Origin of the sequence: Aporhodopirellula rubra (genome assembly GCF_014192335.1) — a bacterium.
GTDB lineage: Bacteria > Planctomycetota > Planctomycetia > Pirellulales > Pirellulaceae > Rhodopirellula > Rhodopirellula rubra.
Window position 1 is genome coordinate 373,213 of sequence record NZ_JACHXU010000002.1, and the last position, 55,559, is coordinate 428,771.

The 55,559-nt window shown below is 56.8% G+C and carries 62 protein-coding genes and 1 other RNA gene (2 of these 63 only partly in view); 25 read left to right on the forward strand and 38 right to left on the reverse strand.

Annotated elements, in window-relative coordinates; all coding sequences use genetic code 11:
- Both FHS27_RS03940 and FHS27_RS03945 read left to right on the forward strand, forming a co-directional pair.
- Positions 1-1,477, forward strand: partial view of a heavy metal translocating P-type ATPase gene (locus FHS27_RS03940; RefSeq protein WP_184301935.1) — the 3' portion only. The gene continues 998 nt to the left of window position 1, outside the view; only the last 1,477 of its 2,475 coding nucleotides appear in the window; the start codon falls outside the window, past its left edge; the stop codon is at positions 1,475-1,477.
- A 76-nt stretch (positions 1,478-1,553) separates the two neighbouring features.
- Positions 1,554-2,108: an RNA polymerase sigma factor gene (locus FHS27_RS03945; RefSeq protein ID WP_184301939.1), complete on the forward strand. Its 555-nt coding sequence runs from the start codon at positions 1,554-1,556 to the stop codon at positions 2,106-2,108.
- A gap of 23 nt (positions 2,109-2,131) precedes the next feature.
- On the opposite strand, the gene FHS27_RS03950 is transcribed toward FHS27_RS03945, so the two are convergent.
- Positions 2,132-3,844 (reverse strand): TolC family protein, encoded by a 1,713-nt coding sequence (locus tag FHS27_RS03950; RefSeq protein WP_184301942.1) that lies wholly within the window; start codon positions 3,842-3,844, stop codon positions 2,132-2,134.
- A 133-nt stretch (positions 3,845-3,977) separates the two neighbouring features.
- Here FHS27_RS03950 and FHS27_RS30945 point away from each other — a divergent pair, with 133 nt between their 5' ends.
- From FHS27_RS30945 to FHS27_RS03980, 6 genes are all read left to right on the forward strand, one after another.
- Positions 3,978-4,532 (forward strand): hypothetical protein, encoded by a 555-nt coding sequence (locus FHS27_RS30945; protein WP_246419061.1) that lies wholly within the window; start codon positions 3,978-3,980, stop codon positions 4,530-4,532.
- A gap of 278 nt (positions 4,533-4,810) precedes the next feature.
- On the forward strand, positions 4,811-6,934 hold the full coding sequence (locus FHS27_RS03960; protein ID WP_221224855.1) for an efflux RND transporter periplasmic adaptor subunit: 2,124 nt from the start codon (positions 4,811-4,813) through the stop codon (positions 6,932-6,934).
- Between the two features lie 11 nt (positions 6,935-6,945).
- Positions 6,946-10,461, forward strand: coding sequence for an efflux RND transporter permease subunit (locus tag FHS27_RS03965; protein ID WP_184301945.1), 3,516 nt, complete (start codon positions 6,946-6,948; stop codon positions 10,459-10,461).
- A gap of 113 nt (positions 10,462-10,574) precedes the next feature.
- A complete protein-coding gene (locus tag FHS27_RS30950; protein WP_246419063.1) occupies positions 10,575-11,705 on the forward strand; it encodes a hypothetical protein in 1,131 nt (376 codons plus the stop codon).
- 145 nt (positions 11,706-11,850) lie between these two features.
- Positions 11,851-12,126 carry a hypothetical protein gene (locus tag FHS27_RS03975; RefSeq protein WP_221224888.1) on the forward strand — a complete coding sequence of 92 codons (276 nt, stop codon included), beginning with the start codon at positions 11,851-11,853 and terminating at the stop codon, positions 12,124-12,126.
- A 123-nt stretch (positions 12,127-12,249) separates the two neighbouring features.
- Complete coding sequence (locus FHS27_RS03980) at positions 12,250-12,807, forward strand: GNAT family N-acetyltransferase (protein ID WP_246419065.1); 558 nt, start codon at positions 12,250-12,252, stop codon at positions 12,805-12,807.
- Here the strand turns inward: FHS27_RS03980 and FHS27_RS03985 are convergent, their stop codons facing one another.
- The 6 genes from FHS27_RS03985 to FHS27_RS04005 form a co-directional block, all read right to left on the reverse strand.
- The gene (locus tag FHS27_RS03985) at positions 12,808-14,256 is read right to left on the reverse strand and encodes a PP2C family protein-serine/threonine phosphatase (protein WP_184301953.1); all 1,449 of its coding nucleotides are present in this window, start codon (positions 14,254-14,256) and stop codon (positions 12,808-12,810) included.
- Positions 14,257-14,334: 78 nt separating this feature from the next.
- Positions 14,335-14,742 (reverse strand): hypothetical protein, encoded by a 408-nt coding sequence (locus FHS27_RS03990; RefSeq protein WP_184301956.1) that lies wholly within the window; start codon positions 14,740-14,742, stop codon positions 14,335-14,337.
- A 116-nt stretch (positions 14,743-14,858) separates the two neighbouring features.
- Entirely contained in the window at positions 14,859-15,239 is a 381-nt protein-coding gene (locus tag FHS27_RS30725) for a hypothetical protein (RefSeq protein WP_246419067.1), read from the reverse strand.
- 108 nt (positions 15,240-15,347) lie between these two features.
- Positions 15,348-16,316, reverse strand: coding sequence for a potassium channel family protein (locus FHS27_RS03995; RefSeq protein ID WP_184301959.1), 969 nt, complete (start codon positions 16,314-16,316; stop codon positions 15,348-15,350).
- A gap of 75 nt (positions 16,317-16,391) precedes the next feature.
- Complete coding sequence (locus FHS27_RS04000; protein ID WP_184301962.1) at positions 16,392-16,670, reverse strand: metal-sensitive transcriptional regulator; 279 nt, start codon at positions 16,668-16,670, stop codon at positions 16,392-16,394.
- A 119-nt stretch (positions 16,671-16,789) separates the two neighbouring features.
- Positions 16,790-19,237, reverse strand: a complete 2,448-nt coding sequence (locus FHS27_RS04005; RefSeq protein WP_184301965.1) for a heavy metal translocating P-type ATPase — start codon at positions 19,235-19,237, stop codon at positions 16,790-16,792.
- A 117-nt stretch (positions 19,238-19,354) separates the two neighbouring features.
- On the opposite strand from FHS27_RS04005, the gene FHS27_RS04010 reads away from it, so the two are divergent.
- Positions 19,355-19,687 (forward strand): four-helix bundle copper-binding protein, encoded by a 333-nt coding sequence (locus FHS27_RS04010; RefSeq protein ID WP_184301967.1) that lies wholly within the window; start codon positions 19,355-19,357, stop codon positions 19,685-19,687.
- Positions 19,688-19,774: 87 nt separating this feature from the next.
- On the opposite strand, the gene FHS27_RS04015 is transcribed toward FHS27_RS04010, so the two are convergent.
- Genes FHS27_RS04015 through FHS27_RS04045 form a run of 7 tightly spaced genes read right to left on the reverse strand, consistent with a single transcriptional unit; the run spans position 19,775 to position 25,438 of the window.
- Complete coding sequence (locus FHS27_RS04015; protein WP_184301969.1) at positions 19,775-20,257, reverse strand: hypothetical protein; 483 nt, start codon at positions 20,255-20,257, stop codon at positions 19,775-19,777.
- Positions 20,254-21,063, reverse strand: coding sequence for a radical SAM protein (locus FHS27_RS04020; RefSeq protein WP_184301971.1), 810 nt, complete (start codon positions 21,061-21,063; stop codon positions 20,254-20,256). The genes FHS27_RS04015 and FHS27_RS04020 overlap by 4 nt, the downstream gene beginning before the upstream one ends.
- Positions 21,035-22,060 (reverse strand): hypothetical protein, encoded by a 1,026-nt coding sequence (locus FHS27_RS04025; RefSeq protein ID WP_184301974.1) that lies wholly within the window; start codon positions 22,058-22,060, stop codon positions 21,035-21,037. The genes FHS27_RS04020 and FHS27_RS04025 overlap by 29 nt, the downstream gene beginning before the upstream one ends.
- Complete coding sequence (locus FHS27_RS04030) at positions 22,051-22,764, reverse strand: glycosyltransferase family 2 protein (protein WP_184301976.1); 714 nt, start codon at positions 22,762-22,764, stop codon at positions 22,051-22,053. The genes FHS27_RS04025 and FHS27_RS04030 overlap by 10 nt, the downstream gene beginning before the upstream one ends.
- Positions 22,757-23,512 (reverse strand): glycosyltransferase family 2 protein, encoded by a 756-nt coding sequence (locus tag FHS27_RS04035; RefSeq protein WP_221224857.1) that lies wholly within the window; start codon positions 23,510-23,512, stop codon positions 22,757-22,759. Before FHS27_RS04035 ends, FHS27_RS04030 begins: the two co-directional genes overlap by 8 nt.
- Positions 23,513-23,517: 5 nt before the next feature.
- Positions 23,518-24,852 carry a glycosyltransferase family 25 protein gene (locus FHS27_RS04040; protein WP_184301980.1) on the reverse strand — a complete coding sequence of 445 codons (1,335 nt, stop codon included), beginning with the start codon at positions 24,850-24,852 and terminating at the stop codon, positions 23,518-23,520.
- A 13-nt stretch (positions 24,853-24,865) separates the two neighbouring features.
- Entirely contained in the window at positions 24,866-25,438 is a 573-nt protein-coding gene (locus tag FHS27_RS04045; RefSeq protein ID WP_184301982.1) for a hypothetical protein, read from the reverse strand.
- 285 nt (positions 25,439-25,723) lie between these two features.
- Here FHS27_RS04045 and FHS27_RS04050 point away from each other — a divergent pair, with 285 nt between their 5' ends.
- The 5 genes from FHS27_RS04050 to FHS27_RS04065 all read left to right on the forward strand — a co-directional run bounded on the left by FHS27_RS04050 (position 25,724) and on the right by FHS27_RS04065 (position 27,885).
- Positions 25,724-26,083: a hypothetical protein gene (locus FHS27_RS04050; protein WP_184301985.1), complete on the forward strand. Its 360-nt coding sequence runs from the start codon at positions 25,724-25,726 to the stop codon at positions 26,081-26,083.
- A 24-nt stretch (positions 26,084-26,107) separates the two neighbouring features.
- Complete coding sequence (locus FHS27_RS30955; protein ID WP_246419069.1) at positions 26,108-26,284, forward strand: hypothetical protein; 177 nt, start codon at positions 26,108-26,110, stop codon at positions 26,282-26,284.
- A 9-nt stretch (positions 26,285-26,293) separates the two neighbouring features.
- Positions 26,294-26,830 (forward strand): hypothetical protein, encoded by a 537-nt coding sequence (locus FHS27_RS04055; protein WP_246419071.1) that lies wholly within the window; start codon positions 26,294-26,296, stop codon positions 26,828-26,830.
- A 324-nt stretch (positions 26,831-27,154) separates the two neighbouring features.
- Positions 27,155-27,418: a hypothetical protein gene (locus FHS27_RS04060; RefSeq protein WP_184301987.1), complete on the forward strand. Its 264-nt coding sequence runs from the start codon at positions 27,155-27,157 to the stop codon at positions 27,416-27,418.
- Positions 27,419-27,540: 122 nt separating this feature from the next.
- Positions 27,541-27,885: a hypothetical protein gene (locus FHS27_RS04065; protein WP_184301989.1), complete on the forward strand. Its 345-nt coding sequence runs from the start codon at positions 27,541-27,543 to the stop codon at positions 27,883-27,885.
- Between the two features lie 464 nt (positions 27,886-28,349).
- On the opposite strand, the gene FHS27_RS04070 is transcribed toward FHS27_RS04065, so the two are convergent.
- The 18 genes from FHS27_RS04070 to FHS27_RS04155 all read right to left on the reverse strand — a co-directional run bounded on the left by FHS27_RS04070 (position 28,350) and on the right by FHS27_RS04155 (position 44,156).
- Complete coding sequence (locus tag FHS27_RS04070) at positions 28,350-29,141, reverse strand: hypothetical protein (RefSeq protein WP_184301991.1); 792 nt, start codon at positions 29,139-29,141, stop codon at positions 28,350-28,352.
- A complete protein-coding gene (locus FHS27_RS04075) occupies positions 29,141-32,677 on the reverse strand; it encodes a phage tail tape measure protein (RefSeq protein WP_184301993.1) in 3,537 nt (1,178 codons plus the stop codon). Before FHS27_RS04075 ends, FHS27_RS04070 begins: the two co-directional genes overlap by 1 nt.
- A complete protein-coding gene (locus FHS27_RS04080) occupies positions 32,635-32,895 on the reverse strand; it encodes a hypothetical protein (protein ID WP_184301995.1) in 261 nt (86 codons plus the stop codon). The genes FHS27_RS04075 and FHS27_RS04080 overlap by 43 nt, the downstream gene beginning before the upstream one ends.
- 20 nt (positions 32,896-32,915) lie before the next feature.
- A complete protein-coding gene (locus FHS27_RS04085; RefSeq protein WP_184301998.1) occupies positions 32,916-33,416 on the reverse strand; it encodes a hypothetical protein in 501 nt (166 codons plus the stop codon).
- A gap of 22 nt (positions 33,417-33,438) precedes the next feature.
- Entirely contained in the window at positions 33,439-33,852 is a 414-nt protein-coding gene (locus FHS27_RS04090) for a hypothetical protein (protein WP_184301764.1), read from the reverse strand.
- 27 nt (positions 33,853-33,879) lie between these two features.
- On the reverse strand, positions 33,880-34,437 hold the full coding sequence (locus FHS27_RS04095; protein ID WP_184302000.1) for a hypothetical protein: 558 nt from the start codon (positions 34,435-34,437) through the stop codon (positions 33,880-33,882).
- Complete coding sequence (locus FHS27_RS04100; RefSeq protein ID WP_184301770.1) at positions 34,434-34,877, reverse strand: hypothetical protein; 444 nt, start codon at positions 34,875-34,877, stop codon at positions 34,434-34,436. The genes FHS27_RS04095 and FHS27_RS04100 overlap by 4 nt, the downstream gene beginning before the upstream one ends.
- Entirely contained in the window at positions 34,874-35,245 is a 372-nt protein-coding gene (locus FHS27_RS04105) for a hypothetical protein (RefSeq protein ID WP_449224077.1), read from the reverse strand. Before FHS27_RS04105 ends, FHS27_RS04100 begins: the two co-directional genes overlap by 4 nt.
- A gap of 5 nt (positions 35,246-35,250) precedes the next feature.
- The gene (locus FHS27_RS04110) at positions 35,251-35,541 is read right to left on the reverse strand and encodes a hypothetical protein (RefSeq protein WP_184302005.1); all 291 of its coding nucleotides are present in this window, start codon (positions 35,539-35,541) and stop codon (positions 35,251-35,253) included.
- A 4-nt stretch (positions 35,542-35,545) separates the two neighbouring features.
- On the reverse strand, positions 35,546-36,493 hold the full coding sequence (locus FHS27_RS04115; protein WP_184302009.1) for a hypothetical protein: 948 nt from the start codon (positions 36,491-36,493) through the stop codon (positions 35,546-35,548).
- A complete protein-coding gene (locus FHS27_RS04120; RefSeq protein WP_184302011.1) occupies positions 36,490-37,095 on the reverse strand; it encodes a hypothetical protein in 606 nt (201 codons plus the stop codon). Before FHS27_RS04120 ends, FHS27_RS04115 begins: the two co-directional genes overlap by 4 nt.
- A 14-nt stretch (positions 37,096-37,109) precedes the next feature.
- Entirely contained in the window at positions 37,110-37,457 is a 348-nt protein-coding gene (locus FHS27_RS04125) for a hypothetical protein (RefSeq protein ID WP_184302014.1), read from the reverse strand.
- A gap of 8 nt (positions 37,458-37,465) precedes the next feature.
- The gene (locus FHS27_RS04130) at positions 37,466-37,795 is read right to left on the reverse strand and encodes a DUF2190 family protein (protein WP_184302017.1); all 330 of its coding nucleotides are present in this window, start codon (positions 37,793-37,795) and stop codon (positions 37,466-37,468) included.
- A gap of 57 nt (positions 37,796-37,852) precedes the next feature.
- Positions 37,853-39,880 (reverse strand): phage major capsid protein, encoded by a 2,028-nt coding sequence (locus FHS27_RS04135; RefSeq protein WP_184302020.1) that lies wholly within the window; start codon positions 39,878-39,880, stop codon positions 37,853-37,855.
- Positions 39,837-41,339 carry a phage portal protein gene (locus FHS27_RS04140; protein WP_184302022.1) on the reverse strand — a complete coding sequence of 501 codons (1,503 nt, stop codon included), beginning with the start codon at positions 41,337-41,339 and terminating at the stop codon, positions 39,837-39,839. The genes FHS27_RS04135 and FHS27_RS04140 overlap by 44 nt, the downstream gene beginning before the upstream one ends.
- A gap of 64 nt (positions 41,340-41,403) precedes the next feature.
- Positions 41,404-41,601 (reverse strand): hypothetical protein, encoded by a 198-nt coding sequence (locus FHS27_RS04145; protein WP_184302025.1) that lies wholly within the window; start codon positions 41,599-41,601, stop codon positions 41,404-41,406.
- 91 nt (positions 41,602-41,692) lie between these two features.
- The gene (locus tag FHS27_RS31510; RefSeq protein ID WP_184302028.1) at positions 41,693-43,960 is read right to left on the reverse strand and encodes a terminase gpA endonuclease subunit; all 2,268 of its coding nucleotides are present in this window, start codon (positions 43,958-43,960) and stop codon (positions 41,693-41,695) included.
- Entirely contained in the window at positions 43,950-44,156 is a 207-nt protein-coding gene (locus FHS27_RS04155) for a hypothetical protein (RefSeq protein WP_184302032.1), read from the reverse strand. Before FHS27_RS04155 ends, FHS27_RS31510 begins: the two co-directional genes overlap by 11 nt.
- 247 nt (positions 44,157-44,403) lie before the next feature.
- Here FHS27_RS04155 and FHS27_RS04160 point away from each other — a divergent pair, with 247 nt between their 5' ends.
- The 11 genes from FHS27_RS04160 to FHS27_RS04210 all read left to right on the forward strand — a co-directional run bounded on the left by FHS27_RS04160 (position 44,404) and on the right by FHS27_RS04210 (position 48,791).
- Positions 44,404-45,261: an amidoligase family protein gene (locus FHS27_RS04160; RefSeq protein WP_184302035.1), complete on the forward strand. Its 858-nt coding sequence runs from the start codon at positions 44,404-44,406 to the stop codon at positions 45,259-45,261.
- Positions 45,262-45,549: 288 nt separating this feature from the next.
- Positions 45,550-45,825: a hypothetical protein gene (locus tag FHS27_RS04165; protein WP_184302038.1), complete on the forward strand. Its 276-nt coding sequence runs from the start codon at positions 45,550-45,552 to the stop codon at positions 45,823-45,825.
- Between the two features lie 132 nt (positions 45,826-45,957).
- Positions 45,958-46,167, forward strand: coding sequence for a hypothetical protein (locus tag FHS27_RS04170; protein WP_184302041.1), 210 nt, complete (start codon positions 45,958-45,960; stop codon positions 46,165-46,167).
- A 282-nt stretch (positions 46,168-46,449) separates the two neighbouring features.
- A complete protein-coding gene (locus FHS27_RS04175) occupies positions 46,450-46,701 on the forward strand; it encodes a hypothetical protein (RefSeq protein ID WP_184302044.1) in 252 nt (83 codons plus the stop codon).
- 59 nt (positions 46,702-46,760) lie between these two features.
- An RNA gene (locus tag FHS27_RS04180) (hammerhead ribozyme type II) lies at positions 46,761-46,822 on the forward strand.
- Positions 46,823-46,851: 29 nt separating this feature from the next.
- Positions 46,852-47,331, forward strand: coding sequence for a winged helix-turn-helix domain-containing protein (locus FHS27_RS04185; RefSeq protein WP_184302047.1), 480 nt, complete (start codon positions 46,852-46,854; stop codon positions 47,329-47,331).
- A gap of 9 nt (positions 47,332-47,340) precedes the next feature.
- On the forward strand, positions 47,341-47,574 hold the full coding sequence (locus tag FHS27_RS04190; RefSeq protein ID WP_184302050.1) for a hypothetical protein: 234 nt from the start codon (positions 47,341-47,343) through the stop codon (positions 47,572-47,574).
- 241 nt (positions 47,575-47,815) lie between these two features.
- A complete protein-coding gene (locus FHS27_RS04195) occupies positions 47,816-48,001 on the forward strand; it encodes a hypothetical protein (protein WP_184302052.1) in 186 nt (61 codons plus the stop codon).
- The gene (locus FHS27_RS04200) at positions 47,998-48,231 is read left to right on the forward strand and encodes a hypothetical protein (RefSeq protein ID WP_184302055.1); all 234 of its coding nucleotides are present in this window, start codon (positions 47,998-48,000) and stop codon (positions 48,229-48,231) included. The genes FHS27_RS04195 and FHS27_RS04200 overlap by 4 nt, the downstream gene beginning before the upstream one ends.
- 11 nt (positions 48,232-48,242) lie before the next feature.
- Positions 48,243-48,458 carry a DUF4314 domain-containing protein gene (locus tag FHS27_RS04205; protein ID WP_184302058.1) on the forward strand — a complete coding sequence of 72 codons (216 nt, stop codon included), beginning with the start codon at positions 48,243-48,245 and terminating at the stop codon, positions 48,456-48,458.
- A gap of 12 nt (positions 48,459-48,470) precedes the next feature.
- On the forward strand, positions 48,471-48,791 hold the full coding sequence (locus tag FHS27_RS04210; RefSeq protein ID WP_184302061.1) for a hypothetical protein: 321 nt from the start codon (positions 48,471-48,473) through the stop codon (positions 48,789-48,791).
- Here FHS27_RS04210 and FHS27_RS04215 read toward each other — a convergent pair whose 3' ends face one another.
- From FHS27_RS04215 to FHS27_RS04240, 6 genes are all read right to left on the reverse strand, one after another.
- Positions 48,792-50,102, reverse strand: coding sequence for a DNA modification methylase (locus FHS27_RS04215; protein WP_184302064.1), 1,311 nt, complete (start codon positions 50,100-50,102; stop codon positions 48,792-48,794).
- A gap of 393 nt (positions 50,103-50,495) precedes the next feature.
- A complete protein-coding gene (locus FHS27_RS04220; protein ID WP_184302067.1) occupies positions 50,496-52,748 on the reverse strand; it encodes a bifunctional DNA primase/polymerase in 2,253 nt (750 codons plus the stop codon).
- A complete protein-coding gene (locus FHS27_RS04225; RefSeq protein ID WP_184302070.1) occupies positions 52,748-54,409 on the reverse strand; it encodes a DEAD/DEAH box helicase in 1,662 nt (553 codons plus the stop codon). Before FHS27_RS04225 ends, FHS27_RS04220 begins: the two co-directional genes overlap by 1 nt.
- Positions 54,409-54,927: a RusA family crossover junction endodeoxyribonuclease gene (locus FHS27_RS04230; RefSeq protein ID WP_184302072.1), complete on the reverse strand. Its 519-nt coding sequence runs from the start codon at positions 54,925-54,927 to the stop codon at positions 54,409-54,411. The genes FHS27_RS04225 and FHS27_RS04230 overlap by 1 nt, the downstream gene beginning before the upstream one ends.
- 93 nt (positions 54,928-55,020) lie before the next feature.
- Entirely contained in the window at positions 55,021-55,494 is a 474-nt protein-coding gene (locus FHS27_RS04235) for a DUF669 domain-containing protein (protein ID WP_184302075.1), read from the reverse strand.
- Between the two features lie 55 nt (positions 55,495-55,549).
- Positions 55,550-55,559, reverse strand: partial view of an ATP-binding protein gene (locus FHS27_RS04240; protein WP_184302078.1) — the 3' end only. 749 nt of this gene lie beyond the right edge of the window; 10 of the gene's 759 nt are visible here — the last part of the coding sequence; the start codon falls outside the window, past its right edge; it ends in the stop codon at positions 55,550-55,552.

Sequence of the window (55,559 nt, forward strand, 5' to 3'; positions counted from 1 at the left end):
CGTGATCGCTGGGGAATCCAGCGTCAACCAAGCACCAATCACGGGCGAAAGCGTTCCCGTCGATAAACGCCCAGTCGACGATGTTGACGCCGCAGCGGCGGACCCTGAATCACTTTCCGCTGAATATCGTGCCTTCGCTGGCACCATCAATCAATCCGGCTCCATCGAAATCCAGGTCACGAAAACGGCTGCGGAAAACACGCTCGCCCGCGTCGTCACGATGGTCAGCGAAGCAGAAACGCGAGTCTCGCCGACACAAAAATTCACGAAGAAGTTTGAACGCTACTTTGTTCCATCGGTCATCACTGGCGTAGTGCTTCTGATGTTCGCACCGTTGGTCGTCGACGAAAGTTTCAGCGATTCATTCTACCGAGCGATGGCTGTTCTCGTCGCGGCAAGCCCCTGTGCCCTGGCGATCGCAACGCCCAGCGCCGTTCTGAGCGGGGTTGCCCGAGCAGCTCGTGGCGGAATCCTTGTCAAAGGCGGCGGGCCACTGGAGAGTCTTGGCAGTCTCGACGCGATCGCATTCGACAAAACGGGAACATTGACCGAAGGCGAACCCAAAGTCACCGACGTTCGCACGGCGGATGGCGTCGATGAATCGGAACTCTTGCGTGTCGCCATCGCCGTTGAAGACCTCAGCAAACACCCGCTCGCCAAAGCCGTCGTTCGAGACGGGAAGAAGAAGTTGGAAGAAGGCGAGAACGGGAGTGGGGGAAATGTCCCAGAAGCGACCGATCTGAAGAGCATTACTGGACGTGGAATTCAAGCGACCGTCGAAGGCGACTTGGTTCACATTGGCAAAGACGACCTATTCACAGAAGTCGATGGTCCGCCGCTTCCCGATAGCGTGCGTTCAATCGTCGAGTCGCTCGAACAGAACGGGCGCACGACGATGATTGTACGTCGAGGCGACCGTTATCTCGGCGTCATCGGACTGATGGACACACCACGCGAAGCATCCAAACGAACGATCGCAAAGCTACGTGAACTCGGCATCGAGCGGATGATCATGATCTCCGGCGACAATCAACAAGTCGCCGACGCGGTCGCCAAGGAAGTCGGACTCGACGAAGCCCGTGGCGACCTGATGCCCGACGACAAAGTCGCCGAGATCAAGAAGCTGCAAAGCGAAGGCGGAGTTGCGATGGTAGGTGACGGAGTCAACGACGCCCCCGCGATGGCATCTGCGTCCGTCGGCATCGCCATGGGAGCCGCCGGAAGCGACGTTGCTCTGGAAACCGCCGACGTCGCACTGATGGCCGACAACCTCGACCACCTCCCGCTCGCCATCGGCCTGAGCCGAGCCACCCGCCGCATCATCCGTCAAAACCTATGGATGAGTCTCGGCATGGTCGCCTTCCTCGTCCCCGCGACATTGCTTGGCCTCAACATCGGCCCCGCAGTTGCGCTGCACGAAGGCAGCACCCTCGTCGTCGTCTTCAACGCCCTGCGACTACTCGCGTACAAGCAATAGTCCCAAGTATTCCTCGCAAAGTCAGATTGATGAGCCGCACTGTTTACCCCCGGTGGGTATGTGTAGAATTGCGATAATGGAGCCTTCGCATGAAAACACAGCTCAGAATTCGATTGACGAACCGACGGTGCAAGCCGCGTCGGTCGGTGATCGACGTGCGCTGCGCGACATCTACGAGGCGACCAGCGATCGGGTGTATCGGTTGATGGTGCGGATGGTCGGAATCCAAGATGCTGACGACCTGACCCAGCAGGTTTACGTGCGAGCGTTCTCGAAGCTCAGCCAGTTCAGCGGCGACTCGAAGTTTGAGACCTGGTTGTATCGGCTAGCAACTAACGAAGCGTTGCAGCATCTGCGACGTGAGAAGCATCGACGGACGAAGGAGTTGATCGTCGAGCCTGCGATGGGGGCAACCGACCAGGTCGAGCAAGACGAACGCGTCGAAATGGTTCGCCACGCCCTCGATCAACTCGATCCAGAGCTACGGGCGATCTTCACGCTCAAAGAAGAAAGCGGTTTGTCGTACCAAGAGATCGCCCAGACCCTCGACATCCCCGAAGGTACGGTTGGGTCGAGGCTTACTCGGGCGCGGCGGGAATTGCGACGGTTGGTCGAAGATCGTGGGGAGTAGCGAGTGTCTTACCCCACGCTATTTCAATAGGGGCAGCCGACTGTCCGATCCAATTGAGCGATGGTACCGGCCAGTGTCGCGTCGATGCGGGCGAGTTGGGTCTCGAACATCAACAGCTCGCGGTAGGTTTCGATCAGCGTGAAGAAGTCCGTGCGTTTGCCTCGGTAGTCGGCGATCGACAGTTTGAGCGTGTCTTCGGTACGCGGGATGATTCGTTCTTCGTAGATGTTGCGTTGCTCGACCAGGGCGTCGGCTTGAACGATCAAGCGACGGATTTTTCCGTAAAGTTCATCTCGTTCGGCTTCCAGGCGTCGAGTCGTGCTACTGCGACGGTGAGCTGCTTCGCGGATTCCAGCGTTGATCTTCTGTCGCCAGATCGGCAATGTCGTTCCGAAGCTGACGCTGAGTTGATCGTTTCCGTTGGCCACTGGACTAAGAACGTCATGGTTGTCGCTGACCAACCCCCAATTCAATCCGACACTGAAGTCTGGATACTGCTGCAAGCAAGCCAAGCGTTCTTTGTCGCGATCGCGTTGGATTTCCCACGCGAGGCCGCGTAGCTTCGGGTTGCACTGCTCGGCTAACGCGATCAGCTCTTCAATTTGCTGTGGAGTATCAGTGATGCCGAGTTCTTCCGTTGCTTCGGGAAGAATGCCGATGGGTTGCTGAAGCAAAGTAGCGAGGTCAGCTTGGGCAACCAGCTTTTGTTTCGCAAGCGTGATGAGTTGTTCGTCGAGCCGATCGGTTTCGAGTTGGGCACGCAGCACGTCTTGTTGAGAACCGCCGCTGCGGTAGCGTGCCTCGGCGACATCCGTCAGGTCAGCGACGAGGCCTTTGGTTTCCTCGATGATGTCGATCGCTCGGGTCGCGAACCAGACTTCGTAGTAGGCGAGACGAACGGACTCGGTAATCTCGCGGGCAATCGCGTCGACTTCCGTTTGAGCGATTTGCACCTCGCGACTGGCAATCACCGCTTTGGTTTTCAGCTTGTCAGGAAACGGCACCATCTGGTTGACCGACATCTGATTGCCGACTCGGCCGGCCGCGGTTTGAATGGCGTTGTCGTGCAAAGGCCAGAAGGTGTTGTTGAATGTCGGGTCGGGCAAGGCTTTGGCTTGCGGGATTACATTGGAGGCTGCAGCAACACGTTGCCTGGCGGCGAGGATTTTTGGGTGGCGTGCGAGTGCGGTGCCAACAAAATACTCGACGGGTTGGCCGTAGGAAGGTTGAGAGTCAGAGAGAGCGGGAGTCGGGGAATTGTCTGTGTCGTCTTTGGACTCGTTCTTGTCTTTCTCTGAATCGTCGTTCTCGGTCTTCTTCTCTCTAGTGCCGTCGTCACCTTCATCTTTCACGTCCGGATCATTTTCCTTCTCCCCATCTCCCCGACTACTCTTCTCGCCATCTTCCTTGGGCGGATCGAGTTGCAGAAAGTCTCCGAAACTTCGTTTGCCGTCTTCCGTGGGTGGCTGTGCGAAGACGGCGGGCGATGCGATCACCACCCCGTCGTTGTAGCCGGCGGGCTGAATGGCCCCTGTTTCCGGTTCGCTAAGGACTTGCTGCCAATCGACGTCGCTAGTCGCGACCGAAGTTGGGTTCGACTTGGCGGACGCAGCGGTGACTTTTGCTACTTGAACACCACGCTGGGAGGCACAACCGGACACCGATGCGGCAACCAATGCTGCTAGCAGCAGGCGCTTCGCTTGGGTAGTTCCGAGTCTCGAAGAATGCCGATCCATGGCGTTCAGGTCCTGATGAGCTATAATTGACGTGTCAAAGTTTGCCTAAACGGTTAATTCCTATTGAACTCTTCGGCCAAATTTCCGATACAGTTCGTATACCGTGTATGGGTATCCTTTTCGGAAGGTCACAGTGAGTAACTCCCCCCTAATTCGCACCGCCGTTAATCTTTGTCTGATCGCTGCAATGGTGATTCAGCCGATGGCGTCGGTTGCTGCGCAGGGAACATGTGCTCAAGGTCAGTGCTGCGAGGCCCAAACGGTCTGCCACGCTTGCAAATGCTGTGAAGTGAAAACGGACGGCGAATTGTGTGGCTGCTGTAGTGGCAACGAAGAAGACGCCGGCAGTTGCTGCACGAAGAAATCCGAACGGCCAAAGCACGATGAGCTTTTCGGAGAAATCTCCGATGTCGTGCCTGAGCCACCGAAATCCGCCGACGATGAATTGGTTCAAGACCAAATTGCCTTATCATCGTGCATGTGCGGCCTTCGATCGGAACCGATGGCACCGGCACCTCATCGCGTCCCTGTTCCGCAGGTTCGTGAATTGGTCGTGATCGCGTATTTGGATCACGTCACCTCAGACGCTGGACTTTCCATTCGTCCAGATCAACTGAGTTTACGGCTGCCGATCGGCGACCACTCACCGCATTTCTCTCAGCGGTTTCTTTGCATCTGGCGCATCTAGCGTCGTCTCGATAGGAGAGTTGCGCGCTCGTAGCTCTCCGATTTCAAGTTGGCTTTCACTCGAGTGATGCTGCGCGCTCATTTCGTGTGATGCCATTCCAGATGCAATCCCTACGCGATCCGATTCGCGTCAATGAAACAATGAACCGGTCACAGCCTGGAGGCGATGACTGGCTGATGATGCGATTCCCCCCGTCGCATCATCGGCCAGTCACCTCTTGAGCTGACGTCTGTGGATGGAACCACAAACGCAAGCCGGAAAACGCCGCGAGAACTGTCATGAATCAGGACGAACCAATCAAACCGGATGAAGCTGACGCTGATGACGAGATCAGCAACGTGGATGCGGACGCACCAACGGATAGCGAGCCAGCGGAAACTGCGGTCGAAGAATCGCCTACGCCAGTGGAAGCTCAATCCAACGCTACTCAAAGTGGTGGCGGGATGAAGTGGCTCATGCGCACGGGCGTGCAAGCCGCAACTGTCGTCATCGTCGCCGGTCTCGTGTTTTTCTTGCTCGGCGTCGCACAACGAACGAAGTGGTTGACTGCTGACGGATTTTCGGGCGGCAATGACGAAGCGGTCGCGGAAGCCGGCGTCGGCGAAGAAAAACGGTACATCTGTCCGATGATGTGCACGCCGCCTTCGACGGAGCCAGGACGATGTCCGGTTTGCGCAATGGAATTGGTCGAAGCGACTGGCGGCGGTGGTGGCGACGGCATCTCGGTCACAATTGAACCCTCAGCTCGTCGACTCGTTGGCATTCAAACCGCGATGTCAAAGATGGGCGAAGTCAACCGCACGATTCGCACCATCGGTTCGATCGACTTCGACGAAAGTCAACTGTCGACGATCAGTGCGTACATCGACGGCCGTCTGGAAAAGATGTACGCAAACTATGCCGGTGTGAAAGTCAATGAAGGTGACGACCTAGCATTGATTTACAGTCCGCAGCTCTATACGGCCCAAACCGAGTTCATCACCAGCATGAACAGTGACGGGAAAATCGGACGCTTCCAAATTGCTGGCGGTGACCTCAACAAGATGGCTCGCGAGAATTTGGCTGAGCTTGGCATGACGCAAAGTCAGATCGACCAGTTGGGGAAGTCTGGCAAGCCGATGTCGCGCATCCGCATTAAGTCGCCGCAAAGTGGAACGGTCATTGAGAAGTCAGCCGTTGAGGGCGACTACGTCAAAACGGGACACAAGCTCTATCGAGTCGCTGATCTCAGTAGCGTCTGGTTGATGCTTGATCTGTTCCCCGATGACGCTTCGGCAGTTCGATTCGGCCAACAAGTCGAAGCCGAGATTCAGTCGATGCCCGGCGAGGTGTTTACCGGTCGCGTCGCTTTCATCGATCCAACGGTTAACCCGAAGACTCGAACAGTTCGCGTCCGGGTCGAGATCATGAATTTCGATGGGAAGCTACGTCCGGGCGACTACGCCACCGCTCGCGTAACCGTGCCCGCGATTCCAATGGACCAGGTTTACGACCCGGCACTGGCGAACAAGTTCATCAGCCCGATGCACCCGCAAGTCATCCGCGACGAACCGGGCAAGTGCCCGCTGTGCGACATGGATTTGGTGCCAACGTCGCAACTTGGATTTGCGTCGCAGCCGTTGCCGATGCAGCAAGTCGTTACCGTTCCGCGTGACGCTGTGTTACTGGCAGGCGAGAATAGTGTGATCTATGTCGAAACCGAACCAGGACGATTTGAGATTCGCCGAGTCACGGTCGGTCCGATGAATCGTAAGGAAGCAGTGATTGTCGAAGGTTTGTCCGCCGGCGAGACAGTCGCCACTGGCGGCAATTTCCTCATCGACTCGCAAATGCAGCTTGCCGGCAACCCATCGTTGATGGACCCAACGAAGGCACCAAGCTATTCGCCGGGACCGCTCGAGCTGCCTCAAGCGAATCCGGTCATGTTGGCGACCGACGCGGGAAAGCAGTTTGATCGCACCTACGACGCTTACTTTGAAATTCAGTGCGCGATGGCGGCGGATCAGACTCCACCCCCGGTCGCACTGAATACGCTGATCGAAGGACTCCGCGAACTGGAAATGTCGGCGGAAGTTCCCGATGAGGCTCAACGCAGATTCGCGACCGCTCGTCGCGCGGCGTCTCGCATGGATGGATCGTTGGAAACCGCTCGCGAAGCCTATCGCGGCGTCAGTCACGCAATGTTGAAAGCGGCGACGGTTGCTCGCGGTCCGAAGACGGCTGTGAAGCTAACGCATTATTACTGCCCGATGGTTCCCGGCGGCGGAGGCGATTGGATGCAGCCCGGCGGCGATTTGCAGAACCCGTACTGGGGTAGCGAGATGCTGACCTGCGGCGAAGTCGTTCGTGACATGGCGATGCCGGTTGGCGAAGTTCCCTCGATCGCTCGCACCGTGCAGTAAGGAAACGAACCATGTTAAATCTAATCATTCGCTTTTGCGTTAAAGAACCTTGGCTGGTCGTGCTGCTGACGATCGGATTGAGCGTTGCCGGATGGGTGAGTTTCAAGTCGATTCCGATCGACGCGATTCCCAACATTGGCGAAAACCAAGTTATCGTGCTGACGCCTTGGCCGGGTCGCTCGCCGAAGGACATCGAAGACCAAGTGACGTATCCGCTCAGCGTTTCGTTACTGGCAGTGCCGGGTGCCGAATCGGTGCGCGGCAAGAGCATGTTCGGTTACAGCTTTGTGCAGGTCACGTTCAAAGACGAGATTGACTTCTATTGGGCACGCAGTCGCGTTAGCGAACAACTCGGCAGCGCCGCATCACAGTTGCCCGATGGCGTCGTGCCACAGCTAGGCCCGGATGCGACGGGACTGGGGCAGATCTACTACTACACATTGCAGCCACCCGATAAAGGCATGGGGCTAGCAGAACTTCGCAGCATGCAAGACTTCGTTGTGAAGTATGAGTTGCAAGCCGTCGAGGGCGTTAGCGAGGTTGCTTCGATCGGCGGTTACGTTCGCCAGTATCAGATCGAAGTGGATCCCGACAAGCTGCGATTCCATAACGTGTCGCTGGACAAATTGGCGATGGCGATCAAGGGATCGAACGTTGACGTCGGAGCGAAAACCGTCGAAACGACCGGCATGGAGTTTATCGTCCGCAGCAAGGGCTTCCTCGGCTCGGGTGGTGACAAGGACAAGGCGGTCGAGGACATCGAGGACACCGTCATCATGCAGCGTGACGGCGTTCCCGTTCGCGTCCGTGACATTGCCGCTGTGCAGATTGGCCCTGACTTTCGCCGCGGTGCGTTGGATTACAACGGAGCCGAAGCCGTTGGCGGCGTAGTCGTAATGCGATACGGCGAGAACCCTCGCGTCGTGATCGACCGAGTGAAAGAGAAGATCGCTGCGATCACGCCATCGCTGCAGGGTGTGACCATCCATGGCGTCTACGATCGCAGCGGACTGATCGACGAGACGATGGCGACTCTGACGCATGCGTTGCGTGACGAAATCATCATCACAGCGATCATCATCCTGTTGTTCTTACTGCACATTCGCAGCAGTTTCGTCGTCGCTGTTTGTTTGCCTGCCGCCGTGCTGATGTCGTTCATCGCGATGCGAGTGGTTGGTGTCGGTGCGAACATCATGTCGCTGGCGGGAATCGCGATCGCGATTGGCACGATGGTCGACATGGCGATCATCGTTTCAGAAAATATCTACCAGCACCTGTCTGATTGGGAATCTGGTAGCGAAGAGGCGAGAATCAAACAGCCTCGCAATCAAGTTGTCTACGAAGCAACGGTCGAAGTCGCACCCGCCGTTGTGACTGCCGTCGCAACAACGATCGTCAGTTTCTTGCCGGTCTTCTTCTTGACCGGTCGCGACTACAAACTGTTTTCGCCGCTGGCTTACACCAAGACATTTGCGATTGCCGCAGCAATGATCGCTGCCGTCACGATCGTTCCGGCTTTGTGCCGCCTGATGCTGCGAAGCTCGGTGCGTCGCAAGAGCACAGCTCTCATTGCAGGGATTTCGTTGGCCGGACTACTCGGCGTGGCTTCGCATTTCCTTTGGGGATCGAGACTTGCGGAACGCTTTGGCCTAGAGACTTGGGTTGTGACCGTGATTGCAGCCACAATCGGCTTGATTGGCGGTTGGCAGTTGATGCGAGAACGAATTCGACCCATCGAAGAAATCCCATCGAGTCGTTTTGTTCGCTGGATTTATGCGGCGCGGCTGCGTCACGCTCTCAATCACAAAGCGTTCGCGTTGTCGTTTCCGCTCGTCCTACTAGTTATCGGCGCGGGAGCCTACGTCGGCATGCCAACCATCCTTCGTCCGGTCGAGAAGGTGGCAAACCTGTTCGGTGCTGAGTTGAATGATTTTCCCGGATACGTTGATGCCAAGCATGTCTTTACTGGTTTGCAAAGTGACGACTGGATCGCGTTGGACGAGGGAAGCTGGTTCTACATGCCGACGCTGTATCCGGCAGCGAGCTTCTCGCAGGCAATGCAAGTCCTGCAAACTCAAGATGTGCTGATTGGCCAGATTCCTGAAGTGAAGGATGTGCTGGGCAAGATCGGTCGCGTTGAATCGGCACTTGATCCCGCTCCCGCAGCGATGGTCGAAACGTATGTGATGCTGAAACCGGAAAGCCAGTGGCGAGAGGGCGTCACCGCACGCGATGTGTGGGATGAGATCAACCGCGTCGCAACGTTGCCTGGTGTCACCCCCGCCTCGGCGCTGCAGCCGATCGAAGGTCGTGTCGTGATGTTGCAGTCCGGTATCAAGGCACCGATGGCTATCCGTGTTTACGGCGACAAGCTGGACACGCTCGCCGACGCCGCAATGGACGTCGCCGCCGAGTTAAAGAAGTCACCACTGATCAATGCCGGCACGGTTAATCCCGACATTGTGCTCGGAAAACCGTATGTCGAGTTCACGGTCGATCGCGAGGCAGCATCGCGTTACGGAATGAGTTCGTCGATGGTGAATCAAGTCATCGAAACGGCGCTCGGCGGAATGAATCTGATCAAGACGGTCGAAGGTCGAGAACGTTATCCCGTGCGGCTTCGATACAACCGCGACCTTCGCGAACAGATCGACGGCCTGAAGCGTTTGCCAGTCGTCACGCACTCAGGTGCGGTCGTGCCGTTGGAAGAACTCGCGGAACTGGAAACGACGTGGGGGCCAGGTGCAATCAACAGCGAAAACGGGCGACTGGTCGCTCATGTTTCATTCATGACCAATGGTAGCAAGGGTGACCTGGAATCGGTCTCGGCGATTGAAGAACAACTACGCAACGCACAATCACTGCCACCATCGGACCCGAATCGGCTGTCACTGCCAGCTGGCTATTCCCTCGAAGCCGTTGGTAGTTTCCGAAACCAGATCGAAGCAAACCTTCGTTTGATGTGGATCATCCCCCTGGTCATCTGCATCAACTTGCTGCTGATCTACATGGAGTTTCGCAACTTCTCAATCTCGCTTGCCGTGTTCTCAGGCATTCCGGTTGCATTTGCGGGCGGCATGATCGCCGTCGCGACGATGGGCGTGGAACTCAACACCGCGGTGTGGGTGGGCTTCATTGCGCTGTTCGGCCTAGCCGTCGACGACGGCGTGGTGATGGCGACCTACATTCACCAACTGCTGAAAAAACGCAAAGTTCAATCAGTCGAGGACATCCGCAACACGGTTTACGAAGCCGGTCTGAAACGTATTCGCCCCTGCATGATGACGACCGTGACAACGCTGGCGGCGCTCGTCCCAGTGTTGATTGCAACCGGTCGCGGTGCCGACGTGGCCCGCGCGATGGCGATCCCTGTGTTCGGCGGAATGCTAGCCGAACCGTTCACGTCGTTCATTGTGCCGACGCTGTATTGCGGCTACCTGGAACTGAAAATGCGATTCGGTTTTCAAGACGAGCTTTGGGACGGAACCGAAGCGATGCCAGAGGAGGAGCTGATGAAGGCAGCATAAAAACTTTCGAGTGCTCGTGAAGAAACCTTCGACTCGAGCATCCAACTAAACAACCTCACCAAGATCGACGGACCATACGGATTGTGTCCTGACTTTCACAACGGAGTTCTCCCATGAAACGAACACTCATCATCACCGCTTGCTCGCTCGCGATGTCCGCATCGACGGTGTTTGGGCAAACCATCCAATCACAGCACAATCACGCCGGCCACAACCACGCGATGCCCGGCATGACGCAGGCTCGCGAAGTCACCCAGGCGGGGCCGCATGGCGGCACCTTAAAGCAAACCGGCAACCTGCAAATCGAAACAATTGTTTCCCAAGGCGGGCTTCAAATGTTCGTCTACGATCGCGCGGGCCAGCCTGTCTCGGTCGATCGTGGACGCGGTGCTGTCTCGGTACGAGTCGAGGGCAACGCGAAACGTTATCGCTATGACTTGCTGCCCGATGGAAAAGGTTCTCTGACCGCTCCCGTGAACTTGTCGCAACTCGCTGGCCGACAAATCGACGTCGACATTCAATTGGTCGGCATCACCAACAACACCGTGAGCTTTAACGAAGTCGCCACGGTTCCCGCCAGCGAGCAACAACTGGCCGCCGCCGCGATCGCACGCCAGAAGATTTGTCCTGTTAGCGGTAAACCGCTTGGCAGCATGGGTGATCCGGTCGCCCTCGATGTGAATGGCCAAAAGCTCTACGTCTGCTGTGCCGGCTGTGTGAACGCGGTCAAGTCAGACCCGGCTAAGTATGCTGCTGGTCGCCCGCAAATCACGGTGACCACAGCGACACAAGCCGACGCTGCTGCGATTGCCGCCCAAAAGGTCTGTCCCGTGATGGATGAGCCTCTCGGTGGCATGGGCACACCGATCAAGGTGATGGTTGGTGACAAGCCGATTTATCTGTGCTGCAAAGGTTGCATCAAAAAGATTCAAGCTGAACCAGCGAAGTACCTCGCCATGGTTTATGGGAACGGCGATCAAGCGTCCGTCCCCGCCGGAACCGAGCAAGTACGCGACGGCATTTTCAAAGTAGTTTCTGCCGATGTTCCATTTATCGCTGCCCAGAAGAAATGCCCCGTGATGGACGAACCGCTCGATGCGATGGGGGGACCGTACAAGGTCAACGCGGCCGGCAAAGCGATCTACATCTGCTGCCCCGGTTGCGCAAAGAAAATCACCGCCGATCCGCAAAAGTGGTTGGCTGTTTTGAAGTCACAAGGAGTCGAAGCTCCCGTAATTCGCTAATCCACTCGGGAGCGAGTTTGCAAGTTGGATCCTCGCTTCCCCTCTGACTCACGCGGGGGCGGTGTCGCGTCTGATTCACGCAAGTGATGACGTCACCACGCCGTCCCTGCCTTTTTCGTTTTTGGCTTACGACAAGGAAGTCGTCATGAAATCGCTATGGAAATCCTGCGCCACCGCTGCGCTCATCTGCACTCTCTCGCTGTCTGCCGGATGCCAATCGCTGCCCTGGGTTGGCAATCGAAAGGACGAGCCGGCCATGACCGCTCAGCAATACGCCGAACAGGCCGCTGCCAACATTCAATATGACACGGCGGTCGACCTCGATTCTGACTATCAACCGCCGGTAGCAACCTCGTTCTCCGCTGCTTCCACTTCAGCATCGCCCCGCTCTTCGTCGGGCGGCGGAAGCTGCTGCCACTAACGCTGGCGGATTCCCACTGTGCATATAACATCTTCACGCTCACTACGGTGGTTGCCGTATCGAGCGATGCGGCGATTAGCGGTTGCAAACATCTGTCAATTCTATCAATCGCCGATCGACCAGATGCCGCGAACACCCATCCCCGATGGATACACGATCGACTCGTGTTCCTCCGATCGCCTTCGCTCGCACGCACACGCACTGGAATATCAAATCCCAGAACGTGACTTAGAGATGCTAGATGCTGGGCATGCCCGGTGCTTCACAGCGTTCCAAGCCAATTCGCTCGCCGGATTCGCTTGGGTCGCCTTCGGAGACATTCCCGGCCAGATGAACCACGACGGCAAGCCCGAAACTGGTCTGCCAATCCAACTCTCCGACGATGCCGCGTTCGTATTTCAAGTGCTGGTCTTGCCCGCCTACCGAGGACGTCGCTTTTACGCAGCAATCATGAGCCAAATGGCCGATCAATTGCAAACCGATGGAATCCAAACGCTGGTGCTAACCACCGAAGGCTCCAACCAACGAGCATTGAAAGCAGTCGACCGCATGGGTTTCCAAAACGTCGCCCAAGCATCACTTTTTCGGCTTGGCCCACTATGCCGAGCAAAGTACCCGACATTGCCAAACGAAATTGGATTCACAATCGGACGGTATGTCGGCGACGATACTGCGGCCTAATCAAGTTAATTGTGCCACCAATAGCGTTGTGTCATCGAAAGCCTTTCGGCCCTTGCGAAACGCTTCGATGGATGACTCAAACGATTCAACAAGTTCACGAGCATTGCAGCTCTGGACGGAATCCAACAAATGTTCAATTCGTTCGGTGCCGTATTGCTCATCACTTGGGTCGAACGCTTCAGTCACTCCGTCGCTGACGATGACTAAGCGAGCCGAATCGCCTAGTGGAATGGTTTCTTCGTCATAGTGCGTATCGTCCTCAACGCCCAAGATCAGATCGCCCACGTTCAATCGCACAGGCGTGTCGCGTCCTATCTGCAAGAACGGAAACTCGTGGCCAGCATTGGCGTAGGTCAGTTGCCTTCTTTTAGGGTCAACGACCAGTATCGCCATGGTCGCAAAATGTCCCATCATTACATACTCACAGTAACGTTGATTGACATCTGTCAGTATTACAGCGGGGCTGGACGACTTCTTTGCCGCTTCCGAAACGAACGCCTTCAACAACGTCGCCGCCATCGCGGCTGGAACGCCATGTCCCGAAACATCGGCGACGCAAAGTAGATAGCGTCCATCGGACAATGGAATCACGTCGTAGTAGTCACCGCCAACATCGTCGGCCGGCTCAAACAATTCGGCGACGTCGATTCCAACCAGTCCATTCACTGCCGGGCGTAAGTTCTGTTGAATCTGGCGTGCCTTTTCCATGTGAACGCGGTGGTCACGCTGAGCGTGATCCAACGCCTCAGTCATTGCATTGATCTGGTCGGCAAGATAACTAAGCTCTCGACAGCTTCTAGTGCGTGCCATCACGCTCAAGTCCCCAGACGCAACACTTTGTAACGCCGAAACGAAGCCTTGGATCGGTTTGGCAATCAATTGCCGCAGCACCGCGCTGACCACGAAGGCTGCAATCGCTCCCAGCAACAAGACGGCAAGCATCTGGATCAGCAATGAGCGGCGTGTTGCGCCCGCAACGGCTGAACGTTTCTCGGAAATGTAAACAGTACCCGCTGGTCCAGTGAAACTCCCGACAACGAGCGAACCGGTGGCTGTTGCTTCGGTGCCTATTGAATCAGTTGCCGAACGCATGGCAGAGAGCATTTCGTCGGAAGCATGCCCATGCGAGATCGCTTGGTACGGCAGCCCTCGCCAATCCGCAGCAATATGGTGACCGGGCGAATCGTCTGTGTTCATTCGAGCACATACGTTGTCAACCAAATCTTGAATCGCCTCGCCGCCATGGGCTTCAGCGACCAGCAACGACTCGTACATCGTTTTCGCTTCTTCGGTCAACGCGATCTGCTTCTCGTTCAAATGCCGATCCATCCGCAGGCGGTAGTCAACGACAAGAAACGAAACGACAAACCCAAAAAGAATTGCATTGACGAGGACCAGCAGTTGCCGGCTGATCGGCAACTGATGCCATCGGTGTTTGAATGTGTCCATCATGGCACCTTAAACAAAGAAGCCGGACGAGTTTTCAGGCTCGCCCGGCTGACAGGGATCGAACGGGATCAGAAGCGATTAGCTGAGTTCAGCAGATTCGACTTCCGTGGGACTTGTCGATCCTTTGCCGCAGCACGCAGCGCCAACGCTGCAGCAGTACGCTCGCTTTGCACAACAGGTCGGTTGGCCTGTGGTACTGGCGACATCGCCGGTCGCCGCTTTCGTTTCAGCGTGCTTGCCGCAGCATCGTGCGTTCACCGAGCAGCAATACGCACGCTTGGCACAGCACGTGGGTTGAGAAGTTGTACTCGACACTTCGTCCGTGGCCGCTTTGCCTTCAGCATGTTTGCCACAGCATGCCGCGTGAACCGTGCAGCAGTACGCATGCTTGGCACAACACGTCGGTTCGGCCGAGGCGGTGGCGTCAACGTTGCTAGGGACGAACGAAACGGCAAACAAAACAGCAGAGAATACGGTCGCTAACATTTTGGAAACTCCAGGATTGATGGCGCAGCCGACATCGACATGCACCGATTGGGAAACAGATACATCTTCATTTTTGGATTGGGTCTGGCTTCGCAAAATCGAAGCAGAATCAACCGCTAAATCTGAAGACGAACGTTCCAATCAACCAAAGAGTGGGGGCGGACAATCGAAACCGGCCGGCCGAGAGAGACCGAGTCAGTCTTCCAAGTGATCCGCGAAAAGTCGCTGCGATTCAAACCGCGAGGCGTCGGATCGTCGCTAGACGTTCGCGGCGGCAGCCAAACCTTCGTAACGCAGGACGCCATTGCAGGGCAATCGTGCGACGGCTCACCGTCACAGCAACTGTGCCCAACCGGCTGCGACTGGCAGCACAGATGTGGGCAAGGCTTGGCGGGATGTGACCCTGCCCAAGCAGCCGGCGAAGATGCCAACAGCACCGCGATCACTGCAAAAGCAGCAAGTAGTCGAGCGGCAGAGTTGGTGTGGCGGCGGTTCATAGCAGGCATTTCCAAGAGCATTCAAAGGATTCGCACTAAGGAATCTCTTCTTTGATGCTCTTTGGATGCACGGCCCCGACGTTTCTTCACGACTTCGCAAAAAAGATTCTAGGATTCTTTTGCGGATTCGCTTCTGGTGCAAACAGCCAGTGCGTTCAGGTCGTGAAGCCACGCGGATTGCTGATCGACGAAGGCAGCCTGTAATTGGCTCGCTAGGTCATCAGAATCGCCAATCGACTGCGAAATCTCGATCGCCAGTCGCGGATCGGGATCGTCGTGCGTCGAGTGACAGATTACGAAATGCCGCTTGGTCTCCTCTAGCATCTGCATGCTGGCGTGCCAAAGCCGATCGACGGCCTCAACGCTAGCGGTGGGCTTGTACCCATCGACCTGTCGCGCCGCTCGCATCATCGAAGATACCTCCAAACAGAATCTCAGCATGCGGCTCATGGCGTACCGCGGTTCCCCGAACCGAAAGTAATGCAGTACCGGATAGAAATGATGCGATTCCAATAACTCCGCCATGTTCGACGACAACGTGTAAAGGTCCTGGTTGACCAATGAAGGATCGCTGTCGGACAGATATGCTCGCAAATAGCCAAGGCTGTCTCCGGTTCGTCCCGTGCGATACTCAATTTCGTTGGCAAACTGGTTGCGACGGGCCAGTGTCGAATAGACGGAGATGACGTAGGCAAGCACGAGCGTGAAGAAGCTGAACCCCAAGCCGGCAGCAGTGATGGTCAAGAACTGCATCGTTGGCGTTCGGGGAACCAAGTCGCCCACACCCAACGTGGTGATGGTGAACCCAGAATAATACACCGCGGATGCAAAATCCGTATCCGTCGGAGTCGATCCGGTCGCCGTGATTCCCGTACCGAGTTGAGGCCAAACGATCAGACTGATCCCAATCAATAGCAGCGTCGCCCAACACAACACTTGCATCACGATTAATGCTGGGCCGCAGTGAACCAGAACTCGCGGATGAGCGAATGTTCGCGTTCGGACTAAAAAGTGAAACCCACGATTGATGACTTTTGTGATCGGGCCAACCGTTGCCCGTGGATGGAGAACTGCCATGAAGGTTTCCCCGACTCCAAGGCAAGTCAACAGAAACCCGCCAGCAGTAAGGAACCAATTCATCACGCTAGTTCTTCACTCGCCGTATTTCCGAAAAACAGTCATCAACTCTTCGATCTTCTCGTCACGTTCCTTGGCATTTCCGCTCTTGATCGCATCGCTAACGCAGGTTCGGATGTGTTGTTCCAGAACAATCTGGCCGACTTTGTTCAATGCCCCGGTCGCGGCGGACAACTGCATCAGGATATCGACGCAGTACTCCTCGTCCTCGATCATACGACCAACCGCTTCAACTTGTCCGATGACACGTCGAAGTCGGTTGTTAAGCTTCTTTTTCTCGTCGTCTGAGAGCATTCGTGAGAACTTTGGATAGGCTGGCTTTTCAAGAAGCCCGATTTTAGCGTGATAGGTCGATCGTCGTTAGATGGGTCTCGATTGGCTCCGCAACAAGCGAAAGCCTACTTTGCCACAGTTTATGCGAGTTTGGCTGCACGAAGTCTCAGCGCGTTTGCGATCACGGACACACTGCTAAAACTCATCGCTGCCGCTGCAATCATGGGGCTGAGCAAGACGCCGAAGAACGGATAGAGTAACCCAGCCGCGACCGGGATACCCAGTGCGTTGTAGATGAAAGCGAAGAACAAGTTCTGGCGAATGTTACTCATCGTTTTTCGGCTCAAGTTAGCAGCCGCAGCCACGCCGCGGAGATCGCCACCGACGAGCGTGACACCCGCAGATTCAATCGCAACGCCTGTCCCCGTGCCCATGGCGATCCCAACATTCGCTTCGGCAAGTGCAGGAGCGTCATTGATCCCATCCCCACACATCGCCACCGTCTTGCCCTCCTTCTTCAACTCGCGAACAAAGTCATGCTTTTCCTCAGGCGAAACCCCAGCATGAAACTCGTCGATACCCAGCCTTGATGCGACTGCTTTCGCGGTCGGTTCAGCGTCGCCAGTTAACATCACCACCTTCAATCCGAGTTCGTGCAACGTCTTCAAGGCCGCGGGCGTGCTTTGCTTGATCGGGTCAGTGATTGCGAGAATAGCTGCCAGCTTGTTGTCGATCGCCACGAACACAACCGTCGCTCCTTCGGCCTGATGCAATCCCGCTTTTTCCCTTCCCGCATCGACTCCCTCGATGCCTTGTTCGTCCAACAAGTCAGCCTTGCCAATCAACACATCATGATCATCGACGCGAGCTCGAACTCCGCCACCGGTGATACTGTTAAATTCACTTGCCTCAACAACCTGCAACTGATCCGCCTTCGCTCGGCGAACGACCGCCTGAGCCAACGGATGTTCGCTCTGTGTTTCAACCGCGGCAGCCAATGTCAACACATCGTTATCATTCCAATCACCAAACGTCTCGACGCCAGTCACTTCCGGCCGTCCTTGCGTGAGTGTGCCAGTCTTGTCGACGACGATTGTGTCGACTTTCTCCATGACCTCAAGGACTTCTGCGTTCTTGATCAGCACGCCTTCCTTTGCACCGCGGCCCACGCCCACCATTACCGACATCGGCGTCGCCAGCCCCAATGCACAAGGACACGCAATGATCAGTACTGCAACGGCCGCTACGAACGCATGAGCCAGTTGCGGCTGCGGACCAAACACCGCCCATCCGATGAACGCGAGAATCGAACAAACGATCACCGCTGGCACAAAGTATCGAGCGACCACATCGACTAGTTTCTGAATCGGCGCACGACTTCGCTGAGCGTCCGCAACCATTTGCACGATGCGGTTGAGAACCGTGTCTCCGCCGACGCCGACGGCTTCCATCACAAGTGCACCGGTCTGATTCAACGTTCCGCCGGTGATTTCGTCGCCCTCGACCTTCTTCACAGGCATCGGCTCGCCTGTCAACATCGACTCATCGACGCTGCTCGACCCGCTAAGCACTTTCCCATCGACTGGAACCTTCTCACCAGGGCGAACTCGTAACCGATCACCCTTGTGTACTGAATCTAGCGAGACGTCTTCCTCGCCATCGTCTGTGATTCGGTGTGCCGTATCGGGAGCAAGTTTCATGAGTTCGCGAATCGCACCGCCAGTCTGCTGACGTGCTCGCAGTTCCAACACTTGTCCGAGCAACACCAAGGTGATGATCACCGCTGCCGCTTCAAAATACAGAGGTGGCACACCGTTCTCGAAGAAGGCTTCTGGGATCACACCCGGAAGCAGCACCACGACCAAGCTGAACAAGTACGCAGCCAAGGTTCCCAGCGCGATCAGCGAAAACATGTTCAGGTTCATCGTGCGAAACGACTTGGCTCCGCGAACCAACAACGGCCACCCGCACCAAAACACGACCGGCGTCGCAAGAGCCAATTGCAACCAACCAAACACCGCTTGGCTCATCCAATCGGCGACCCGCAAACCCACCATCGGCCCCATCGCGATCACGAGCAGTGGCACCGACAACGCGACGCCCATCCAAAATCGGCGTTTCATGTCGGCGTACTGCTTGTCTTCACCTTCGTCAGCCAACGAGACGACCTTCGGCTCTAAATCCATCCCGCAGATTGGGCAATCGCCAGGGCCAACCTGCTCGATCTCCGGATGCATGGGACAGGTGTAAATCGCAGTCGGGTCTGCCGGAGAATCGCTCGCCTTGGTCGATGAGTGACCACCGCAGCACGAAGACGCGGTCGGGGGTTCTCCGATCTGAATCGCCGTTTCTCCACCGCAACAAGACGAACCGCTCGATGCCTCCTTTTGCGATCGCTTTGCCAGCACGCCCGCCGGATCATCTTGAAATTTTTTCAGGCAACCATCGCTACAAAAAACATAGTGTTTGCCCTCGAAATCCACCGAACGGGGACTGTCTGCAGGCACCTTCATGCCGCAAACCGGATCAATTTGCACTGACGGATCGGCGACCGGCAATGAAGTCTCGTGTTTGTTGGCGTGGTCCATGATTTCTCCAGGCTGTCAAAAAGTCATTCTCCAATATACCCCATAGTGGTATGCAAGTTGCATACCGCTAATGCAGCGGCAACGGGGCCGCATCGACAATTTCAAAAGGAGAAACGAATGAGTACTGCAACCGCATCCATGAAAGAGTGCATCGAAAACTGCCAAGAATGCCAAACGACCTGCGCTGACATGCTTACCAGCCACTGTCTATCCGAAGGCGGCGACCACGTCGGCCAGAATCACGTCAAGCTGATGCTCGACTGCATCGCCGCTTGTGCCGCCTGCGTCGACTTCATGAGTCGCAACAGCGATCATCATGCCCACTATTGCAAAGCCTGCGCAGAAATCTGCAAAGCCTGTGCGGACAGTTGCGAGAAAGTCGGCAACATGGACAAGTGCGTCGAGTGCTGCCGCAAATGCCACGAAAGCTGCTCGTCGATGGCATCGTAACACCGAACCGTTGGACCTAGAATGCAAAAACGCCGACGCCCCAATTTGGGACGTCGGCGTTTTGTTTGTTGCCTCGGTCGGGTATCGCTATTCGCTGCCACCATCGCTCGATGGCCAGTCGTCGAGAATGCCTGGATAGCTCGGCCAATCGTCTCCCCAATCGCCGGGATGGACGACGGGATAATCGGGCATTCCAGGATAGGCTTCGCCGGGGTGACCCGGTGGCAAGTTGTCGGGAGCCGAGTAGCCAGGCGGAACGTGATAGGGATGGTCCGGCGGCAGTCGCGGCCAAACGTGAATCGGCGGCGGTGACTCGATCACAACCGGTTCTTCGGGTGGAGGCGGCCAAGGGTAATCGTCGGGCCACCACGGCGGACGTGGGCCTGGATCGGGCGTCCCAGGCGGATAGTCGTCGGGCCACACCGGTGGTGGCGGCAACGGCGGCGGTGTGAGGATGATTGGCCCATCGTCGTCTTCCTCGGGATCGTAGGGCGGTTCGCTACCAGGCGGATCAAAGGGCGGCACGAAGGGATACGGCGGCATTTCGGGATAGTCGGAAGGATACGTCATTGCAGGGCACTCCGTTGCAAAGGATTGGGATGGGAGAATGCAGTGCGTTTGCTGGGGCACAAGCCGCACTGCGGAATGGATTTGGTTTCGAGGAACGTTTGCAATTCACTGTCAGTGGCTTCGTGCGAACACGCTTGGTAGTCGCGGAAAAGTTGCCACTGCGGCAGATCATGCAAACGCAGTTTGGATTCGAGCTTGGCGAAGTAGGCCAGTGCGGGACATTTCCAAAGCCTGCCTTCATGAAGCTGTGTGCAAGTTTTCTGCATGCAGACTTTGAACGCGGCGTCCGGCCTTGAGCTGAACGGCATTGGTTTACCGTTGGCCACCATGTATTGCCGCATCCAGCCGCGATGCGACTGTCGTATTTTGATGCAGATGCCGGGAAACTGTTCTCGCCAGCGCCAAACGAGGTGTTTGACGTCGCGGAATCGTTTGACGTATTCGTCGTGCGTTCCGTGCTGGCTGACTTCGAGTCGGCATCTCGTTTCGACGAGTACTTTCGGCAGCTCGGGAAACCGATGCAGGAAAAACCCGTTGGATACCAGCATCAAGTCGCTGTCCCAATGCTGCCTAGCGAGCTTGATATGTTCCAGAATGGCGGGATTCAACAGTGGCTCGCCCCCGAGCAACGCAAACCGAGTCGGCTTCAGGCGATTCGACCACTTCTGATAGTCGGCATCGGCTTGCTCGATCGTCGGAATCTTGCCGGCCAATCGGTGGTTTGAATAGTGTGAACACTGCTGGCACGACAAATTACAACCGTGTGCCAAGTGGTATTCAAGTGCCGGTAAGTTGTAGCGATGCATCGGCGTCCTCCTTGACGCGAAGGCGGAAACGTCGAGCGTTGATTCCAAGCTGCAGCAGAAAACGGGTTAACACCAAGTGCGACGATCCAGTTTCGGTATGGCTGAGCATGCGTCGATCCAATCGGGCTGGTTCGTCCGACCACTGGCCTATGACAATCAATTCTGGATAGATAGCCAGCAAGTTCGCGGCGAGTTGCGGTGTAAAAATCGGACCGATGTCATATTCGGCTGGCGGATCGTTACGCCATTGCTGCATCAGTTGTTGCGTTTGACCGTTGCCTGGAAATGGCAACTCCGGTGGATCCCGCCGTTGCCAACGACAATCGCCAAGCAGAGCCTTCGACCTGCCGACGAAATGATAGACATAGGATTGCATCACCGGATTGGTTGCCCAGGCTGGCGAGTAGACCATGCTGACGTTGAAATCGGGCGGCAGGAATGTGATATAGCCAGGATGGTCGTTGTAGAGCTGGTTGATGATTAGCGACTCGTCAGTGGCTTGGTCGCTGGCTCCCCAGGTTGGAATCAAATGCCGGATGATGCGAGCAAACATCGGCCCATACATTTCCGCGCCATACAGATAAAGGCCTCCGTTGGGATGCAACCAAGTCGGCGCGGGACGCACGGCGCACCGCCTCGCCCAGATCTCTTGTGCTCGCTGCTGCCAACCACCATTGTCGATGCGGTTGTTCGCCGACTGACGCTCTGCGACCAATCCAAACTGGTTCGGAGCCAGCAAATCAAATGGCGAAGGGCAATCCGATCGAATCAGCATGTCGTTGTCGAGTTGCAGCACGTGCGCCGACCCGACTTTTCGATGCACGTGATCGCAGACAAACATCTTCTGCCAAAACGGATGCACAGGTTGCAGATGCTCGCCGATCCATAGCACCTCCGCGCCCCATCGTTTCGCGGCAGCCTCATAGCTTTCTCGCACGTTCTGTGATGCTCGCCGCGGTGGCAAGTCGAGAACGGCAATCACTCGCTTCATTTCCATACAACCTTCTCCAATCCGTGTTTGCGAAGTCCAGCTTCCAGATACTCGGGTCGACGACGAACGTAGCCTGGCGGGTCGACGTGCTCATGTCTGAATGAGTGATTCAAATCAACGGCGACGTTCATGCCGGCGATCTTCGCTCGCCAGAAGAAATCCCAGTGTTCTTCGACCTTGAGCGATTCGTCCCAGCGGATCGCCTGCAGGATGTCGCGATAGGCAACAAAGCAGTTGCCGACGTAGTGACACCAGCGAATCGAGCGCCGCTGCCTGTAACTGCCGAATGCGATCCGCAGAGTTCTCCCGTCGACTCGTAGCATTCGAGGACGCTCCTCGTTGTTACTGAGCGCCGCCAGTAGATCAAGATCGTGATGTTTGTTGAGCGTCGCGATCAAATCAGGCAATCGCGTTTGATTGGTGACGAGATGATCGTCATCGGCGAAGATGACGATCGGTGTGTCGCCAGCATCGAGCAACCGATTGCGACCCGCGGAGAGACCGATGTCGTACTCGGTCTCAATCAGTCGGTCGACCATTGCGGCTTCGTCGGGGCACACAGCCGAGAATCGCAGTTCTGGTTGTCCATCATCGAGGACGTGGATCAGCGGACGGTTTTCGCCATAGTGATCGTGAATGCTGCGAACGAGTGCGGCACAGCAATGCGGACGATGAATCGTCTTGATGCAGAAAGTGGCTTGATTACGCACGGACGATTTGACCTCCTGGATAACGCAAAGAATGGAAACCGTGTTTACGAAGCCCCATCGCTCGGAACTTGGATCTGCCACGCAGGTCGCGGTAGCCAGTGCCGGCAACGTGGGCATGGACGACGGAACAATCGGTCGCGACCGCGATCTGCAGCTTCGAGAGATGACTCGCTCGATAGAAGAACTCCCAATGCTCGTAAGTTTTAAGGGCTTCGTCCCAACGCAGCGTCGCGATCGTTTCCTTACGAGCCAGAAACGCGTTGCTGACCATGTCGCACCACGCGACGGTGCCGATGCGTTTCTTCTCACCGCGGTGCATCCAGATGCGTTTTCCGTTCATCAGTGGCGAAAGCATCGTGGGGCGACCACCTCCACCTTGGCGGACGGCGAGGATGTCGAGTTCATGCGTGGCGAAGTACTCGCAAACGCGGTCGATGTGAAAGTCCGCCGTGACAACGTGATCGTCGTCGAGCAGAAAGATGTACTCCGTGTGCGATGCGTCGATCGCTGCGTTACGTCCGACTCCAACGCCCACATCGTGCCGATCCAGATTGATGATCGTGCAATGCTTGGCGGTTTCTGGATACTTCTCGCTAAAACGTAGTTCAGGTCGCCCGTCATCGACGACGACGATCGTTGGGTTAGCAATGTGCTCACGCAGCGATTCGACAAGACGATGGCAGGAGCACGGACGGTGAATCGTCTTGATGCAGAACGTGATGTCTGCGGTTGAAATCTGTTTCGTCATTTTGCTCACCCAAACTTCCGGAGATCAGGATTGACGTGCTCGATCGCCGACTGGATTTCATCCTGCGTCGGCGTGATGCCGAGAAACTCGACAAGATTGCCGATCACTTCCTCGGGATACGTCACCAACTCGGCGAACTCGATCCGGAACACTGGCACGTCGGGATGCTCGGCGATGAAGTTGTCTCGGTGATCGCGAAGACTTCGCTGCAGAACTTCGCACTCCTCGTCGTTTGCCGCGAACCATTGGCCACGATGCTTTTCGCTACGGTTCTGAAGTGAGCGAATCGACGCTTCGATGTCTCGTTCGACGGAGATGATTCGCAGTGAATCCCCCAGTCCGGCGTGAAGGTGATTCACGAAGTGGCACAGGTGCGGATACTTCGCTCCAGCGACCGTCTTGTCGCGATTGGCTTCAGATTTGCGACTGACGATCCACGACTTAAGCATCTGAGTCAGTTGATCGTCGCTAACATTCGGTTCGGTCGCCGGGAAACGCATCACCTTTTCGCAAAGCTGTGCCAGACCGACTGCCTCGCCGCCTCCAGTCGCTTCGTAGCCACCGAGTTGGTTGCCCATGTGAACGCCCAGATGATGCATGACCATCGCGACGCACGACGTGCCGGCGCGGTGCGGACCAAGCACGGCAAAGAACGGTGCGTCCGAATGGTCAGCGTTCTTGGCGTCATTGAAGAATCGCGTTTGACTCCATTTGCGACCGCAGATGTTCGATTTGGTCGGCAACTGTCCAACGAGCCAGCGATCGGGCGTGTAGACCGCGATGGATTCCTTTTGGATGTTCTTTCCCTGGACGAGCGCTTGATAGCGACGCTGGATCAATCGACCGAGGTGATGGTCGATGTGATGCTTGGTGTGCCAGTCGTTCCAAGTGAGATGGCGATACAGCGTCTTCATCGCCTCGCGTCCGCGCACCATGAACGCGTGTGTTCGATTCACGTTATAGGGGCGATAGACGTGTTCGCTGACCTTGTGCGGCGGATTCTTGCCAGCGTAAAGATGCTGGCCGCCGAGATACGCCATGCCCCAGTCGGCTGGCAGTTCCGCGATGAATTGTTGCAGTCTTTCGCAGAAGTCATCACCAAACCCTGCGTCGTCTTCAAACACGACGTACGAGTCGATGTGTTCGAGCAGGCACTTTTCGAGAATCAGCAGATGCGATCGGTAACATCCCCAGGCTCCGTTGCCTGCTCGCCACTGCGGGGGCGTTGCGACGCGGCGGCCGTCGATCGCGGCGAACCGTTCGGGTTCGGGGAACGGCCACGGCTCGGGAAGCTGCCGCATCCAATCCTGCAGTCGATCGTCGCGGCGATCGAGATTCATCAAGAAGCAGCGTTCAACGATCGAATTCGTCCTCCGGATCGTCTTGGTCTGGTTCGGGTGCCCCTTCGGGGAATTTTCGCTCGTACTTGCGGATGGCAGTTTTGACGAGACTGCGGGCGACTGTTGCTGTAAACCTTCCATGCGGGAGTCCTCTTGCTTGAGCTTCTTCGAGTAACCAATCGACAATGGTGTCAATGTTTCGGCGGCAACCTACGGCACCCCAGTCGTTCATCGTGTCGACACGGGTTTCGCAGTTGCATGTTTCGCTGGGCTTGGCAAACCAGGCGATCATCTTCTTGAGTTCGTTGCCGGGGCCAGGCCGGTAGCTGCTCATCTTCAGCGTTGCCGGCATCAGGTCGTCGTCCGGCATGTAGTTGCGAAGCAGTGCTTCCAACTCGGTGACATCTTGTTTGCGGCGTTTCTTGTTGACCAATGCCATGCCGATCGTGACAACGTTGATCGCGCATGGGTTGTCATTGGTCTGGCACGCGTTGCAGGCGACTGGCGTGGTTTGCACGCGACAACCGGCGAGTTGGCAGGCCACTTCGCATTGGTTGTCGGGCGTTAAATGAGGGCAATGCATCATGCTGTCATCCCCGCTACTGCTCCATCGAATGAACCGGACGAACTGGGTGGGTCACCGGGGTCTTCACAATCGCTGTCAACCAATTCCCACCCACACGACCAAATCCATGTGCTGTTGCACGGTTCACTCGATCCGCTGCTGTCTTCCGAAGGTTCTTCAGTTGAATCGCTTTCGCTCGGCCGATCGGAGCCGTCGCTGCTATCGGATGCACTTTCGCTGGGTCGGTCGGAGCCGTCGCTGGGTGGATCCGGGTCGGATGTCGAGTCGTTGCTTTCGGATGGTTGATTGCTGTCGCTGCCAGATGAATCGCCGATGCTCGGATCGTCACTAGTGCTGGGACGATCGCTGTCGGAGCCTTCTGAACCCGAGTTGCTTGTCGACCGCGAAGTCGAATCGGAGCCAGAGCCACTTGATGACGTTAGCACACTTGTCGAGTCCTCGCTTCGCGAATCGCTGCCAGAATCTGAAGTGCTTGTTGATCGTGAATCGGAACCCGATCCACTTCCGCTATCAGATGCGGAAGCACTTATGCTGCCTGATCGTGAACCACTGCCTGAAGCAGATCCGCTGCCTGATGCAGAACCACTTTGGCTTTCGCTGGCGGAGGCACTGTCCGAGTACGATGCCGAAGCACTCGCTGAGTAGCTTTGTGAGTCCGAACTTCGGTCGATGCTTGATTCGCTTTGGGAATCGCTACCTGAATCGCTGACCGACTGCGATGTTGAATCGGATTGCGACTGGGATTCCGATTCGGAATCACTCGACTCAGAATCGCTATCGCTGCTTGTCGACGAATTCCAACTGTACGAAGGCAAGCTCTCTGAGTCTGACTCGCTTCGTGATTGACTTTCGGATGTGCTCGATTCGGACTGGCTCGATTCTGAATTCGATGATTCGCTGGTTGATGATGCACTCTCGGATGTGGACGATTGCGAACTGCTGACGGATGGCGTGCTGGCGGATTCGCTTGATTGCGAGGTGGACGAATCGCTCGACGAACCGGAATCGCTTGATTGTGAGTTGCTCGAGGACGAATCACTCGCCGATGAACTGGACCCAGACACGCTTGGCAGACTGATCGACTCGCTGGAATCACTCGATTCGCTTGTCGATGAGTCGCTGGACTTGGAATCGGACGAACTGTTTGAGGAATCACTCGATGCGGACGACGACCCATCAGAGCTGGATGATCCGCTGATGCTGGGCAGACTGATCGATGTGCTCGAATCACTCGAATCGCTGTTGGATGAATCACTCGATTGTGAGTTTGACGAGCTGTCTGACGAATCACTCAATGAAGACGAGGAACCGTCGGAACTGGATGAACTGCTCACGCTCGGCAAACTTGTCGATGTGCTCGAATCGCTGCTGTCCGAGGAATCGCTCGATTGACTACTGCTGACGCTGCTTGATGAAGACGTTGAACTGTCGCTTGAATCGCTGCTGCTGGATGCGGACGAACTAAGGGAAGAATCGCTACTGTCGGATGACGACGAGTTTGAGGATGAATCGCTGCTCGAAGATGACTTTGATGAAGACGATGAACTGCCGGAACTGCTGCTCGATGACGAACCACTGCTTGATGAGGACGATGGGCTGCCGGACGACGAGGAAGACGATCCGCTACTCGACGAACTAGAACCAGAGGAACTGCTGCTGGATGACGACGGGGAACTGCTGGAACTCGACGACATACTCGATGAGCTTGAACCGCTCATGCTCGAACTACTCGACGAGCCACTGCTACTTGATGGGCTACCCGATGACGAGGATGAAGATGACGAGGGCGACGACGAAGAACTGCTGGACGATGAATCGCTACTAGAACTGCTGCTGGAACCTGAACTCGACGAACTGCTGGAGCTTGATGAACTGCTCGAACTGCTGCTGCCATCGCAGCAACGGCAACCGATCGTCAAGTACGCCGACGTGTCTTCGTGGAAATGGCAGACGATCTGTTGGCTGGCCAGCAACGCGTAATCGCACACGTTGTAAACCGAGACGGCAGGGCCAATCGGTTTCCATCCGCCATCAAACCGAAGTTCGCGAGCCATTCCCCACGATTTTGCTTTGATACGTTTCGTTGGCTTGCATAGAAGCGTTTGCTTCGGCGGGTCGATCACCCAAGATCGCTGACCATCGAACTGCACTTCCAAGTATTGTTTGGGCGAATCGGCGATCGGCCCTCGAATACGCTGCGCCGAGTGATTCCGGGCGGTGATTCGTACTGTGTCGCCATCCGGATCCGTGACCGCTTGGATCTCGCCCGCTTTGTCGAGTTGATACAGGTCGCAGTCCGCGCTGCCCGTCCGCATTCCCCGGCGGCCAGCGATGCCACCGCTTGGAACCTCAACGAGGTAAACTGGGTCAGCGGGCCGTCCGACCCGAACGACTGCCCATTGGTCACCGAGTTGGTTGAGGTCTCGTCGCCACAGAATCTGCGCTGATCCATCCGGTTTCGATTGCAGTGTGTCACCGGCCGATTCGCCAACGTCGGCAAACTTGTGCCACGTTTTGACGACGTTGACTCGCGCGGCCACCACGCCATCGAACACCACGCGGCCGACCTTGTCTTCCGCGATCGGTTCGATGGCGACCCCAACGCGACCTGTATGTTCGTCGTCGGTCGGTCGCACGCACTGGATCGTTGCGTCGCGAACGAAGCGGGCCAGTTCCATCGGCCCGACAGTCGGATCAGTCAGTGGTGACTCGAAGCCCACAATTCCGCCAATTGGGACCGTCGTTGCCGACAGGTTGTGGACGCGAACGGTTGCGGCGTTTCGCAAATGAGTGCGAGGTCCACCTCCGCCTGGAAGTCGATTGCGATGCGAGGCTTCCGCAGCAACGAGCAGCCGGTTGTATTCAGCGGCAGTGATCGCGAACTGATCGCCTGGTTTCACGCGTCGGGTCATCAGTTGATCCCCAACACGTTGAAGTTTCCTCCGTGATAGACCTGTTCAACGTACGCTGCCTCAGGAACTTGCAGCACGCGATCGCCGACCACTTTCTCGCCGTGTTTGACCCACAAGTAGTCCCAACCTTGCTTGGTGATGCCGGTGATGTTGCCAACCGTCATCGCGAACTCGTTCGGTCGAGCGGCGAAGTGATAGGTCACGTCGACCCAGTTCTGTTCGTCTTCGCCGCCTTCGCCACCAAGGAACAGAGCTTCACCGGGAGAGAAGATCGACCACGGCGTCGAATTCACTCGCCCGGTCATCGCAACCATGGCGAGTAGATATCCCGTCGAAACGAACTCAAACTTCTTGCGAACGGAGAATTCAAAAGCTGGAACTGTGATGTCAACGCCGGCGACGCCAGAATCGCTGACGCCGATCGCACCGTGATAAACGGGGGCTGCGATCCCCGGCGCGGAGTAAATGCCACGAGTTTGCAGCGATTGATTCAGATGGGTTGTCGCTCCGGTCGTACTGAACGAAACCGGATCGAGTTTGGTCTTGTTGATTGTGACGCTGACCAAAGCGTGCTTCTGGTTGATGAACTCCGAGTCGATTTGCAGATACGGGATCAGGTCCTTGTGATTTGCCTTGTAATATTGATACAGGGCACTCGCAGCGGCGGCCGGATCAACAGCCCCGCCGTTTGTCGCCACATAGGAAGTGAAATCGGAGTGCGATTTGCCTCGCGACGCCTTTTCAGAGAGAGCCGCAACCTCGTAGTTGTATCCGCCGGTTGAGAGTGACATCAGCTAAACACCAACCCTCCCGACTGTGAACGTTCAACAAGGCGTCGAGTGTTCTCAGCGGTTTGGATGATTGCCCGTTTCATGTCCTCACTGAATTCGCCGCCAGACATCGCAGGCAGTTGTAGTTGCGACGTGCTGCTGGTGATCGCGGAGTCAAACGCCGCGAGTGAACGACCGACGGAAGCGAATGCCTCGGTAATCGCAGCGATGTCGAGTGTTGGAGAGGTTTCTAGGTAAGGCTGAGCGTTGATGTCCAACGATTCGGGCAGAGGGTTTGATTCTTGCAGGTCGGCCGTGGCATCGCTTTCGTGAACGGTTGGCGTCTCGACTAATTGCGATTCGCTTTGCACCAACACACTCGGTGGAGTTTGCGCCGGCAGATTGATCTTGTTGGGTTGTTGGCTGATCGCGACCGAGCGCGCATTGACCTCCGGCACGGCGATCTGGGGCGAGATAATGTCGGGCGTGTCCGATGCAGGCACGTTGACGTCGGGTGTCTGAACATCAGGCGAAGCGATAGCCGGATCGCTCGCAGCATTCACGACGACATTCGGCGCGGGCACCACGGGTGCGTCCCCCGCGATCACTTCGGCGTTTGGTGCATTGACAACGGTGTCAGCGACGTCGTTTCCTGGCTCGCCAATCCGTTTAGGCTCGTTAGCTTGCTCGGGCTGCAATTTCAATTGCGGCGCGAAGATGACTTCGATGGGATCATGCTCTGCCGCAATGGGATTGAGCTTCTTGAGTGGCTCGGGAGCCTGTTGCGGAATCGTCGACGCTCCACTGCCGAGCCCCAGACCTCTCGCATCAAAATTGCCGGCAACTTCGGTGCGATCGGTTTCGGGACCGTTTGCGAACTGGTCCATCGCTGCCTGAGCGTCTGGGTTCAGATCGAGACGGAGATCTTTCGCATTGGGGGGTTGCAACTCGGGATCGTCGATGCCGGGTAAATCGACCTTGGGAATCTCGACTGCTCCAAGCTCAGGCATTTTGGGCGGAGCGACCGGAGGTTCTGGGGGAGCAGTGTCGTCTGGTTTCGGATCGGCGTCCGACGGGGCCGTTGCATTGTTCGCTCGTTCCACCGCAGCATCGAAGTCGGCCTGTGCGGTTGCGATTTGATCGTCGTGTTCTTTGCTGCGTTCTTCAGCCGTGGGCCGACTTGCTTCACGTGCGGCTTTCGCTTCGGCTCGCATTTGATCGAGCGTGCGTTGCACCCCGACCGTTGTGTCGTCGATGATTTGTTGGCGATTGGACTGAGCCGTATCGTTCTCGCGAAACTGTTGCTCCTTGGACTGGTCAACAATCGCGTTCTTCGCATTGGTCTCTTCGTCGATCGCTCGCATGTCGGCGTCGATATTCTGACCTTCACGAGCCTCGCGACGGGCTTCGAGTTGAGCGGCGATGCCTTTCTGCATTTCAACCCGGTTGGCTTCGATCTGCTCTTTTCGCTTTGAGCGGCGGCGCTGACGCTCGATGATCGCTTGCTGACGTTGTTGCTCTTCCGCAGCATCGGCCGCTCGAGTGTCAGCGTCGATTTTCGCCATTTCGACGTCGACATTGATGTCGTCATCGAACAGGCCCTTGAGTTTGATCCATGCTTTCTTGAGGAATCCGACTGTCGAATTCCACATCGACTTCACTTGGCCGACGAACACGGTCCAAGTGTCAGCAAGGTAATCAACGGTTTCGACCCACGCGTTCTCGACGCCTGCCAATGCGTTGATGAGCACTCCCCCAATCTGCACCGACACGTTGCCAGCGATGTCAACGAGTTCGTGGAGTTTGAGAAATCCCTTCTTGAGGAACCCGATCGTGTTGTTCCAGCCTTTTTGAACGGCCGAGGTGAGGATTGTCCAACCATCGGCCATGAAACCGAGCGTGCTGTTCCACACGCCGGCGAGACCGGACAAGGCACCAATGAGAACATCCCCGATCGCGTAGGCGGAATCGGCCCACACGTCAGAGATATATTGAGTGAAGTCGGTCCAGAGGCCTTTGATATAGGTGGTGCCTTTGACCCATTGCAGTTTCAGGTATGTCCACAGCACATCGGTTGCCGCAGTGATATCGCCGGCGGCGAGTGCATTGGCGATCGCACCGAATGCGGCGAGGGTGTCGGCTTTGAGTGTCTCGAAAACACCTTTGAGATACTCGACTGCCTGGCCGGCGATCCCAGTCGAGTAGAGAAAGTAGGCACCGAGCGCGGCGACGGCTGCCACAACAAGGCCCAGCGGCGTGAAGAGCAATCCGACGGCAGAGACGATCACGCCGATCGACGCACCGATGAATGAAAAGATCGACGCGAGTCCGCCAACCGCGAACGAAGCAACCGCAGCGAATGATCCAAGTGCAAACAAGGCCGCGCCGATCGTGAAGATGGCGATGGCACTCGCGGCGGCGATCTTGACGATCTTTTGGTTCTTGTTGATCCACTCGATCACGCCTGATGCCGCGCGACTGAAGGCTTGCACCATCGTCGTGACGCTGCCTTCGAGTGATTCACCGATAGCGATTGCGACGCCTTCGATCGACGACTTCAGGATTCGGAACGCACCACCGAGTCCGCCTTCCATCTCTTCCGCTGTCTTCGCAGCGATGCCTCCCGCTTTTTGCAGTTCTTTGTAGAGGTCGCGTGTGTCGGCAACGGACTTGCCGATCGAACTGGCGGCAGTGATTCCAAGTAGGCCGAAGACCTCGTTCAGCTTCTCGGCCTTGTCGGCCGTGCCCATCTTTTCGGTAGCCGCGGCGACTTCACCAAGAATGTCGACGAGCGATCGGGCGTTACCTTTGGCGTCTTTGGTGGTGACACCGAACGCGGTTTTGAATTTCTCGGATTCGGCGGCGCTGATCGTCAGCAAGCGACGCATCGCATTACCGGCAGAAGAGCCTTGAATGCCCATATTGCCGAGCGTGCCGAGGATAGCGAGCGTCTCTTCGAGACTCATGTTCGCGTCAGCAGCGACGGGGCCGGCGTAGCTGAGTGCCTCGCCGAGAGATTCCACCGTATTGAACGATTTGTTCGCTGCGGCGGTCAGTCCATCAGCAACTCGCGTCGCTTCGCCAGCTTCCATACCGAACTGGCGAATCGTCGCTGCCATGATGCCGGACGCTTGCGTCGCGTCGGTGCCAGTTGCGCGGGCCATGTTCATCACGGCGGCCGTCATCTTCTCGATCTGCTCGGGTTTGAAACCCGCGCGACCGAGTTCGGTCATCAGAGACGCGACTTCGCTGGCAGAGTAGCTTGTGGTTGCTCCCAGTTTCTTCGCGGTATTGCGAAGCGATTCGAGTTGCGTGCCCGTCGCCTGCGTGATCGCAGCGACGCCCCGCATGGCGTCGTCGAAGTTGGAGAAGATGGCGACGCTGCCTGCTAGTGGTGCTGCGGCGGCCGCGCCAAGTCCCATCAGTTTGGTGCCAAGCAACCGCGTCGACGCACCGAACGATTCCAATCGTTTCTGAGCCGACCGCAGACCCTTCACGAACGCTGCATCTTTGGTCAGCAGTTCGACGTAGGCGGATCCGGCTCGGACTTGAGACATGGAGAATCGTTCTCACGGGGTTGGAATCGTGTGCCAAGTAGATGGGCGACTTGTTCGACAGTGGCTTTCACCGGAACGGACCGCGTGACCGTGTAAGGATTGAAGTCATCGGGCTTGAAGGGTTTCCGGCGACGCTTTCGATCGCGATTGATTTCGGCGGTCAGTGCCATCACGCTCGATGCGATGTGCCAATCGTGCTGGCGTTTCGCTTCGGCCATCTGAACTAGCTGCCGGAGCGTCAGTGGTCCGGGGTCGACTCCGATGATTCCGGCGAGTCGGATGATGAGTCGCTCAATGTCGGCACCGCGAGTTTGCGTTCCAGATCCTCCACAATCCGGTCCACCAGATTCGGATCGTCCAGCCGTTTCTCGATCGCCGCCAAGCCCCTCGTCTCGATCATCTTTTGTTTGTCGGCCGCCTTCCGCAGAAGACGGCGGCGGGACTCCGGGAAGTACGCGACCAACCCATCGACCAATGCTTTGCAGGCTTCGTCGATCGAGTCGCCGGCCAATCCCTCGGCGAACGACTCGTCGTCCACGTCTTGCTGATCGGCTTGCGGTTTGCAGATCGCGAACAACACATCACCTAGCAGCAATGGGTCGCTCGACAACCGAGTGACCAAGTCGCCGTCGATCGCGTCCAGCAATCGCACGTCGGTTAGAGCCTTCACGCGGCGAAGCGTGGTGTTGTCGATGTCAACGATCCAGACGCGACCGCGACGATCAATGAATTTCTGCATGGAGTTCCGTTCCGAGGATTACTTAGGGAGTTCCGCTACCGACGTTCATTCCGCTGCCGGACGATGATTGGGTTGGTTTCAAGGTGACGTCAGCAGACACCACTTCTTCGAGGTTTTGATTGACGTTGAAATTCATGACCTCGCATGTCAGCGTCAGCGAACCACCAGCATCCGAAATGCCAACGTCCGTCGGCGTTCCGCTGCTCCACAATCCCTGCAACATCCCGAACGCGGTGTCGCCGTTCTTATTGAGCACCGTGAACTCGATTGAGGCATCTTTCAGAGTGCCGACTGTGGCTCGCCAGCCGTTGTTGTCACGAGTCGATGCGTCGGCTTCCGCCTTTTCGAGATTGACAGTCAAGTCCTTGACGTTTTTGATCTCGGCACCGTCGATGGTCAGGACGGCATCGAGACCGAGTTTCACTTCTGCTGACATGTTTCGATTCCATCCTGGGTCGAGAGACTATTTCACCGAGTCGCGCCAGAACTTTGGCAGGCGAGCTTGGTTGGCGATGAGGGCTGGTTTCATGAACGGGCGAGCGGGATAGCGTCGCGGCTTGGTTGCACCGCGTCGTTCGTTCTCTTCTTCGATCAGTCGTGTGGCTCGGTTGGCTTGAGCGACCGTCAGCAACTTGATGCGGGCGAACTTGCCGGGCTGTTTCGCTCGGATCGGCCCGTGCTCGCCGACGCGAAACCGGTGTCGCTTCAGTTTGCGTCGCTTGGTAACAACGCCACCGAATTCGTGCAGGTTCCACAATCGGCCGGCGATTTCGTTGACCGGACCGATGACGGCTTGTTCGCGTTCGCGGTCCACTTCATAGCGGAGCACGCGACGCAGCATTCCGGTCGGCGAGCTGGGCGGAGATCCGGGGTTGGATGGTTTCTTGCGTTTGCGGATGGATCGTTTGGCGGTCGTCCGGACAGTGCCGGCTGCATGACCGAGGCTTTTGAAGGTCGCTTGGTTGACCTTCTTTTTCAGTTGGCCCGGCGTGAAATGTACGCGAGCCCGAATGTGCATCATTTCGCCAGCTCAAACGTCAACGAAAGCAAACTCGTGAATTGGTTGAACTGGGTCCAATGCTCGGAGGAGTACAAGACAGAGTTCTCAACCTTGATACAGCGTGCTGCGACGAACGAATTGAGTCGTTTGAGCCGGAAGTAGTCGGCCAGTTCTTCGACAAAGAACACCAGCGGGTCGATCTCTTTGGCATCGCCCTTACTGAACTTCTTTTGAACGGCGACGTCGATTGTCGCGTGATACTTGTTCGACGCACGATCGAGCGGAAGGTACTCAACTTCGCGAGGCACTACGGTGACTCGCAGTTCCTTCATGTCTTCGAGATCGAAGTTGGGGACGTAGAGTCGCTGCGCGGAGAGGTTGGTCTTGCTGAAAGAGCCGGCGTTAATTTCCGCGACGACGCTTTCGGCAATTTGAATGACGGTGGCAGGCGTTGCTGTCATGTGATCGTGTCAACCAGTTTGGTGTGGATGCGGAGTTTGACGCGGAAAGGGTCACTGTATCGCCATGGCGGCTCATTCCCGATCGACATCAGTTCGTAAACGAATGTCGTGTCGCCATCGGTTTCGAGGATGCGATCACCGCGTCGGGGCCAAGTGCCGATGTCCGATTGCAGCAAGTCCTTCGTGTTGATCAGAAAGTCGCGGACTTGAGCACGCGTGATGACACCGTCACCGTCGTCCTGCTCGTACTCTGATTTGCCAATCGTGGCGGATAGCTCGACGGAGACATCGTCGCGTTGATAAACCACGTCTTGCGAGGCATGCTTGGTCAGCTTCGCCGCTAACCAAGACTGCCCGCGATGCAGCATGTCGGTCACGATTTGCGAGCCGCTGGTTTTGCTGGAGCTTTCAACAGTGTCGATGCCTTATCGCTCAATTCGTCCAACCACGCCTCGTTCGATCGCCGTTGATACTCGCTGGCGATCGCTTCGGATTCCTCCTGCAACCGCTGCTCTCGCAGATTGATTGGACTCGTTGGCGATTGAAAAGGATTGAGAACGCTAGCTGCCTGATTGCTGTCCTTGTCGCGTTTCTTCGATGGCAACAAGGCGACGGCAATCAACAGCAACACCACGACGGTTGCGATTCCGGTTAGTAACGTCATTTGCTCACATACCTCGCTTGATGAGAATGAATCCGAGTAGAAAGACGGCAAGCACGATCATCGCGATGGTTGCCAGTTCGCCTGCCGATGCCCAAAGCAAGGCATTGCGAGTTTCGTTCGCCCTGTCGAAGAGAACGTCACGCACGCCATCGCGATCTCGATTGCCCGGTCGCCAGCCGTCGGTCGGTTCAACCGGACAGTACCCGTCGGGGCAGTCCTCGGAGTTGAGTTGCAACTTGGGCGAAATCGCGTCGTCCCACGAGTAGCCGCGAGTTTTCAGTGCGCCAGTTTTCTGGGCCTGCCGAGTCTGTTGATAGAGTTGGTAACCCTGGTGAAGATCGGCGTACAACTCGGCCGCAGTCGCCGGCAACATCGTTCGGCCCGCCGCATGAACGTGTCCACCCGTGTTGTCTTGAAATAACACGACGGGAAACTGTTCGACTGGAACAATGCTAGCGAATCGTGTTTGATAGAGTGCATTGCCAGACGTGTAGACCTGGAAGTCACAGTCCGTGCGTAGCTTGTACAGCTTCGGATCATGGTTGAACCAATCGAGCAGTTGCTTGCTCTTCGCATCACTGCCGATGAACAAGGCGATTTGATACTTCTTCTTGGATGGCTGCGGTTGCGGCGCAGCGACCGGGACCACGGATTGAGGAGCGATCGTCGGCGTGTAAACCGTTGTCGGTTCGCATGTCGGACAGATCGAAACCGACTGCTGTTTGATCTCGCCTTGAGCACTCAGGTTTACTGACTGCGGCTCGTCAAGCTTTTCGATCCTGCCGACGCGCGGAGCAGGCGGCACGGCATTGGGGACACTCCAAGCATCGTCGTCAGGCTGGACGGGCGGACACGGGCGAAGTGCCGTGAACACGGTGCCAAGGAGTACGGCGTGAATGATCGCCACCGCGACGAGCCCCAGGCTCAATCGAATCCGAATTCCATCGTTCATTGAATCACCTCATAACTTCGATAGGGCAAGGAACTGGCAGGGTCGTCGAGGACCGTGAGTGCGAATCCGCCATAGCCAGCCCAAAGGCGAACGAACTGTTCGCGTGGCGTGAGTTCAAACCGGCCGGGATAGTTGTTGTCGAGAATCGCCGCGTATTGCCGACCGTCGCGATTCACCCAACCAACGAACGTGCAGCAATGAGCCGGCTTCCACCACAGAATCGCACCGCGCCGAGTCGCTGTTGCCCAATCGAGAAAACGCGGGTCGGCTTTGATCGTGTAGCTGTAGTCGATGTCGGCGGCATCGAGTCGACTTCGCAGCCGCGAGTCATATTCACCGTCGCTGTACGTTGACCGCCAACGTTCGCCGAGTTCAAACTCATTGAGCCAACGCAAGTGGTTGACCAGTGACGCGTGGACGCAACTGCCCTGGTTGAGCTTGCCAGTCCAATTGCGTTGGTGCAGTTTATTGGGCAAGTTCGCCGCGGGTTGCTCCGGCGCGGGGGCCGGAAGCGGACGAACCTGAACAGGTTGTTCTGGCAAACAACCGCTCGCCAGACACAGGACGCACGCGGCGATGATGGCTCGCAATGTTGCGTTCATGCAGTGGGTGCTCCTTAACTCTTGAAAATGACCCAAAGGATCGGATTGATTTGTTCGACCGTCGAAACGAAGCGAATGGGCAGTCCACACATCACTTCCGACCTCAAGTACAACGGCTTGGATGTGTTGAAAAGTTTGCTGCCCGTTGTGGACGAGCGAACGTAGTAACCGAGCTGGACGACTTCCTCGTCGGGTAGCAATGCTTGCACCCGCCAGGTCGCTTCGGTCGAAGCGACGGCGATGCAGAAGCACGTTGCGAACGGCGATGCCCGCAGCCATTGGCTTGTCTTTCCGTCCTCCGCGAACTCCAGACGTTCGATCGCCTTGGCCCGGTCGGCCGTTACTTGGCTGATCGACGCCATGCCCATCCTTATTGACTGAGTCGGACGCGGACGGTGGGTGTGTTGGTGCCAGCGGAAAGCACTGCTTTGCCGAGCAGCTTGTTACCGGTCGCAGTCGTGACCGATTGGCCAGCGGTCGCGTCCCAGTAAACCTTGGCACCGGCCGACACCGAGATCGCGGGATCTTTGGCGACGTCAAAGACACCCTCGACACTGATCGCGCCCAGCACATTCGCTTTGATGTCATGCTTGGTGATGCCGACCAGTTCGCCTTGAACAACGACACTGCCGGCAGGGAGATCGGCTTCGGGTGTGTAGTCGACGGCCGCTCCCTCTTGAACAAAATCTGCTGCGGACATGGATTGTTAGACCTGAGGTTTGAGACTTGAGTATTGAGTCAGGAAGTTGAACTAGGATCAGGCTTCGCCAGTGACCTTCACGGCGGCGCGTGGATCCTGGCTATTCACACCGAAGTCGATGTAACTTCGGAAACCCATCCCAAGCATGTTGGGTGGCATTTCGACACGTTCGATCACCGGCGTGCGGCGACCGTTGAGGAACACAATCTCAAATGCTGGCAAAACCTTGGGGTTGGCGAAGAGGTACCACGCCTTACCGCTCGCGCCTCCGTAGTAGGAGTCGGAAAGATGTGGAGTCGAAACGACCCGATACTTATTGCGATGCGGATTGTCGACGGGGATTTTTGTGGGAGTCCCCGAGGCGTCGATCATCAACTGAGATGAGCCCATCAGCAGCTCGGCTTCGGTTTCAAGCTCGACCGGAACAACCAAGAATTCCGGACGAAGGTTGATCGGCTTCTGGTCCTTCGGCTTAGTGCCTGGACCCGCTTTCTGCTTACGGAATGTCGTCTTAGCCGCAGTCAGACTATCGGGGCCGAACTTGGTATCGACACCGGTGAGCAAGTTGGAGTTGCCAGTACTGAAGAATGCTGGCGAATTTCCGAGCAACAAAGTGAAGAACATTTCGTCGATCGACTCGGCCCCACTTCGCCCCATCTGACGCGGAATATCCATGAAGGCCGAGAGGTCATCGTTGATGATGTCCTTACGCGTCAGCGTGAGCAGCTGGCCATAGGTATCCGCCTGATTGGTATACTTCTGCTCCGAAAGCTTGCCGTGCTTTAGTTCGCCATCGGGAGCGACAGGCTCGAAACCGCCCGTGCCCAGCAACCGGAACCGAGAGACTTCTTTGAAGTCGCTCACGCTGCCCACACTGCACAGATCGTATGCGGCAATCTGGGTGGTTTCATAAGCGGCCAGCAATGTCTTATTCATCACATTTTCAAGGATCCCCGGGAGGCTCATCGTCGAGAAGCCAGCCTGAATCGTGACGCGGCCGTCGCCAAACACGCGTGGAACATCATGTCCTTCGAGTCGCGCACATTCCGCAACCAATTCACGCAGACCAATTTGCCCCATCGGTTGCGCCAGATCGAGCGTGCGTTCTCCGTAGCTGGCCAGCAGCGTTTTCTCCTCGATACCCACTGACATGCAGGCAGCTGCCTCGAGGACTTCGCGAGTGCAACTTGGGCGGACCGAAGATTGCTCTGGCGCGGAGGGACGTTCATTGCGTAGCACGACAAGCTCCGTCTTAGTCACACTCCAACCCTGTTCGATCGCATCGGCTTCGATATCCGTATGTTTGCCTTCGCATACTTTGCGAATGCCAGCGATACGTCGCGACTCGGAAGCAGCTTCGGCACGCATGTCTTCTACAGGTGTGCGAGGCTGGCGAGATCGAGGTTTCGGGTCGACATTCAAGCTTGCATTGACCGGCTCGACTTCATCTTTGTCGTCCGTTGAATCATCCGGATCCTCGCTTTCTGCGGCCTGGCCGGCTGCGACTCGGGCCTCGGTATCATCGTCGGCGCCCAGGGCCACGAAAGACACTTCGCCAAGGGTGCTTTTACGAGCGACATAGACGGGACCTGCAAACTCACGACCGTTCGCCTTGGTCGTCTTTCCCTCGGGAATGAATACGACCTTGTCGGCACTTGCACCGAGCGATGCTTGCCACGGAAATCCGTTTTCGCTGGTCGCAATCACTTCCTGAGCCGTTGATCCAACGCCCGAGATCACGCCAGAAACTTCTAGCGTTGCTTCGCTGACGCGGATGTCATCGGTATGTCCAACAATGCTGCCGCGATCATGGTCTTTCAGAATTGGTCGACTCTTGCGAGCCACACGCATGCCGGTCAGATCAACAACGACTGGATGGGGCCAGCCGCCGAGTCGCATCGCGCCACCGGTGTAAGCGGTCATAGAGAACTTGCGAAGCGCAGGTTTTCCCTCGCTGGCCGACTCGGCTGCTTGCAGGGTGATTGTTGCGGCATCGTCACAAACGATACGGAGACTGCTAGGAGTCCCATCCTCGCTTGCTTCAAGTCGTTTGCTGGACGGCTTGTTCTTGGTCGTTGTGGTCATCCTTGTCCTCGTGAACGTCGGTGTCAACAGAATTTGAATCGAGCGAAAGTCCAAGCTGGTGCATAAGCTCCAGTTCCTTGGCACGTTGTTTAAGTTCCGTCTCCCAATCACGCCCCTGCCGCGCAAATTCGATGGCCAGAGTAGTCGTATGATTCGAGAGACGGATCTTTTGGGCGTTGGCTTCCTTGGCAGGATCGACATGGTCGAATCCATCCCACATCCACGCTCTTTGGAACGTCGAATCGAGTGTGCGAAGCGAGTTGGGAAGATAGCCTTCGATAAGAATGGCTTCGCGAAGCCAAGCGTTCAGGATGCGATCTAACACAGTGCGAGCAAGCTGTGCCTGCTCAACGCGGATCGACTTAAAGTAAGTTTGGTGGTCGAGTCGCCCACTGGCGTAGTTGTAGCCCGACGAATTCCCCGCGGCGACGTTGAAAGGCATGTTCAAACAACGAGCGATCTCGTTGAGAATCTCCTTCTTGAACTCGGCGTATGTGGTCGAAGGTTGCTCCGACTTCATCTGAGCCATTTTCCAGCCGCCCGGCATCGTGAGCAGCATTCGCTTCTCGAGTTCGATCGGCTCGAACGGCTCGGCGGAGTCGGCCTCACCATTGGCCGGAGCGTCGGTGTAAAGGATGCCGGCGAACTCGGCAGCAGTTTCGGCGGCGGCAAGTACTGCCAATGTGAAGCGTCGCAGTTGCGCGAATAGCGGCAGCGCGGGCGTGATGTCGGGAATGCCGCGGATTTGTCCGGGACGATCGCAACGGAAGTAGTGCAGCACAGCGGCGGCCGGTACCGTGTCGAATGCTTCGTCGATCGTGAATGTCACATCGCCAGGATGTTCACGCAGGACGTCGTATGTGAGCGGGTTTCCGTCGGCGTCAAACTGAATGCCGTCGATGTATCGTGAGCGGTCAGCAATCAGCGTCGGGGAGGCAACTTGGTCCGCCTCGATCAACCGCAAATCGAGTTTCACCTTGGCGTCGATTCGCTCGTTGCTAGTCATCAACCCGAACGATTCACCGTCCGAAACGCGAGCAAGCCGCATCGTTCGCAGCTTTTCGGCCAATCCAACCGCCTCGGCCCAAGCAAAGAATTCCGCTTCAACGAAACGATTCGCGGCGTCATCAGGCGTCAACATTTGCAAACGCGGCCCAGTGCCAACCACGTCATTCGCCAACGTCAGCGTGATCCCGCGAGCGTAACTGTTGTTTGCAACCTCGTATCGCGACCGGTTGCGAAGCGTACGTCGAACATCCGTGCTATTCGCAGCCGCAGCCGACAAACCATCGGCTCGTGACCAATGTTTCATGTTGTCGAGCGTTGTATTCGCCGCGTCGTATTTGGCACGAAGCCGCGAAAAGAAGGGCTGCCGGGGTGAGCGTCCCGGCGCGGATGAGGAGCGGGAAGCTCCGCCACGCCATGCTTGCTCGATAATCCCTGACAACATCTTCAACATCCGTGTTGTAATCCTATTGCCGTCCCCGGCAGCCCTATGCGCAATTGCGAAACGAAAAGAAGGATCAGCCAGCCGAAGGCGGCACGATCTTGTTAAAACGCAACCCGCGATTCGGCTTGCGAACCGCGTCCTTGCCAGCGAGATGCTTGTCCGCAGCGATCTGCTCCGTCAGCTTGTGCTGCTCAACCGAACCAGAATCACCGGACGCCTTCGCAGGCCCAGCGGCATTGTCGTGAATCACATCTTTCAACTCTTCAGGCATGGTTAACGTTTGGCTTGAAACATTGCTTCATCCCTGGTTACCTATGCCGTAGCCGATGACACTTGTACGCGAATGTTCAGAAAGGCTCGATTTAGTTCCGTTTTCGCTTTTGCAGTTCTTTGAAACTGACTCGCTCGCGTCGGCGAGTCGGTGCCCCATCGGTTCCAAACAGCAACGCACCCTGCATCGACGCAGCGACGGCGCATCCGACGAGGCAGTCGAGCCAGTGGTTGTCGGGCTGTTCGGGGCGGGCTTTCCATTCGTCGACGGTTCGGCCGCGGCCTTCGGTTTTGATGAAGTACTCGGCGGTGATTTGTTCGGCGAACATGCGATGCGTTTCGGCCTGGTTGCCGTAAACGGACAAGCAACCACGATCGCCCATTGCGACAGCGAGCCTCGCGTGCGTGAATGACTTCCACCAGTTCGTGTCGTAGATGATGTGGCGGATCGCGCGTTTCCCGTGGACGCTGGGGATTCGCCAATTCAAACCAACGCGGTCACCTGGGCGGCGTTTGTATTCACTGAACGGATTCGATGATGCGCCGACGAAACGTCCATGCGAAGGCAATAGAATTGAAGCGTGTGGGCTTTGCCGGCAGAATTGATAGACCACGTTCGTGGAGTGGCCCCAGTTAGCGTCAATCAAGCACCGCCCGATCTTCATTGCCGCGCCGTCGTCACGTTGCCATTCACGGCCAAGCAAATCGTCGGTGAGTGATCCAAGGCCGGCATAAATACTGCCCTCGAGGCCGGTTCCGTCCGCGGCGGTCGCGAGCGTGTGGCGAGCATCACGAAGCGTGTAATACGCGCGGCTTTGATCGGGGTACGCTCCGTAGTCGAGAACGTAACCCGTGAAGTCGTCTTCCCAAGCGGCGACCACGTAGAACAAGAGCTTTTGCTGCACGTCGATGAATGCGGTGAGATGGTTCGCCGAAATTGGAACGCAGCATCGTTCGAGTCCATTGATCTTGGCAGCGACCTGCTCGGCCGTGAGCTGGTCGGCATCGACGCGTTCTTCGGGCAGCGGTTCGTTTTGATACTCGGCGAAGAATGCAGCTTCGTCTTGTAGTTTCAAATTCATCGCGTGCTGAATCGCCGACAGTTCATCGTGATTGAATCGCTCTTTCCACGCGACGTCGGCACCTTCGTCCATTGCCTGGCGGTTCTCGCGATAGAACGCGGTACCGGCAGCTCCACCATCGCCGCCACGCAAACCCTCGGCGCGGATTTCGGCGTAGCGTTGCCACAGAGTCTCGTTGGTAGGAAACGAGTTGACCATTCTCGTTCGGGCACCGTTCCATTCCGGGTGCTTATCGCGATCAAGAATATTGTCGGCCATGTCACCGGGACGAATGACAGTACATGGCATGATGCCAGAGATCTTTTTGCCTGGGCCGGCGAGTCCCAGCACCGCGCCGGCAAGGATTGCTTCGCGGTTGGCGCACTGCGATAGCGAGCGAGCAGACTCGTCCGTTTGCGGGTCATCGAGCACAACAAGCGACGGCCGAACTGTTCGGCCATCGGGACGCTTGAATTTCATTCCGCGGATTCGTCCGGTCAGGCCAGCGACCTTGATGATCGCGCCACTTGCTTTACTGTCCGCGATCGTTGGCAAGACGACCTCTTTGGCGGTCCATCCGATTTGCGTGCGTTTTCCCTGGTAGAGCTGTCCGTTAGCCCGGTTTGAGATGCCGTCTAGCGACTGGATTGGAAAGCAGACTTCGGGATAGTCGGCCAACAGTAGTTCGTTGGCATCGAGTTCCGTTTTGATCGAGTCGAGCATATCGCAGGCGTGGCCTTCATCGCTGCCGATCAGGCAGACGAAATCACGATAGCCATTGAGAACCGCCCATATACAAGCGACCTCCGCCAGTGAACTTTTGCCGCTACCACGTGCCATCGCCAGTGAAAACAGTCCACCTCGAACGACCGCTTCCTCGATTCGCTCAATCACCTTCAAGTGATCTGGCGACCATTGCAGGTGAAACGTCAGCGAGAAATACGCTTCGCAGAAGTATCGAAAACTACCGGCGGCCTTCGCTTTGCGCTGCGGGTCTTCGATCACCGGCAAGTCACCAATGTCTCGACCTGCCAATGCGATTGCTGCGTTACGGGCGCGGGCTTTGTCTTTGACCTTGCCGTAGGGATCCTCCTCGGCCGGCGGCATCGGACGATGGCGTTCTTCGACTAGCCAGGCAGTGAAGCGGAGAAGATCGACGTGCGTTCCGTCTCCGATGCGATTGCCGGCTCGCGTTCGATAGCGATAAAGCTGGCGTTCGTTAATCACTTCACCGAGCGACGTGCTATTAAGCGTCCGGCAGCACTCGCTCGGTTTCATTCGTCGCGGGTCAGTCGCCACGGTGCATCTCCTGTAAGAGCCAAGCGGTGTAGACGACCAGGTTGATCGTGCCGTCGACGTTGGTCGGTGCGCCGGCTTCGATGTCGGCGGCGATTTGTTCCTCGGGAACTCGCTGGCGGTACGCATTGCTCAACAACTTTGCAAGTTGCTCGACCGAAAGTTTCGTGGGATCAACATTCTCTCTTTTGCCTTCCATGACGGGCTCCGTGGGTTGGTTCGCAACACGGCGTACACGTTGACGACTGTCGCGTTTGTTTGCTTGTTTGGCATCGTCGGCCGCATGTTTTGGCTGGCGACGTTGGGCCAAAACTGGCCGCGTGTGCGGGTGAAAAGAAACCTTGGAATTACTGAAACATTACTTCTGAACTTCGCTTGAGGTGTCTCGAAACGCATGGCTCATGTGTGTCAACGAAACGAATTACACGCCTTTTGGAGACACACGAATGAACGCCAACGACATCGCCTTCGGTATCGAAATCGAAACCCACATGCCCGGCACCGACCGCACGCCGATCGGCGGATACCACAACGGCTTGCCGGTCGCTTGGCTGCCAGCGGGTTGGAAAGCGGAACGCGACGGTAGCATCCGCACACCGGCCGGACGTAAACCATGCGAGTTCGTATCGCCGGTCCTTCGCGGCTACGAAGGACTCGCCAACGTAGAGACCGCGGTCGACGCGATCAAAGAACGCGGCGCACGGGTCAACGAATCTTGCGGCCTTCACGTAACGGTTTCCTGGAACGGCGACGCCGCGGCCTTGGCCCGCTTGATTTCGCTGATCGCGAATCACGAAAGCGCCATCTACGCTTCGACCGGCACCAAACGCCGCGAACGAACCCACTGGGCGAAACAAATCAAAACGTACGGCAACAAAGACGCGGCGAAGACACGCTGCGAACGAGATCGCTACCACCTTTTGAACCTGACGCACCTGGCCGCCGGCCGAAATCGGATCGAGATTCGGGCCTTCGCCGGAACGCTCAACAAAACGAAACTGATCGGATACATCCAGATGATATTGGGTTTGGTAGAACTCGCCCTCAATACAAAACGCTGCAGCGGATGGGACTACGCCAAGAAGCCCGGCACGAAGAGTTGCTGGGACCGACCTGACGCCGGCCACGGCGAAACGGAACTCAACCGACTCTTCTACCGCCTTGGATGGACCAAGGGTTGGTACAAGGGCGAGCTTCGCAACAAACGCTTCGGCGAACTTTCGGTCGGCGAACAAACCTGCGATTGGAAACCGGTCAAAAAGAAGCTTCTTGAATTGGCCCGCAAATACGACCAAGCGTTCTAACGGCTGACGGCTTTCCACCCCACCAACGTCGCGATGTACCTCGCGGCGTTTCTTTGGTTTTAGCGCGGCACGTGTACATCGTGTCGCGTCGACGGCGTATGTGACTAATAGCGGGCCACAGTTTCGCATCGCGACACACGCCGCAATCTTGGGCCACGTCGGCGAGATCGAGAAACATTCAAAAAGACTGCGAATTGCTGGCTGGATTCGCTTGATGTGTTTTGAAACGCATGGCTCATGTGTGGTCATACGAAACGGTTTTTCATTCACCCCAACGGAGACCCAAACATGACCATCGACCAACTGATCGGATTGCTCGAAGAGTACCGCGACGAACACGGTCCGGACGCCGAAGTGCGTTTGATGACGCAAGAGAACTGGCCCTTTGAAAACCGTATCGCCGGCGTCACCAGCGGCGCGGAGATGAACGAAGCGAGCGAGGACGACCCCAGCGAGTACTTCGATGATCAAGACGTCGCCGACGACGCGATCGTATACATCGTCGAGGGTGGCCAGATTTGCTACGGCAGCAAGCGGGCCTGGGAAACATGCCGCGATTGCTAAACGAGACGCGCGAAAGCGAGCTCGGGAAACATTCAAAAACTTTCCCGAGCTCCGCTTGCTGTGTCTGAAACCGCATGGCTCATGTGTGTCAACGCAAACGCATTTCCCCTTTCCAACAACGGAGACCCAACCATGGCAAAGAACACCGCTCGAGTCGAAGACGCGTACACCGCCTCGCATGTCCGGGCTTTGACCTTGCTCGAAGACCTTCACCAAATCGTCGAAGACATGCCGGCCCCCGATGCCGACCATCCCATCAATTGGGAACACGTCGGTTCGCTGCAGCACCTTTGCGAACGGCTGAAGGAATTGAAGGATTTCGTTGCTCCGACCGGCGAATAGATACCCGCCCGCAACCTTTCGGCCACGCTCGCCAGCGCGGCCGTTTCTCGTTGAATCGACGACGACGTTGGCCCGTGTCGCCCGATGTTGGCAACAAGCGGCAAACCATGCCGACATCTCTTTACGGCCCACAAACGCGAACGTCGGCGAAACTTGAAAACATCGGAAAAGACTGTGAATTACTGCCGAGATTCGCTTGAGCTGTTTCCAAATGCATGGCTCATGTGTGTTAACGCCAAACGGCAACACGATTTCAAACCCTTTTTCACGAGAGACAAAACCATGGCCATGAACGAAACGCAAAAAGCGAAAGTCGCCGCCCTTCGCACCGAGATGCAAAAGCTCGACGCCGTCACGTATCAGGAAATCCGCCAGTCGTACTTCAAGATCGCCGACGAGCTTCGCCCCTTGGTCGACGCCCTTGAGAAAGCCGACGCGGACCTGGGACCGGACGGCCCGCTCTTGGAAGAGCACTACATCTTTTGCGAGATGCTCGACCGGCTCAACAAGAGCCTCTTGGGTGCGGTTATGTAGACCGCCCGCCGCAAGGCAACCGCTGCGGACGGAACCGCGGCACGATTCATAAGGACCAAAGCCGAAACGCAAATGGGCGTTGTCGCGGGTGGTTCCCGCGGCCTGACGATGGCAGCCAACCACGAACGAAACCCAAACGGAGAACGAACGATGAAGAAGGCAGACGTAAAGACCGGCGGCGAGTACTTCGCAACGGTGACCAACAAGAAGGTGACCGTGCGAATCGACGCGGAGAGTCCGAGCGGAGGTTGGGACGCGACCAACCTTTCGACGGGAAAGAAGGTGCGAATCAAAACGGCCGGCCGATTGCAGGGTTCGGCGCGAGCCGCCAGGACGGCGGCAACCGAAACGCGGGCACGAAAACGAGTCGCGAAGAAGACGGCGGAAGCCACAGGCGGCGAAAAGAAGCTCTCGTGCGTCAAAGCAGCGTTGAAGGTTCTGACCGACAATGGCGAACCGATGAATGCGCAGGAGATGATCGCCGCCATGGTCGACGCCGGCCTGTGGGAAAGCCCTGGCGGCAAGACGCCCCACGCCACGCTGTACTCGGCGATCTTGCGCGACATGAAACGCGGCGATGAAAGCCGGTTCGTCAAAACGGAACGCGGCCGGTTTACGGCGAGGGCATAAGGCGTAGCGATGAAGTTCATTTGCGACGTCCGCCAGGTCACGGACCTGGCTGAAGGAGAAAAGGCCGCGCCGGAACCCGACATGGGTTACGAACTGCGGTCGACTACCCGCGACAATTTTGAGGCCGGCGTGGTGGAATATGTGGTTCGACGCGGATACGCGATCTTTGCGAGGACGACGGCCGGCAAGGAGTTCGCGGTCACGGGCAAGAACGCCCACGTTTTGGTGCCGCTCGGCTTCTAGGCCGAACGCCGCCGACAACGCCCGACGTTGGCAACGCGCGGGCGTTTCGTCGTGACGGGCGTAACCACGCGTCGGACCCGAGCGACGCGACACGCGGCAACGTCGCGGGCAGTTGAATTCCGGCGAGAAACATTCACAAGTTTTGGAATGTTTCGCGGACTTCGCTTGATGTGTCGGCAGACCCATGGCTCATGTGTGGTTGTACGAACGGTTTTTCAAACAACACGAACGGAGAAACGAAATGACGAATGTGCAACCGCAGCGATGGCGATCGACTGTTGTCTTCGCCGATGGCCGGCGAATCGAAGTCGAAGAACGACTACCAGTGCAAACCATCGTCGCCGACGCGAAACGCGTCGGCGCGGCCAAGGTCGAACTCGAAAACGGCACCGAAATCTATCTCAACGAGAAAGGAGACCAGCGATGAGCGAAGTTCAAACGCTTAACCCTCAGCCAATCCAACCCGCGCCGGCCTACGAAAATGCTCACCAGATTGCTCGCGACCTGCTGCAGCACATCGAGTTGCAACTCGACCGAATGATTCGACCGGACAACAAGGCACTGCGTTGGACGCACGTCCGAGCGTTGAACTTGGTCAACGCTCAACTTTCGGAAGTCGCCGCGTTGGTCGACGAAACCAACAACGCTCGCAACTAGGAAACGAAACCATGAAAACGAATCTCAAGGCGGGCGATCGCGTGCGGTTGCTTTCGATGACCGACGATCCCGACCCGATTCCCGCCGGCTCCATCGGAACGGTGGCCGGCGTTTATCCACAAAGCGATTGGACGCAAGTGGATGTCGACTGGGACAACGGCCGGTCGCTGATGATTTCCATTCCACCGGACGTCGTCGAACGACTGCCGGCCGACAAAACGAACTAAGGAGCAACCACCATGTCCACACGAGCGACGATCGCCGTCCGCCGCGCCGACCGAACATACGCAGCGGTCTACCTTCACTACGACGGTTACCCCGAACACACCGGAGAAATTCTGATGCAAAGCTACCAAACTCAAGCCGCCGCCGAGGATCTCGTCTCGAGTGGCGACTTGCGTTGTCTGAATCGCGAGACCGGAAAGGCTGAGCGATTCTCAGACGGCGATCCGCCGGCCAAGCTACCGACCAACGATTCGCTAATTGACTTCGCAAGGAACTGCGGCGCTCGATTCGTCTATGTCTTTGACGACGGAGCTTGGTCCTGCAAGGAACTCTAGTCACCGCATGTTCTCCTCGCGTTTACCGACGGGGATCGGCGACTCGCCGGTCCGTTCCAGGATCGCTTTCTTGCCCGTGAATCGCTGGTAGCGATCAACGATCACGTCGCAGTACGGCGGATCGAGTTCCATCAAGAACGCCTTCCGTCCGGTCTGCTCGGCACCAATCAGCGTCGAGCCACTCCCGCCGAACAGGTCGAGCACGTTCTCGCCCTTACGAGATGAATACTGCATCGCCAACACCGCGAGTTCGGCCGGCTTGCCGGTGAGGTGTTCTAATTTCTGCGGTGCAATTTTCTTGACATGCCACAGGTCAGTCGCATTGTTTGGCCCAAAGAACTTGTGGCCTGCACCTTCTTTCCAGCCGTAGAACGCCCACTCGTGTGCCCCCATGAAATCCTTGCGGGTCATCACGGGATGCTGCTTGTCCCAGATGATGGCCTGCGAAAAGTACAAACCGGCCGCGGCCAGGACAGGTGGGTAGTTGGCGATGTTGGAGAAGCCACCCCAAATGTAGAAGCAACGGCCGGGTTCGAGTACGCGAGTGATGTTGCCGAACCACGCTTTCAGCAATCGGTCGAACTCTTCGTCCGACACGAAGTCGTTGGCGAGCGGCCGATCCTTGGCCCGCATCTTCTTCGGGCCTTCCTTCGTCTTGCCCTTGCCAGCCTCGAACGACGAATTGCCGGCAGCGATCGCGTTCTTGCTTCGCGGTTCAACTTTCACGTTGTACGGTGGATCGGTATTGCAAAGTTGAATCTTCGCGCCGGCGAGCAGCCGATCAAGATCTTCGACACTGGTTGAGTCACCGCACAGCAAACGGTGATCGCCGAGGATCCAAAGGTCGCCGGGCTGCGTGATCGCCTCGTCTGGCGGTTCGGGGATGTCGTCTGGATCCGTCAAACCCTGTGTAACGCCGGGATCGAGCAGCTTGGCGAGTTCATCGCCATCGAAACCGAGCAACTCAACATCGAAACCTGATTCTTGTAATCCGCTGATTTCTAAGGGCAGCAGTTCGTAGTCCCACAGCGCGTTCTCGCCAGTTCGGTTGTCCGCGATCCGATATGCCTTGACCGCTTCGGGTTCGAGGTCCGTCGCGATGTGAACGGGGACTTCGGCGAGTCCGAGTTTTTTCGCGGCCTTGAACCGCGTATGCCCGACGATGATGACGCCGGCGGTATCGACAACGATCGGCTGGCGAAAACCGAATTCGTTGATCGAGAGGATGACGGCATCGACTGCGTCGTCATTGATGCGAGGGTTGTTTTCGTAAGGCTTGATTCGATCAAGCGACCACATTTCGACCTGCATGTGTTGGCCCTTCCAAGGCGAGAGAATGAAACGGGAAGGGTTCGGTCGGTCGTTGGTTTGGTGGGTGGTTGGTTGGCAATCCGACGCGTTCGGACGGACGTGAAATTGCGTTCGGACAATCGAAACTAACTGTGCCTAATAAGGCTGCTGTTCCCGTAGCCCTGACCAGAGAACGGATCCGCCGGGAGTACCTAATCCGTCAGAACAAATCCGTCAGTCCCCCCCCTCATACGTGCGAATGCAGATCGCGGGCACATGCCCCTGACACGCTGACAGATTAAGAGAGAGGGAGTTTTTTTCTCTATATTTACGGGCTTTTGCCAATTGAAAACCGTCAGTGAATCCGTCAGTAGCGAGCACTGACGTTTCTGACAGATTCGACTGCCAAGCTGCCTAAATTGACGTTTCCGACGGGGAAGTGTCAGAACTGTCAGTCGTTTCACTGACGGATTGACTGACGGATTCGTCCGGGCCAACCAAACGGTATCCGTTGGCCGGTTTTGTTTTGGTCGCGATCGTGACCGGCTCGATTTCTTCCTGCTGCATTAGCGTCTGGACGACCTGATCAAAGTCATTTGCCTTGAGCGTCATCGAACGCATCAACTCACGACGAGGCATCACGTGGCCATCACGCTCGGAGAGACGCTGCTTGAACTTCAAACACTCTTTGTGAAACGGGTTCTCGGCGACGTGAACCGATGCAAGATAGAGTTGCCGTCGGGTTTGATGTAGCGAAAATTCACTGGCCCAACGGACGGCTTCAATCGTGATCTGTGGTTGAAGATGGTTTTCACTAACGGCGTAGATTAGCGAGAGCTTCTTGGCGTGTTCGCAGGTTCGACTCCAAGCGGCACGTGCCACCTCGTCACCGGCTTCGTCCGCTTTGTCGTATTCAGCCTCCGTCTGTTCACGAAGGGCATTGATTGCGGCTTCGGCGTCCGGCGTGAACGCCACTCGCAGCGGTCGCGGATGTACTGTCATAAAATTGCCACCGCCGGGATTGAAGTCCGCCCACCATTTGGCGGTCTCCAAAATCTCTTCGGGCAGGTCGCGAGCCGAACCGGGCGTTTGACCTTTGCCACGCTTGCCGACGTCGATGATATTCAACCGAGCGAAAAAGCCGTTGGTGAGCATCCGCTGCGACAGCGATTCGTAGAAGTACTTCGGCGTTGCGGTTCCGTACAACGTCAGGTGTGGTTGGTCGACGTGACCCGCTTCTTTTTGATTCGCCTTCACACGCAGCGGATAAAAGTCGCCGGCGGATGTGTAGAGCGTCAGCAAGATGTTCGGGATCGACTCGCGGCTACTATCGCGATCAAGATTGATCTGGCGGAGCACGCCGTCCATTTCGTCATTTTGAAAAAGCATTCTGCTACTGCGAGCCAACGCATCTTGGATGCCTTCGCCGGATGCGAATTTGTCGCCCAGCGAATGCGATTCACCGATCTGAAACAACACTTGCGAATTGACTTTGCGGGGAAATTCTTTGCCCGTGCCGCTGCCCGCGAGAGCCAGCAGATAGATGTTAGTGCGAAGATCACCGGTGGTCGCGACCTTGCGACCGGCAAGATACGACTGCAGGGCCATCGCTCCACAAAACGCCAACGCAACGTTCGGATAGGGTGCATTGTCGAGCGTGAAATCCATGACCCTTCGGACGAATCCTGGCACGTCGAACAGACGCTCAGGAAGATGACCGGGATTGGCGTTGAAGTTGGACTTTGGTTGTTCGTTGGCTTTCGCAATGACAACATTGGACTTGGTCATGAAACCACTGAGATCGACGGTTTCGCCAGCCGGTTCCATGGGTTGATCGTCACGAAGCCAGCCGAATGGACGATCGTGAGGCTTGGTCGCCGCTTGGTTGACCTTGTGTTGAAGCTCCTTCTCGGACCAGGACGGATTGCAGCGTGGGTTGTAGTGATCGGTCAGAATCGCGAGCGACACTGCCGGATCGAGTCCGAAACCGTGGACCAGTGCCGTGGCGGCGGCGTAGGTTTGCGAGTGCCCGCCACTGCCGGCGATCGCTGGCGGCATTGCGTTGATATAGGCGATTGCCCGCGGTTCGACATCGTCGCCCGCGTGGCGTAGGCTTCTAGCCTGCGATGGTTGAGGGTTCGCAAGCGGGACGCTTACGCCACGCTTAGCAATGACCGCCTCCGCGAGTGCTTTCACGCAGGCGGCCAACATCAGCGAGGGAACAGTCGCCGGTTCGCCATAGAGTGTTTCGTAAGTTTCGCCGTCAGGATGAATACTCGGCCCGACGACGGTTTGCGTTCCGGTTGAACGCAGTTCGACAATCATCGAGCCATCGCTGGGATCGGTATGCTTCTCGGTTGTCGCTCCAACCGCGATGTACCAACGATGCGATCGCTGGGCTGACGGCCGGCCGGTGATCGCTGGCGTCGGCGGGAGATAGCTGTCCGCAAGCTCGATCGCTTCGTCGCAGTCCAGATCAACGTCAACGAGCCACGCTGACGGTTCACCAAGAATGATGCCGATGTTACCTTGCTCGGGAAACACTTCGGGTTTCAATCGCAGATTGGTCCAGTCACGTCGTGCCGGTGACTTCGATCGAGGGCGCAGCGGTACGCAAAACCATCCACGCTGGCGATAGATCGCGACTTGCTCCCGCACATCGGCCATCAAAACGGTGCCTCTTCCAATGCGGCGTTCGGAATCTCGCCAATCGACTGTTTGATGATACGATCGTATTTCTGGCCTGCGATTGAGCGGACTGTCAGCATTTCGGTCGCTGCAAGCAAACCAGCGTCGGCGACGTCGAGGGCTTCTTCTGCACTGTTCGGACAAGGATCCAGGCACCGATCACGCCACCACGCTTCGGCTTTTCGTCGGGCGTAGCCAGAGTGCTCGATGCAGATGAATTCACTTTGCCAATGATCCAGTCCGATCATGTAGTCGACGCGCAGGCATCGGGGCGCGTCTTCGTCGGCGTCGCGCTTACGATGGACGCGATAGATGATGTCTTGAACGTCGTACTCGGTGTCGGTGACCTCGCCAGACAATACTCCGGCCTCGCTTGCCTCGGCATCATGAGCTTCTCGCTCGGGTGGCGGGAACGGATGGCCGCACTCGGGACAATTCGCATAGCCACATGCAACGAGGGCGTGACACTTTTCACACTCTTTCGCCGGTGGACCTTGGTCCGGACGTTTGGCTTTGTCCTTCGGTTTGATCTGGTCGATCGGTCCGTGACGCTCGATGTTTCCGCCGAAATCGAGGACGAGGCAGTTCTGCTTGTTGGGATGGAGACGAAAACCGCGACCGACGCACTGGTAAAGCAATCCTGGCGACATCGTAGGCCGCAGCATCACGACGCAATCGACACGCGGCGCGTCAAAACCGGTAGTGAGGACGTTCACGTTGCAAAGGAAACGTAACCGTTCGGTTTCGAGTAGCGATGTTGGAGCATCCCCACGAAATCGGGCCAACAGCTCATCTCGTTCGCCCACCGGTGTTTCGCCGGTCACGAAACCGCATTCGATGCCGTGGTTTTCCCGAAACACTTCGACGACACGCCGCCCGTGTGCGACGGACGACGCGAAGACCAGCACAGCCCGCCGATCAGCCGTCAGCTCGACGATTTCGGCACACGCGGCCGACACGAGGGCGTCGTCGTTGACCAAAGACTCCACTTCTTCACTGACGAACTCGCCGGCGCGGAGATGAAGGCCACCAAAATCGGCTCGATTCACGCCGGCCTTGGAAATGAGGGGACTCAGGTATCCATCGCGGATGAGTTCCTTGATGCCGATCTCATAGCAGACTTGATTCAGGAAATGGTCCGCCGAGCAGATCATGCCGGAGTCGAGGCGGAACGGCGTCGCGGTCAGGCCGATCACACGGACGTGTGGATTGATAACCTTGCAGTCGGCCAGGAATTGCCGGTACATGCCATCGCCCTTCTTTGAAATCAAATGGGCTTCGTCGACGACGATCAGATCAAACGGATCGAGGTCACAGGCTCGTTTGTAGATGCTCTGAATGCCGGCGACGAGAACAGGTGTGTTCGTGTCGCGTTTCTTGAGGCCGGCCGAATACAGACCGACCTTGATGTCAGGACACAACCGACGAACCTTGTCGGCGTTCTGTTCGAGTAGCTCTTTGACGTGCGCCAAGATCAATACGCGACCATTCCACTGCGTCACAGCATCGGACGCGATCTTAGCCAGCACGAGACTCTTGCCGGCACCCGTCGGCAAAACCGCGACTGGATTGTCATCGCGGTTTCGCAAGTGATCGTAGACCGCATCGACGGCGGCTTGCTGATAGGACCGCAGTTTCATCACATCAACTCCCCGTTGTGCCGCTTGCTACCTCGTTCGATTGGCATCGCTGGTGGCAACAGGTCATTGATGAAAGTGCAGCTCTCGCAGATGCGATTGCCTGGCCCGGTGGAAACGAAGGCCTCATCGCAGCGCAAGCATGAACGAAAGCCAGCTTTCCCGATCGGTGCTGGGATTCGCTGAATGACAACTTCGGCGTTGCCCGCTTTCGGTGCCGGTTCTCGCTTCTCGATCGTCAACCGCACGATCTGGCTATCGTCCTCGTACGCACCGCCCCACTGCATCGAGTCCAACATCGCCTTCAAACAGTTATCGACATCACGCCGGCGTCGATCAGGCGGATAAACGACGATGTCGACGATCAAGTCGCCAGTGAGCGTTTCGACGTTCTTGCGATTCAGCAGCGAGCTAACCGCGGCTCGATACTTTCTACCTTCCTTGCTGATCAACACGCGGTTGCCAACGTGTCGCCAGTAATGATTGACCGAAGGCGGATAGGGCAACGTGAGTCTGATCATGGTGGCGTACTTCAATGTTCAACGAGCTAATAAAAACACCCAGCCAACAATCCATTGCTGACTGGGTGCCGTTCCTTGGAAGCTGTCGGGCGGTTAACGCTTCCAAGGTGGGGACGTGGCCTGGTCGTCCGTGCCGCTGACTTGCGACGCAGCGATCGGCTGGGCGACTGCGTCTTTCTTCGAGTAACCCTTCACTTCGTTTTGCAATTCGCCGGTGTCGTTGCGGCGTTTGACTCGCACGTGAATCACGCATGGCAGGTTGTGTAAGTCCGCCGAGTCGGTTGGCACCAAGACGCCAACCGACCGGCAGATCGCAGACAACTCCCGCCGGGCGATTTCCACCGCGGTCGCGTTGGGGTTGTCGAGGTTGAGACGCACCCAGAGAAGACGGTTTGCGTACTCGCCCTCCACGATCTGAAACGTCAACTGCAGATAGTTGCCCGTGCCAGACTTCGTGGGTTTCATTTCGCTGTCGGTGATGACCGCGACGTATTTACCAGCGGGAATCGGTTCGAGATCGTCGGCTGGTTCGACAGTGTTGGCATCAAAGCCGTTGAGATTTGCCATGGTTCGTTTGTGTTCCTTGGTTTGGAGTCTGTAGAAAGAAAATTGGTTGTGTCGTTCAGTTAGCC

What these genes read in the sequence shown, in the direction of transcription:
- FHS27_RS03945 (WP_184301939.1), top strand. Translation starts at nt 1,554, where the DNA reads ATGGAGCCTTCGCATGAAAACACAGCTCAGAATTCGATTGACGAACCG.
- FHS27_RS03950 (WP_184301942.1), bottom strand. Translation starts at nt 3,844, where the DNA reads ATGGATCGGCATTCTTCGAGACTCGGAACTACCCAAGCGAAGCGCCTG.
- FHS27_RS03960 (WP_221224855.1), top strand. Translation starts at nt 4,811, where the DNA reads ATGAATCAGGACGAACCAATCAAACCGGATGAAGCTGACGCTGATGAC.
- FHS27_RS03965 (WP_184301945.1), top strand. Translation starts at nt 6,946, where the DNA reads ATGTTAAATCTAATCATTCGCTTTTGCGTTAAAGAACCTTGGCTGGTC.
- FHS27_RS30950 (WP_246419063.1), top strand. Translation starts at nt 10,575, where the DNA reads ATGAAACGAACACTCATCATCACCGCTTGCTCGCTCGCGATGTCCGCA.
- FHS27_RS03975 (WP_221224888.1), top strand. Translation starts at nt 11,851, where the DNA reads ATGAAATCGCTATGGAAATCCTGCGCCACCGCTGCGCTCATCTGCACT.
- FHS27_RS03980 (WP_246419065.1), top strand. Translation starts at nt 12,250, where the DNA reads ATGCCGCGAACACCCATCCCCGATGGATACACGATCGACTCGTGTTCC.
- FHS27_RS03985 (WP_184301953.1), bottom strand. Translation starts at nt 14,256, where the DNA reads ATGGACACATTCAAACACCGATGGCATCAGTTGCCGATCAGCCGGCAA.
- FHS27_RS03990 (WP_184301956.1), bottom strand. Translation starts at nt 14,742, where the DNA reads ATGTTAGCGACCGTATTCTCTGCTGTTTTGTTTGCCGTTTCGTTCGTC.
- FHS27_RS30725 (WP_246419067.1), bottom strand. Translation starts at nt 15,239, where the DNA reads ATGAACCGCCGCCACACCAACTCTGCCGCTCGACTACTTGCTGCTTTT.
- FHS27_RS03995 (WP_184301959.1), bottom strand. Translation starts at nt 16,316, where the DNA reads ATGGCAGTTCTCCATCCACGGGCAACGGTTGGCCCGATCACAAAAGTC.
- FHS27_RS04000 (WP_184301962.1), bottom strand. Translation starts at nt 16,670, where the DNA reads ATGCTCTCAGACGACGAGAAAAAGAAGCTTAACAACCGACTTCGACGT.
- FHS27_RS04005 (WP_184301965.1), bottom strand. Translation starts at nt 19,237, where the DNA reads ATGGACCACGCCAACAAACACGAGACTTCATTGCCGGTCGCCGATCCG.
- FHS27_RS04010 (WP_184301967.1), top strand. Translation starts at nt 19,355, where the DNA reads ATGAGTACTGCAACCGCATCCATGAAAGAGTGCATCGAAAACTGCCAA.
- FHS27_RS04015 (WP_184301969.1), bottom strand. Translation starts at nt 20,257, where the DNA reads ATGACGTATCCTTCCGACTATCCCGAAATGCCGCCGTATCCCTTCGTG.
- FHS27_RS04020 (WP_184301971.1), bottom strand. Translation starts at nt 21,063, where the DNA reads ATGCATCGCTACAACTTACCGGCACTTGAATACCACTTGGCACACGGT.
- FHS27_RS04025 (WP_184301974.1), bottom strand. Translation starts at nt 22,060, where the DNA reads ATGGAAATGAAGCGAGTGATTGCCGTTCTCGACTTGCCACCGCGGCGA.
- FHS27_RS04035 (WP_221224857.1), bottom strand. Translation starts at nt 23,512, where the DNA reads ATGACGAAACAGATTTCAACCGCAGACATCACGTTCTGCATCAAGACG.
- FHS27_RS04040 (WP_184301980.1), bottom strand. Translation starts at nt 24,852, where the DNA reads ATGAATCTCGATCGCCGCGACGATCGACTGCAGGATTGGATGCGGCAG.
- FHS27_RS04045 (WP_184301982.1), bottom strand. Translation starts at nt 25,438, where the DNA reads ATGATGCATTGCCCTCATTTAACGCCCGACAACCAATGCGAAGTGGCC.
- FHS27_RS30955 (WP_246419069.1), top strand. Translation starts at nt 26,108, where the DNA reads ATGCTTGATTCGCTTTGGGAATCGCTACCTGAATCGCTGACCGACTGC.
- FHS27_RS04060 (WP_184301987.1), top strand. Translation starts at nt 27,155, where the DNA reads ATGCTCGAACTACTCGACGAGCCACTGCTACTTGATGGGCTACCCGAT.
- FHS27_RS04070 (WP_184301991.1), bottom strand. Translation starts at nt 29,141, where the DNA reads ATGTCACTCTCAACCGGCGGATACAACTACGAGGTTGCGGCTCTCTCT.
- FHS27_RS04075 (WP_184301993.1), bottom strand. Translation starts at nt 32,677, where the DNA reads ATGTCTCAAGTCCGAGCCGGATCCGCCTACGTCGAACTGCTGACCAAA.
- FHS27_RS04080 (WP_184301995.1), bottom strand. Translation starts at nt 32,895, where the DNA reads ATGGCCGAAGCGAAACGCCAGCACGATTGGCACATCGCATCGAGCGTG.
- FHS27_RS04085 (WP_184301998.1), bottom strand. Translation starts at nt 33,416, where the DNA reads ATGCAGAAATTCATTGATCGTCGCGGTCGCGTCTGGATCGTTGACATC.
- FHS27_RS04090 (WP_184301764.1), bottom strand. Translation starts at nt 33,852, where the DNA reads ATGTCAGCAGAAGTGAAACTCGGTCTCGATGCCGTCCTGACCATCGAC.
- FHS27_RS04095 (WP_184302000.1), bottom strand. Translation starts at nt 34,437, where the DNA reads ATGATGCACATTCGGGCTCGCGTACATTTCACGCCGGGCCAACTGAAA.
- FHS27_RS04100 (WP_184301770.1), bottom strand. Translation starts at nt 34,877, where the DNA reads ATGACAGCAACGCCTGCCACCGTCATTCAAATTGCCGAAAGCGTCGTC.
- FHS27_RS04105 (WP_449224077.1), bottom strand. Translation starts at nt 35,245, where the DNA reads ATGCTGCATCGCGGGCAGTCTTGGTTAGCGGCGAAGCTGACCAAGCAT.
- FHS27_RS04110 (WP_184302005.1), bottom strand. Translation starts at nt 35,541, where the DNA reads ATGACGTTACTAACCGGAATCGCAACCGTCGTGGTGTTGCTGTTGATT.
- FHS27_RS04115 (WP_184302009.1), bottom strand. Translation starts at nt 36,493, where the DNA reads ATGAACGATGGAATTCGGATTCGATTGAGCCTGGGGCTCGTCGCGGTG.
- FHS27_RS04120 (WP_184302011.1), bottom strand. Translation starts at nt 37,095, where the DNA reads ATGAACGCAACATTGCGAGCCATCATCGCCGCGTGCGTCCTGTGTCTG.
- FHS27_RS04125 (WP_184302014.1), bottom strand. Translation starts at nt 37,457, where the DNA reads ATGGCGTCGATCAGCCAAGTAACGGCCGACCGGGCCAAGGCGATCGAA.
- FHS27_RS04130 (WP_184302017.1), bottom strand. Translation starts at nt 37,795, where the DNA reads ATGTCCGCAGCAGATTTTGTTCAAGAGGGAGCGGCCGTCGACTACACA.
- FHS27_RS04135 (WP_184302020.1), bottom strand. Translation starts at nt 39,880, where the DNA reads ATGACCACAACGACCAAGAACAAGCCGTCCAGCAAACGACTTGAAGCA.
- FHS27_RS04140 (WP_184302022.1), bottom strand. Translation starts at nt 41,339, where the DNA reads ATGTTGAAGATGTTGTCAGGGATTATCGAGCAAGCATGGCGTGGCGGA.
- FHS27_RS04145 (WP_184302025.1), bottom strand. Translation starts at nt 41,601, where the DNA reads ATGCCTGAAGAGTTGAAAGATGTGATTCACGACAATGCCGCTGGGCCT.
- FHS27_RS04155 (WP_184302032.1), bottom strand. Translation starts at nt 44,156, where the DNA reads ATGGAAGGCAAAAGAGAGAATGTTGATCCCACGAAACTTTCGGTCGAG.
- FHS27_RS04160 (WP_184302035.1), top strand. Translation starts at nt 44,404, where the DNA reads ATGAACGCCAACGACATCGCCTTCGGTATCGAAATCGAAACCCACATG.
- FHS27_RS04165 (WP_184302038.1), top strand. Translation starts at nt 45,550, where the DNA reads ATGACCATCGACCAACTGATCGGATTGCTCGAAGAGTACCGCGACGAA.
- FHS27_RS04170 (WP_184302041.1), top strand. Translation starts at nt 45,958, where the DNA reads ATGGCAAAGAACACCGCTCGAGTCGAAGACGCGTACACCGCCTCGCAT.
- FHS27_RS04175 (WP_184302044.1), top strand. Translation starts at nt 46,450, where the DNA reads ATGGCCATGAACGAAACGCAAAAAGCGAAAGTCGCCGCCCTTCGCACC.
- FHS27_RS04185 (WP_184302047.1), top strand. Translation starts at nt 46,852, where the DNA reads ATGAAGAAGGCAGACGTAAAGACCGGCGGCGAGTACTTCGCAACGGTG.
- FHS27_RS04190 (WP_184302050.1), top strand. Translation starts at nt 47,341, where the DNA reads ATGAAGTTCATTTGCGACGTCCGCCAGGTCACGGACCTGGCTGAAGGA.
- FHS27_RS04195 (WP_184302052.1), top strand. Translation starts at nt 47,816, where the DNA reads ATGACGAATGTGCAACCGCAGCGATGGCGATCGACTGTTGTCTTCGCC.
- FHS27_RS04200 (WP_184302055.1), top strand. Translation starts at nt 47,998, where the DNA reads ATGAGCGAAGTTCAAACGCTTAACCCTCAGCCAATCCAACCCGCGCCG.
- FHS27_RS04205 (WP_184302058.1), top strand. Translation starts at nt 48,243, where the DNA reads ATGAAAACGAATCTCAAGGCGGGCGATCGCGTGCGGTTGCTTTCGATG.
- FHS27_RS04210 (WP_184302061.1), top strand. Translation starts at nt 48,471, where the DNA reads ATGTCCACACGAGCGACGATCGCCGTCCGCCGCGCCGACCGAACATAC.
- FHS27_RS04215 (WP_184302064.1), bottom strand. Translation starts at nt 50,102, where the DNA reads ATGCAGGTCGAAATGTGGTCGCTTGATCGAATCAAGCCTTACGAAAAC.
- FHS27_RS04220 (WP_184302067.1), bottom strand. Translation starts at nt 52,748, where the DNA reads ATGGCCGATGTGCGGGAGCAAGTCGCGATCTATCGCCAGCGTGGATGG.
- FHS27_RS04225 (WP_184302070.1), bottom strand. Translation starts at nt 54,409, where the DNA reads ATGAAACTGCGGTCCTATCAGCAAGCCGCCGTCGATGCGGTCTACGAT.
- FHS27_RS04230 (WP_184302072.1), bottom strand. Translation starts at nt 54,927, where the DNA reads ATGATCAGACTCACGTTGCCCTATCCGCCTTCGGTCAATCATTACTGG.
- FHS27_RS04235 (WP_184302075.1), bottom strand. Translation starts at nt 55,494, where the DNA reads ATGGCAAATCTCAACGGCTTTGATGCCAACACTGTCGAACCAGCCGAC.